This is a genomic window from Halosimplex amylolyticum (genome assembly GCF_051414035.1).
In the GTDB taxonomy this organism is placed as follows: domain Archaea; phylum Halobacteriota; class Halobacteria; order Halobacteriales; family Haloarculaceae; genus Halosimplex; species Halosimplex amylolyticum.
This window is the reverse complement of sequence record NZ_JBLKNW010000002.1, coordinates 616,581-674,251: the sequence shown is the minus strand read 5'-3', so window position 1 is coordinate 674,251 and position 57,671 is coordinate 616,581. Positions and strand designations below refer to the sequence as shown.

General features: G+C 67.0%; 47 protein-coding genes and 1 pseudogene (2 of these 48 cut by a window edge). 35 read left to right on the top strand and 13 right to left on the bottom strand.

The genetic code is table 11. The annotated features are described in order from the left end of the window. The 10 genes from ACMGFE_RS13715 to recJ form a co-directional block, all read left to right on the top strand. Positions 1-199: the final stretch of a hypothetical protein gene (locus ACMGFE_RS13715; RefSeq protein WP_436925776.1), read on the top strand. It extends 980 nt beyond the left edge of the window; only the last 199 of its 1,179 coding nucleotides appear in the window; its start codon lies beyond the left edge, outside the window; its stop codon occupies positions 197-199. A 128-nt stretch (positions 200-327) separates the two neighbouring features. Then, positions 328-1,254, top strand: coding sequence for a hypothetical protein (locus ACMGFE_RS13710; RefSeq protein WP_436925775.1), 927 nt, complete (start codon positions 328-330; stop codon positions 1,252-1,254). 2 nt (positions 1,255-1,256) lie between these two features. Then, positions 1,257-1,952, top strand: a complete 696-nt coding sequence (locus ACMGFE_RS13705) for a hypothetical protein (protein ID WP_436925774.1) — start codon at positions 1,257-1,259, stop codon at positions 1,950-1,952. Positions 1,953-2,050: 98 nt separating this feature from the next. After that, complete coding sequence (locus ACMGFE_RS13700) at positions 2,051-2,719, top strand: hypothetical protein (protein ID WP_436925773.1); 669 nt, start codon at positions 2,051-2,053, stop codon at positions 2,717-2,719. Between the two features lie 519 nt (positions 2,720-3,238). Then, positions 3,239-4,381 (top strand): extracellular solute-binding protein, encoded by a 1,143-nt coding sequence (locus ACMGFE_RS13695; RefSeq protein WP_436925772.1) that lies wholly within the window; start codon positions 3,239-3,241, stop codon positions 4,379-4,381. 4 nt (positions 4,382-4,385) lie between these two features. Further along, the gene (locus ACMGFE_RS13690) at positions 4,386-5,363 is read left to right on the top strand and encodes an ABC transporter permease (RefSeq protein WP_436925771.1); all 978 of its coding nucleotides are present in this window, start codon (positions 4,386-4,388) and stop codon (positions 5,361-5,363) included. A gap of 119 nt (positions 5,364-5,482) precedes the next feature. Next, positions 5,483-6,313, top strand: coding sequence for an ABC transporter permease (locus ACMGFE_RS13685; protein ID WP_436926096.1), 831 nt, complete (start codon positions 5,483-5,485; stop codon positions 6,311-6,313). A 4-nt stretch (positions 6,314-6,317) separates the two neighbouring features. After that, positions 6,318-7,337, top strand: a complete 1,020-nt coding sequence (locus tag ACMGFE_RS13680; RefSeq protein WP_436925770.1) for an ABC transporter ATP-binding protein — start codon at positions 6,318-6,320, stop codon at positions 7,335-7,337. After that, entirely contained in the window at positions 7,334-8,362 is a 1,029-nt protein-coding gene (locus ACMGFE_RS13675) for a metallophosphoesterase family protein (RefSeq protein ID WP_436925769.1), read from the top strand. The genes ACMGFE_RS13680 and ACMGFE_RS13675 overlap by 4 nt, the downstream gene beginning before the upstream one ends. 78 nt (positions 8,363-8,440) lie before the next feature. Further along, entirely contained in the window at positions 8,441-9,868 is a 1,428-nt protein-coding gene (gene recJ / locus ACMGFE_RS13670; protein ID WP_436925768.1) for a RecJ family nuclease, read from the top strand. Positions 9,869-10,763: 895 nt separating this feature from the next. Here recJ and ACMGFE_RS13665 read toward each other — a convergent pair. Both ACMGFE_RS13665 and ACMGFE_RS13660 read right to left on the bottom strand, forming a co-directional pair. Further along, complete coding sequence (locus ACMGFE_RS13665) at positions 10,764-13,304, bottom strand: beta-mannosidase (protein ID WP_436925767.1); 2,541 nt, start codon at positions 13,302-13,304, stop codon at positions 10,764-10,766. A gap of 1,179 nt (positions 13,305-14,483) precedes the next feature. Further along, positions 14,484-14,681 carry a ribbon-helix-helix protein gene (locus ACMGFE_RS13660; protein ID WP_436925766.1) on the bottom strand — a complete coding sequence of 66 codons (198 nt, stop codon included), beginning with the start codon at positions 14,679-14,681 and terminating at the stop codon, positions 14,484-14,486. A gap of 142 nt (positions 14,682-14,823) precedes the next feature. Between ACMGFE_RS13660 and ACMGFE_RS13655 the strand changes: the two genes are divergently transcribed. From ACMGFE_RS13655 to ACMGFE_RS13640, 4 genes are all read left to right on the top strand, one after another. Continuing rightward, positions 14,824-15,027, top strand: a complete 204-nt coding sequence (locus ACMGFE_RS13655) for a ribbon-helix-helix domain-containing protein (RefSeq protein ID WP_436925765.1) — start codon at positions 14,824-14,826, stop codon at positions 15,025-15,027. A 375-nt stretch (positions 15,028-15,402) separates the two neighbouring features. Next, on the top strand, positions 15,403-16,755 hold the full coding sequence (locus tag ACMGFE_RS13650; protein ID WP_436925764.1) for a hypothetical protein: 1,353 nt from the start codon (positions 15,403-15,405) through the stop codon (positions 16,753-16,755). Positions 16,756-17,305: 550 nt separating this feature from the next. Then, positions 17,306-18,295: a hypothetical protein gene (locus tag ACMGFE_RS13645; RefSeq protein WP_436925763.1), complete on the top strand. Its 990-nt coding sequence runs from the start codon at positions 17,306-17,308 to the stop codon at positions 18,293-18,295. 153 nt (positions 18,296-18,448) lie between these two features. Beyond that, positions 18,449-19,456: a DUF7972 family membrane protein gene (locus tag ACMGFE_RS13640; protein ID WP_436925762.1), complete on the top strand. Its 1,008-nt coding sequence runs from the start codon at positions 18,449-18,451 to the stop codon at positions 19,454-19,456. 203 nt (positions 19,457-19,659) lie between these two features. On the opposite strand, the gene ACMGFE_RS13635 is transcribed toward ACMGFE_RS13640, so the two are convergent. Beyond that, positions 19,660-20,400 carry an ATP-grasp domain-containing protein gene (locus ACMGFE_RS13635; RefSeq protein WP_436925761.1) on the bottom strand — a complete coding sequence of 247 codons (741 nt, stop codon included), beginning with the start codon at positions 20,398-20,400 and terminating at the stop codon, positions 19,660-19,662. 312 nt (positions 20,401-20,712) lie between these two features. Between ACMGFE_RS13635 and ACMGFE_RS13630 the strand changes: the two are divergent. Continuing rightward, a pseudogene (locus ACMGFE_RS13630) lies at positions 20,713-20,856 on the top strand (allantoinase); the annotation flags it as partial. 98 nt (positions 20,857-20,954) lie between these two features. Next, positions 20,955-21,353 (top strand): spore germination protein GerW family protein, encoded by a 399-nt coding sequence (locus ACMGFE_RS13625; protein WP_436925760.1) that lies wholly within the window; start codon positions 20,955-20,957, stop codon positions 21,351-21,353. 378 nt (positions 21,354-21,731) lie between these two features. Here ACMGFE_RS13625 and ACMGFE_RS13620 read toward each other — a convergent pair whose 3' ends face one another. The 5 genes from ACMGFE_RS13620 to ACMGFE_RS13600 form a co-directional block, all read right to left on the bottom strand. Continuing rightward, positions 21,732-22,796 (bottom strand): quinone-dependent dihydroorotate dehydrogenase, encoded by a 1,065-nt coding sequence (locus ACMGFE_RS13620; protein WP_436925759.1) that lies wholly within the window; start codon positions 22,794-22,796, stop codon positions 21,732-21,734. Positions 22,797-23,287: 491 nt separating this feature from the next. Next, positions 23,288-25,357, bottom strand: a complete 2,070-nt coding sequence (locus ACMGFE_RS13615) for a potassium channel family protein (protein ID WP_436925758.1) — start codon at positions 25,355-25,357, stop codon at positions 23,288-23,290. Between the two features lie 217 nt (positions 25,358-25,574). Then, positions 25,575-27,464 (bottom strand): Gfo/Idh/MocA family protein, encoded by a 1,890-nt coding sequence (locus tag ACMGFE_RS13610; protein ID WP_436925757.1) that lies wholly within the window; start codon positions 27,462-27,464, stop codon positions 25,575-25,577. Further along, complete coding sequence (locus tag ACMGFE_RS13605; RefSeq protein WP_436925756.1) at positions 27,457-29,169, bottom strand: hypothetical protein; 1,713 nt, start codon at positions 29,167-29,169, stop codon at positions 27,457-27,459. The genes ACMGFE_RS13610 and ACMGFE_RS13605 overlap by 8 nt, the downstream gene beginning before the upstream one ends. 155 nt (positions 29,170-29,324) lie before the next feature. Further along, entirely contained in the window at positions 29,325-29,996 is a 672-nt protein-coding gene (locus tag ACMGFE_RS13600; RefSeq protein ID WP_436925755.1) for a hypothetical protein, read from the bottom strand. Positions 29,997-30,216: 220 nt separating this feature from the next. Here ACMGFE_RS13600 and ACMGFE_RS13595 point away from each other — a divergent pair, with 220 nt between their 5' ends. The 8 genes from ACMGFE_RS13595 to ACMGFE_RS13560 all read left to right on the top strand — a co-directional run bounded on the left by ACMGFE_RS13595 (position 30,217) and on the right by ACMGFE_RS13560 (position 38,847). Beyond that, positions 30,217-30,630: a universal stress protein gene (locus ACMGFE_RS13595; protein WP_436925754.1), complete on the top strand. Its 414-nt coding sequence runs from the start codon at positions 30,217-30,219 to the stop codon at positions 30,628-30,630. A gap of 970 nt (positions 30,631-31,600) precedes the next feature. Beyond that, positions 31,601-31,828 carry a hypothetical protein gene (locus ACMGFE_RS13590; RefSeq protein WP_436925753.1) on the top strand — a complete coding sequence of 76 codons (228 nt, stop codon included), beginning with the start codon at positions 31,601-31,603 and terminating at the stop codon, positions 31,826-31,828. Positions 31,829-32,111: 283 nt separating this feature from the next. Next, positions 32,112-32,393 (top strand): hypothetical protein, encoded by a 282-nt coding sequence (locus tag ACMGFE_RS13585; RefSeq protein ID WP_436925752.1) that lies wholly within the window; start codon positions 32,112-32,114, stop codon positions 32,391-32,393. Positions 32,394-32,533: 140 nt separating this feature from the next. Next, positions 32,534-32,857: a DUF5783 family protein gene (locus ACMGFE_RS13580; protein WP_436925751.1), complete on the top strand. Its 324-nt coding sequence runs from the start codon at positions 32,534-32,536 to the stop codon at positions 32,855-32,857. 109 nt (positions 32,858-32,966) lie between these two features. Beyond that, on the top strand, positions 32,967-33,887 hold the full coding sequence (locus ACMGFE_RS13575) for a metal-dependent hydrolase (RefSeq protein WP_436925750.1): 921 nt from the start codon (positions 32,967-32,969) through the stop codon (positions 33,885-33,887). A 142-nt stretch (positions 33,888-34,029) separates the two neighbouring features. Next, positions 34,030-34,317, top strand: coding sequence for a translation initiation factor eIF-1A (gene eif1A / locus ACMGFE_RS13570; protein ID WP_274322323.1), 288 nt, complete (start codon positions 34,030-34,032; stop codon positions 34,315-34,317). A 63-nt stretch (positions 34,318-34,380) separates the two neighbouring features. Next, a complete protein-coding gene (rio1, locus tag ACMGFE_RS13565; protein WP_436926095.1) occupies positions 34,381-35,259 on the top strand; it encodes a serine/threonine-protein kinase Rio1 in 879 nt (292 codons plus the stop codon). A gap of 306 nt (positions 35,260-35,565) precedes the next feature. Continuing rightward, entirely contained in the window at positions 35,566-38,847 is a 3,282-nt protein-coding gene (locus tag ACMGFE_RS13560; RefSeq protein ID WP_436925749.1) for a PKD domain-containing protein, read from the top strand. A 42-nt stretch (positions 38,848-38,889) separates the two neighbouring features. Here ACMGFE_RS13560 and ACMGFE_RS13555 read toward each other — a convergent pair whose 3' ends face one another. From ACMGFE_RS13555 to ACMGFE_RS13540, 4 genes are all read right to left on the bottom strand, one after another. Then, positions 38,890-40,677 carry an outer membrane protein assembly factor BamB family protein gene (locus ACMGFE_RS13555; protein ID WP_436925748.1) on the bottom strand — a complete coding sequence of 596 codons (1,788 nt, stop codon included), beginning with the start codon at positions 40,675-40,677 and terminating at the stop codon, positions 38,890-38,892. Further along, the gene (locus ACMGFE_RS13550) at positions 40,674-41,939 is read right to left on the bottom strand and encodes an outer membrane protein assembly factor BamB family protein (protein WP_436925747.1); all 1,266 of its coding nucleotides are present in this window, start codon (positions 41,937-41,939) and stop codon (positions 40,674-40,676) included. The genes ACMGFE_RS13555 and ACMGFE_RS13550 overlap by 4 nt, the downstream gene beginning before the upstream one ends. An 87-nt stretch (positions 41,940-42,026) precedes the next feature. After that, positions 42,027-42,812, bottom strand: coding sequence for an RlmE family RNA methyltransferase (locus ACMGFE_RS13545; RefSeq protein WP_436925746.1), 786 nt, complete (start codon positions 42,810-42,812; stop codon positions 42,027-42,029). Positions 42,813-42,904: 92 nt separating this feature from the next. Beyond that, positions 42,905-43,537 (bottom strand): PGF-CTERM sorting domain-containing protein, encoded by a 633-nt coding sequence (locus tag ACMGFE_RS13540; protein WP_436925745.1) that lies wholly within the window; start codon positions 43,535-43,537, stop codon positions 42,905-42,907. A gap of 191 nt (positions 43,538-43,728) precedes the next feature. Between ACMGFE_RS13540 and ACMGFE_RS13535 the strand changes: the two genes are divergently transcribed. After that, positions 43,729-44,472 (top strand): DNA polymerase sliding clamp, encoded by a 744-nt coding sequence (locus tag ACMGFE_RS13535; protein ID WP_436925744.1) that lies wholly within the window; start codon positions 43,729-43,731, stop codon positions 44,470-44,472. A gap of 258 nt (positions 44,473-44,730) precedes the next feature. Next, complete coding sequence (locus tag ACMGFE_RS13530; RefSeq protein WP_436925743.1) at positions 44,731-45,753, top strand: AI-2E family transporter; 1,023 nt, start codon at positions 44,731-44,733, stop codon at positions 45,751-45,753. 36 nt (positions 45,754-45,789) lie between these two features. On the opposite strand, the gene ACMGFE_RS13525 is transcribed toward ACMGFE_RS13530, so the two are convergent. Further along, entirely contained in the window at positions 45,790-49,053 is a 3,264-nt protein-coding gene (locus tag ACMGFE_RS13525; protein WP_436925741.1) for a methyl-accepting chemotaxis protein, read from the bottom strand. Positions 49,054-49,266: 213 nt separating this feature from the next. Here ACMGFE_RS13525 and ACMGFE_RS13520 point away from each other — a divergent pair, with 213 nt between their 5' ends. From ACMGFE_RS13520 to purM, 9 genes are all read left to right on the top strand, one after another. Then, positions 49,267-51,069, top strand: a complete 1,803-nt coding sequence (locus ACMGFE_RS13520) for a TraB/GumN family protein (RefSeq protein ID WP_436925739.1) — start codon at positions 49,267-49,269, stop codon at positions 51,067-51,069. A gap of 80 nt (positions 51,070-51,149) precedes the next feature. Beyond that, positions 51,150-51,761, top strand: coding sequence for a zinc metalloprotease (locus ACMGFE_RS13515; RefSeq protein ID WP_436926094.1), 612 nt, complete (start codon positions 51,150-51,152; stop codon positions 51,759-51,761). Between the two features lie 512 nt (positions 51,762-52,273). Next, on the top strand, positions 52,274-52,681 hold the full coding sequence (locus ACMGFE_RS13510) for a pyridoxamine 5'-phosphate oxidase family protein (protein ID WP_436925737.1): 408 nt from the start codon (positions 52,274-52,276) through the stop codon (positions 52,679-52,681). A 94-nt stretch (positions 52,682-52,775) separates the two neighbouring features. Beyond that, positions 52,776-53,993 (top strand): GNAT family N-acetyltransferase, encoded by a 1,218-nt coding sequence (locus ACMGFE_RS13505; protein WP_436925735.1) that lies wholly within the window; start codon positions 52,776-52,778, stop codon positions 53,991-53,993. A gap of 123 nt (positions 53,994-54,116) precedes the next feature. Next, positions 54,117-55,334 carry a GNAT family N-acetyltransferase gene (locus tag ACMGFE_RS13500; RefSeq protein ID WP_436925733.1) on the top strand — a complete coding sequence of 406 codons (1,218 nt, stop codon included), beginning with the start codon at positions 54,117-54,119 and terminating at the stop codon, positions 55,332-55,334. A gap of 57 nt (positions 55,335-55,391) precedes the next feature. Continuing rightward, positions 55,392-56,084, top strand: coding sequence for a DUF502 domain-containing protein (locus ACMGFE_RS13495; protein ID WP_436925731.1), 693 nt, complete (start codon positions 55,392-55,394; stop codon positions 56,082-56,084). A gap of 96 nt (positions 56,085-56,180) precedes the next feature. Then, on the top strand, positions 56,181-56,663 hold the full coding sequence (locus ACMGFE_RS13490) for a peroxiredoxin family protein (RefSeq protein ID WP_436925729.1): 483 nt from the start codon (positions 56,181-56,183) through the stop codon (positions 56,661-56,663). Positions 56,664-56,732: 69 nt separating this feature from the next. After that, positions 56,733-57,509, top strand: a complete 777-nt coding sequence (locus tag ACMGFE_RS13485; protein ID WP_436925727.1) for an SDR family NAD(P)-dependent oxidoreductase — start codon at positions 56,733-56,735, stop codon at positions 57,507-57,509. Between the two features lie 60 nt (positions 57,510-57,569). Continuing rightward, positions 57,570-57,671, top strand: the beginning of a protein-coding gene (purM, locus tag ACMGFE_RS13480; RefSeq protein ID WP_436925725.1) for a phosphoribosylformylglycinamidine cyclo-ligase. It continues 915 nt past the right edge of the window; the window shows 102 of its 1,017 coding nt (coding positions 1-102); the start codon lies at positions 57,570-57,572; its stop codon lies beyond the right edge, outside the window.

Here is a 57,671-nt window from a genome sequence, read left to right as displayed (position 1 = left end):
CGACGAGAACGTCGTGACGAAAGTGATGGATCTGGAGACGGACGTGAACAAACAGAACCTGCTGGTCTCGTTAGGGGGTGTCGCCCAGCAGGACGACTTTACGAAAGAGGACCTTGCTTCGATCGAGAGCGCACTCGACACGCTGGCAGATCTCGAAGGCGAGAACGTCGACGCGTACATCCGGCAGAATCTACTCTGAGCGGGTCAGCCAGGATCCGGTTCCATTACTTTCGACCCGAGATGTCTCTTCTCGTGTAAGCATCACTGCGGACGTACTACCGGCGGATCCGCGGGAGCGGTGGCGGCGGTGACGACACCGGTCTAGAGGTGTTGACCGACGGCGGCCAGGAGCGATTCGTCGACACGCTCGAAGGCGTCGAAAAGGGTGGCCAGAGAGCCGCGAGGCTCCAGCGCAAACTCGACGACGAGGACTTCGGGGCGGTGTTCAACGCCGACCTGCCCGACGAGACGCGCGGGACGCTCCTCCGAGCGTACGACGACGGCGACCTGTCAGCTTCCGAGACGGCGACGGTCGCGCGGAAGCTGGACGAACCGGGCAACAGCGACGTGGTGTCGACGATCCGGACGCTCGACGAGACCGACCAGCGGCGTGCGTTCGAGTTGATCGGTGAGACCGGTGACAATGGCGTTACTCTGATTTCCTCTGTCGATACCCCGGCAACGCGTGACTTGCTCCGGATAGATACCGGTGAAATAGATGCGGTCCGAAACTCACTCGCTAGGAGCCTGTCATCCGGTTCGATAGATGCTGATACTGTCGAGCAGTTTGCCGAAGATGCTGCAGAACTTGAACGTAGAGGTGTTGACGGCCTTGCAGATGGACCGATCAAGGATATCGCCAGGACGGGCGATCCGAGTAACATCCCGGATGCCGCATTCGAGGCGCGCTCTGCCGTCAAACTACTTGAGGACGGGTCTGATATCGATGAAATCGGCAAGAAGGTGATTCTTTCCGACGACAGGAGGGTGGAGTTCGATATCGTTCAGTCCAACGGCGACCTGGCTGAGGTGAAGAATGGTGATTTCACTAGGGCTAGTGGCGGTGATGTCCGAAAACTCCGGAGCCAAATTGAGGATAATTATCTCCAATACCGGGATAGTTCGTCTGATACGATGACGGTCGTATTCAGCGACCCGATCGAAGAGATAGACGAAGACGTATTAGATATGCTCGATAATTTGGACGACAAATACGGGAATGTCGACTATCAATACGTTCCCAGGACAGAATAAGCATGCCGGATGAACCTGTTGAGACGCACCTCTTGGTCGAACGGTTCCCTGAAATTAGGGATACGCTTGAGGGATGTTTGTCTGCTGGATTCAGCAGCTCAACCGCGACCGGATCGACAGCGTGGTCTGTGGTGACAGATGGGGATACGTCGGACAATCTGTCTACAGAGGCAGCAATCTCTGCGCTCGAAAGCGCTGAATGGGGATGGATCGAGGGGTGGTTTGACGAGTTGCCCGTGCGGATCGGATTCTGTCTCGAACGACGGTTCGTGCCCGCTAATTCGAGAACTGTCAGTGTCGGTACGTCTGAATTGTATCTTCAGCCGGACGCACCGGACGCAGCGGAGAATCTTGCATCGTATCTCGAACTGGTCGGGTTGCTGTACAACTACACCGATACATGGTACGGCTTCGGTTCGTTCCTGTCCAGTGGTGTCGGTTCTGAGGCGCTTGAACCAGACATTGGTAGCCTTCGAGATGGTGTAGTGACTGAACTGTACTGGTTGAATATATATACTCCTGCATTCGTCGAATGGTTCGGGCGTTCGAATCTATCGTCTGCACCGGCAGCACGAACAGAACAGCTGTCCGATGGTGGGTTCTTGCTTCTGTCGACAATGTTCCCGTACGAATTCGGGACACTCAGTGACAGATCTACCGCGGTTGCTGACCATCTTGGGCTTGAAATTTCCAGCTAACCATTTAATTCACGCCCGGTGTTGTATCATAGGTAGTAACGTCCCGCGCCCTCAACTGTAGTTGGTCTCAGTCTCGCGCGCAAAGGATGATCGAACATGTGCAGATAGAGTTCGGATTCAAATCGCCGATCGGATCGAGCGAACTTCGCTCGATGCTCAGCGGGCTACAGCAACGAACAGATCACGCTGTAGACGGTGAACTCAATACCGTACTGTATATCGGCGCAGAATCGGACTATCTCCCGGAGCAAATTCCACCGTCTCGAGCCGTGGACTACGTCGTAGAACACAGTCAGGGCGCTATTCAGTTCCAGTACGATGGGTTTCATTACTTGTTACACATAAACCCCTCAGACGGTCCGGATACGGCTGATGAACGCAGTTCGACCGATACACTCGCCATCTCGGTCGACGGCGTCTATTTCAAGTCCGACGACGCCGTCAACGCTGCGGATATCGGTGATGTAGTGTGTCTGGCCGAAGCGCATACCGCCCCGGATATGATAGTCGGGTTCGGCGTCGATACTGGACAGGGCGACCCCACACCACCTATCAAGTGGTTCAAGAAAGACACCAACGAGCCCATCCCTATCCATTGGCTAACGTACGTTCCAACTGACGTCACAGGAGTCTCGGTGCCGAGCGAGCTCCCCGAACGGCGTGACCTTGAAAACGGGACACTGTATTTCCTTACCGACAATCCGACATCGTTCAAAGAGATCAAACGTCGCCAGCAGATTATGGCAGAGCCTTCTACAGAACGCTGAAGGCGTACGTACCGTCCATCGGCAGACTGGCGGAAATGTCTCCACAGCGGTAGTCCAGAATGATGGCGTAATAGAGGCTGATGTTACCGATCGTGGCCCCATTCTGTCGATGAAATTAACTTTATCCAGCTTTAAGTGATAACCGAAGACGGCGGCACGGCTTCGACAGGCCTGTCTGAAGACGAATGAACGAAATGCACCGAGATCTCGAATAAATCTCGGACGACGGCGGAACGGCCAACTGGACGTTCTACGTCGATTCAGAGGTCACCTCGCTGTCAAATTCACATGAACGTACGATCGACGTGTTAGACCGACAGGGGACCTGAACACTCGCCACGGACGGCGTCGATCGCGTTCGACCTGGTCGCGACAGAGCCGGCGGTTCGCCCCACGGATATATACCGTCAATAGCCCTCGGCAGCGACCCGTTCTCGGCCATACTGAACGTACCGCTCGATACTGCAACGAACCGAAAATATAAGCCATCTTAACCGTCGTCCGCGCCCGTTCTCCCGTATGAACACGTCACGACGGCGGTTTCTGACAGGAACGGGTACGGTAGTCGCGAGCGGTCTCGCGGGCTGTACCGGTGCGCTCGGCGGCGGGGACGGGGGAACCACCGACACCGACACGGCCGAGGAGTACGAGGTGGGTCACGGCGACTACCAGACCACCGTGAGCGCGTCGTCGTTCCCGGAGACGCTCTACGTCTACTGCGTCCAGTCGAACTGGTCGAACTGGCCGGCGCTGATGGAGGCCTTCGAGGAGCAGTACGGCGTCCCGCTCAACGACGACGACCGCTCGTCCGGCGAGGCGCTCAAGCACATGCGCTCGCACGCCCAGAACCCCGACCACTCGGCGTACAACGGCGGCTACACCTACGGCATCATCGCCAAGAACGAGGGCTTTCTCACCGGCTACAAGCCGAAGAACTGGGACACAGTGCCGGCGAAGCTCAAGACCGACGACGGCCAGATGACCGCCACCCGCCGGATGACGACGGCGGTCACCTACCGCGCGGACGTCTACGAGGAGCGGGGACTCGACGCCCCGGAGACCTGGGACGACCTGCTCCACCCCGACATCGCGAAAGACATTGCGCTCCAGACGCCGACGGCCGCCGTCGGGCTGGCTTGCGCGCTCTCCATCAACAACGCCCGCGGCGGGTCGCTCGACGACCTCCAGCCGGTGATCGACTACTACAAGCGGCTCAAGGAGAACGGCGCCGAGTTCACGGACAACTTCCAGGCGCAGTTCACCAAGGGCGAGTACGCCACGTTCGTCCGCTACGACTACTCCGGGCTGAACCTCAAGTACAACAACGAGGACATCGCCGAGGACAAGGTCGACGTCGCGCTCCTGAAGGGCAAGAACGGCAACAAGGGCGCGTTCAACCAGCCCTACGGCTTCGGGCTGATGGAGGGCGCCCCGAACCCCGAGGCGTGCAAGCTGTTCATGGACTACGTCCTCTCGAAGGAGGGCCAGCGCAAGTTCCTCGACGCGTACGTCCGCCCCATCCGCGCGCCGGAACTGGAGATGCCCGACGAGTTCCCCGACCAGTCGACCTACGACGAGACGGAGTTCCAGGTCGACTACGGGACCATGGTCGACAAGCAGGAGGGTATCATCGACGAGATCGAGCGCTCGGCGGGCCTGTAGGCAGATGGCCGCCGACGAAGCGACCGACGGGGTTCGCGGCCGGCTGCAGCCGGTCGCCGCCGCGGCGGGAACCGCCGTCCGCGGCGGCGTCGAGCGGCTTCCCGACCCCGCCGAGCGAGTGATCCTGCCGCGGACCGAGCACGACCGCGAGCGACGCCGCATCGCCGCGCTGTGTGCGCCTTTCCTCGTCCTCGCCACCGTCGCGGGGCTGTACCCGCTGAGCGAGATGCTCCGGATCAGCGTCTCAGAGGCCAAGTACGTCACCGAGGGGTTCTCGCTGTCGGCCTATCGCCGGCTCCTCACCGACCCGTACCTGCGGGCGTCGGCCGCTAACACGCTCTGGTTCTCGCTCGCGACGACCGTCGTCAGCCTGGGCGTCGCCACCGCGACCGCCCACGCCCTCGAGAAGTACGACCTGCCGTTCCGCGGCGCGCTGGTGACGCTCCTCTCGTTCCCGATCAGCCTCCCCGGCATCGTCGCGGCGTTCATGATCATCGTCCTCTTCGGCAACAGCGGCCTGGTGACGAACCTGGCCGCGTGGTTCACCGGCCGGAGCAACCTCGACCTGGCCATCGCGACCAGCGTCGGCGGCCTGTTCGTCGCGTACTGCTACTCGATGATCCCCCGGGCGCTGTTGCTCCTCCGCGGGAGCTACGCCGAGGTGAACGAGCGCACCGAGGAGGCCGCCCGCTCGCTGGGCGCCTCGCCCGCCCGTACCTTCTATCACGTCACGCTCCCGCAGATCAAGCCGGGACTCATCGGCGCGTTCATCCTCACCGTCCGGACGGCACTGGCCATCTTCGGCACCGTCCTGATCCTCCGTGCGCTTCGCGTCTGGACATACGAGATCGACTACGCCCTCTCGTCGGGAAGCGGGTTCGACATCCAGCTCGCGTCGGCGATGGCCGCCGTCTGGTTCGCGTTCGTGCTCGGGTTCACGGCGGTGGGCCTGCGCTACACCAGCGCGGAGGTGGGACTGTGAGCGACGCCGACGATGTCCGCCCGACGGAGAGCGCACGACCGGACGGGGGCGTCGCCGTCGAGCGCGTGGACGCCCGATCGTGGCGCCGTTCGCCGTCGGCCGTCCTCGGGCGTCCGCTCGTGACGGCCGTGTTCGCGCTGACGTTTACCTTCCTGGTCTTCCCCGTCGTCGCGACGGTCGTCGCGTCGTTCGCGCGCGAGTGGACCGGCGTCCTCCCCTCGGGGTTCGTGACGCTCGCCCACTGGCAGCAGGTGCTCGGTATCGGCGGCGACGACGCGCTCTACTCGCTGCAACTCGGCGCCGTCCTGCGCACGCTGCCCGAGAACCCGCTCGCCGCGCCGAGCCAGAGCCCGCTGTTCCGCAGCGTGTGGCTCGCACTCGGCGGCGTCCTCGTCAACCTCGTCGTCGGCGTACCCATCGCCTACGCCGTCGCGCGCTACGAGTTCCCCGGCCGGGACCTGCTCAACGCCTTCGCGGTCCTGCCGCTGGCGCCGGGGATCGTCCTCGGCGTCGCCTTCCTCCGGGCGTATCCGCAGCTCTCCGGGACGGACTTCGGGCTCATCGTCGGGTACTCGCTACTGAAAGCGCCGTTCATGGTGATGGCCGTCCAGTCGAGCTTCGAGTCGATGCCGCTGCGCCAGCTGGAGGAGAGCGCGCGGTCGCTCGGCGCCTCGTGGCCCCGGACCTTTCTCTCGGTCGTCGTCCCGAACGCCAAACGCGGCATCGTCTCGGGCGCGGTCATCTGCTGGGCGCTGGCCGCCGCGGAGTTCAACTTCTCCTACGTCGTCTTCTCTCGCGGGGCACGGCCGCTCGCCCTGTTCCTCAAGGCGAACATCTCGAACAGCTCTTTCCTGACGACCGCCGCCGCCGTCTCCGTGTTCTTCGTCCTCATCGCGGGGGTCACCGCGGCGCTCCAGCTGCTGGGCGACCGGGCGTTCACGACGAACTGAGACCATGGCAGAGATCACACTGGATAGCGTGACCAAGCGGTTCGGCGAATCGACCGCCGTCGACGACCTGTCGCTCACGGTCGGCGACGGCGAGATACTCGGGGTGGTCGGCCCCTCGGGTTGCGGCAAGACGACGACGCTGCGGACCATCGCCGGCTTCGAGACGCCTACCGAGGGGCGCGTGCTGTTCGACGACGAGGACGTGACCCGCGTGGCGCCGGAACGACGGAACGTCGGCCTCGTCTTCCAGTCGTACGCCCTCTTCGAGAACATGACCGTCCGGGAGAACGTGGAGTTCGGCCCGAAGATGCGCGGCGTTTCGACGGCCGAGCGCCGCGAGCGGGCCACCGAACTGCTCGAACTGCTCGACATCCCAGAACTGGCCGACCGCGACCCGACGACGCTCTCCGGCGGCCAGCAACAGCGAGTCGGTCTGGCCCGGGCGCTCGCCATCGAACCGACCATCCTCCTGCTCGACGAGCCGATGACGGGGCTCGACGCGCAGTTGAAGACCCGGCTCCAGCGCGAACTCGTCGAACTCCTCGACGACCTCGACGTGACGGCGCTGTACGTGACCCACGACCAGACCGAAGCGATGACGGTCTGCGACCGCATCGCCGTCATGAACGACGGCCGCGTCGAACAGGTCGGGACGCCGGCCGAGGTGTACGAGGCGCCGGCAAACGGCTTCGTCGCCGACTTCGTCGGCACGTCGAACCGCCTGCCCGCGACCGCCCGCGACGGTCGGCTGGACTTCGGGCACGCGACGACGCCCGCCCCGAACGGCGACGAGGGGGAGGTGACCGTCGTCGCTCGCCCGGAGGCCTTCGAACTCGGGAGCGGTCCGTTCGAGGCGACCGTCCGCGAGCGGTTTTACCTGGGGGAACACGTGCGCTGCGTCGCCGACTTCCCGAACGAGGAGTCGGTCACGCTCCGGGTCGACCCGGGCGAGGCGCCGGCGGTCGGCGACCGAGTGGCCCTCGACCTCGACACCGACCGCGTCCACGTCCTCTCCGATCCATGACGGGGAACACCGTCGCCCCGGGCCCTGTGTTCGCGCGACTCGACCGGCCGCGCAGCGACTCGCCGACGACGCTCGCCGTCGTCGCCGACCCGCACGTCGCGCTGACCGCGCGCGGCACCTGGAAAGTGTACCACCGGACGCTCGACCGCCTGCGGACGGCCGTCGCCGTCGCGAACGAGCACGCCGACGCCGCGCTCGTGGCCGGCGACCTGACCCGCGACGGCCACTCCGCCGAGTCCGACGCCGTCGACGACGCGCTCGGCGCGCTGGAGGTGCCCTGGTACGCCGTCCCCGGCAACCACGACGTGCCCAAGGCGTTCGACGACCACACGAGCCCGCCGGTCGAGCGCTTCGCCGAGCGGTACGACCCGCTCCCCTTCGCACGGGAAGTGGGCGAGTTGACCCTGCTCGGCGTCGACACGGCGACGAGCGGTGTCGCCGGCCTGGTCGACGATCCGACCGTCGACTGCGATTCGGAGGCGGCCGCCAGAGGGCCGGCGACGACAGACGGCGACCGGGAGTCAGCGGCTGACGACCGCAGCGACGACCTCGGCGACCTGCGCGACACCTGGGGCGGCCGCGTCGGCCCCGCCCAGCGGGCGTGGCTCGCCGAGCGACTGGCCGCGGCCGACCGGCCCGTGGTCGCGCTCCACCACCCCGCCGCCAGGCTCCCGGACTGTCCCGAGCGAGAGCGGTGGCGGAACTTCTCTCTGCAGGACGGCGACGCCGTCTCGGAGCTCTTCCGCGAGCACGACGTGCCGCTCGTGCTGTCGGGCCACCACCACGTCCCCGCGCTGTGTACCCACGGCGACACCGTCGAGATGCTCGCTCCGGCGACCTGTTCGTTCCCGCAGGCGTCGCTCCACGTCGAAGTCGGTCCGGACGGGACGACGCTCCGGCTGGTCCCGCTGGCCGACACCGCCGGCGTCGCCGAGGCCCACGGCCTGGCCAGGAACGGCTCGGCGTTCGGCCAGACGCTCGTCGAGCTGGTCGAACGGCGGCTCTCGGAGCGCCTCGACGGCTGAGGGGCGTCCCACCCCGGCCGTCGGCGGTCGCCGGGAACTCCTTAAGTTTAAACCAAGAGCCGCGATAAGAAACGCTCGATGAGTACGATCGGGCCGGTTCCCGACCTCGCCGGGCGCGCGGACGCCTGCGCCGACAGACTGCTGGATACCGACGAACTGCTGCTGGCCTCGCACATCGACGCGGACGGCCTGACGAGCGCGGCCGTGGCGTCGACGGCGCTGGAGCGGGCCGGTCTGGACTTCGAGACCGTCTTCAAGAAACAGCTCGACGAGACGGAGATCGCCTCCATCGCGGCCCGCGAGTACGACACCGTGCTGTTCACCGACTTCGGCAGCGGCCAGCTCGACGCCATCGCCGCACACGAACGGGCCGGCGACTTCCAACCGGTCATCGCCGACCACCACCAGCCCGCCGAGGCCGAGACGGAGTTCCACCTCAACCCGCTGCTGGAGGGGATCAACGGCGCCTCCGAACTCTCGGGCGCCGGCGCGGCGTACGTCCTCGCCCGCGCGCTGGCCGAGCGGAGCGGCCAGTCCGCCGACAACCGCGACCTGGCCGGGCTGGCCGTCGTCGGCGCCGTCGGCGACATGCAGGCCGTCGGCGGCGAACTCGTCGGCGCCAACCGCGGCATCGTCGAGGAGGGCGTCGAGGCGGGCGTTCTCGCCGAGGGGACCGACCTCACGCTGTACGGCAAGCAGACCCGCCCGCTGCCGAAGCTCTTCGAGTACGCGACGGACGTTCAGATCCCCGGCGTCTCCGGCGACGAGGCGGGGTCGATCCGCTTTCTCGAAGGGCTGGACGTCGACCTGAAAGAGGCCGGGGAGTGGCGCACGTGGGTCGACCTGACCGACGACGAACGCCAGACGGTGGCGAGCGCGCTGGTGAAACACGCCGTCCAGCGGGGCGTCCCGGCGTCGAAGATCAACACGCTCGTCGGGACGACCTACGAACTCGTCGACGAACCCCGCGGTACCGAACTGCGCGACGCCAGCGAGTTCTCGACGCTGCTGAACGCGACGGCGCGATACGAACGAGCGGACGTCGGCCTCGGCGTGTGCCTCGGGAATCGCGACGGCGCGCTCGACCAGGCCCAGACCCTGCTCTCGAACCACCGTCGCAACCTCTCGGAGGGCCTGGAGTACGTCCGCCAGCAGGGCGTCACGCACGAGGACTCCCTCCAGTGGTTCGACGCGGGCGAGGCCATCCGCGAGACCATCGTCGGCATCGTCGCGGGGATGGCCCTGGGCACCGAGGGCGTCTCGGCGGACAAGCCGATCGTCGCGTTCGCCCGGAAGAACGAGGAGGAGACGAAGGTCTCGTCCCGCGGGACCGGCGTGCTCGTCCGCGAGGGACTGGACCTGTCGGTGGTGATGGGCGAGGCCTCCCGGTCGGTCGGCGGCGACGGCGGCGGGCACGACATCGCCGCCGGCGCGACGGTGCCCGCGGGCGACGAACAGGCCTTCGTCGACGCCGCAGACGACATCGTCGCCGACCAGATCGGATAGTTTTCGACGACCGTGGCGACCGTGGGCGGACCCGGATCTCGAATCCGAGACCATATTTACCAATATTCAGAGAAGAATAGACAACTGCAAGATTTGCAGTAGGCAATTCGAACGCGGGAACCGACCTCAGTTCAGCCCGACAGCGGCTCGGTCGAGCGGTCGCCGCCGGCCGACGGGCAACGACAGCCGTAGGACCACGGGCGCGGCAGTTACAGTGCTTCTCGGCCGATATCGTGGGATATCTGACGGCTCGACAGGACCACCGACCGACGCCCACGGCGTGCGACGGGGCTGTGTCGGTTCGGGACCCAGATTCTGCGAATATCCGGCTTCTGACGGCAGAATCGGCCCAGTTCAGACAGCAGAAACGGGTGACGACTAGCGATCACGCCTCACCCGTTATTGGGCGCGTTCGGTGAGGACACGTACTGAATCCTCTCCCGGTTTCCGAGGAGAATGATAAAATGTATTTGATACATAGGAATATTATATTTGAGCGATCACCCACTCCAGTCGACGACGACCCTGGATCCTCACCTCGCCGGTGAGTGTTGCCGAGAAAGGAGTAATTCGGGCGGGAACACAGCCCCAAGGAACGATGGACGACTCGGTGAGGATAGGGGATCGTCGGGCTGGAGACCCACGGTTCCAACCAGCCCCGATTGCTGGCGGGGGATGGGCCACGAGGTGTTCGAGGTCGACGCGGACCCGAGACCGCGCGCGAGCGGTTCGCACAGACGTTCGACCGGCCTGCCCATGAGAGCGCGACCGAACTGTTCGATCGCGAGGTCGACGCGGCCGGAAACTCGACGCCGAACAGGTACCACGAACCGTCTGCCGTCTGCGTGTTCGGAGCGGACCGTCAGTATCCGTATCTCCACGAGCGTGGGGCCCGTCAGTACGTCTCGCGCAGGTGCCGGATCGACAGTTGGTCCACGAGGTGCGATTCGACGAGTGCGTCGCGGGAGTCGTCGTACGCGTCGAACGTGAACGTCCGCTCTTCGCCGGGCGCGAGGTGGACGTAGTCGTCCGAGAACGCGCCGGGGATCGTTCCGGGGTCGAGTTCGACGAAGAGCGCGGCTTCGTCGGCCGCGACGGTCACGTCCGTGCCGTCGATCTCGACGGCGAGGTCCGTCTCGGGGAGGGCGAGGCGCTTGTAGTCCGCGAAGAAGGCCGTCGCGGGGTACGACTCCGCCGGACCGTCGAACCGGGCGCGTACCATGACGTCGGTCGGATCGACGCCGTCGGGCAGGTCGTCGCGCGCGAGGGTCGTCAGGGCGGTGCTCTCGTGGGCGTCGAGGGCCACGTCGAGAGCGTCCTCTCGAACAGTGGTCCCGTCGAACGTGACGACTTCGAGCGAGACAGTGCCCGAGACGGGTGTGGTCTCGTCGCTGGTAATCCAGAGGGTCTGGGCCGTCACGTCCCCCCAGTCGGCGCCGTCGGGGTCCTCGGCCTGTTCGTTGTCGACGCCGTCGCGGTCCGCGAACTCGGGGTGGAAGGAGACGAGGACCGGTGCGAACTGCCTGCGTGCGGCGTACTGCTGGGCCTTCCACTTGCCGTCGTACTCGATCGACGACCAGGAGGCGACCGGCCAGAGGTCGTTGAGCTGCCAGTAGAGCGCACCCATCGTCGTGGGCTTGCGCCGCCGCCAGTACTCGATCGCCGTCGACATCGCCTCGGCCTGGAGGAGCTGGGAGAGGTAGACGAAGTCGGCGAAGTCGAAGGGGATGCGGAAGTAGTCGGCCATCCGGCGGAGGATGGTCGCGTTCCCTCCGGGGTTGCGCTGGTGGTGCTCCATCATCGGCGAGGTGGGGTTGAAGTCGGCCTCGTCGAGCACCGTCCGCAGCGAGTCGATCGAGGGGAACGACTGGTAGCCGAACTCGGAGACGAACCGCGGCTCGGTCGTGTAGTAGTCCTCGAAGGGCTGGCCCTGGTGCCACACGTCCCAGTAGTGGATATCGCCCTTCTCGAAGACGTACGGCTCGAGTTCGTCCGGACCGCTTGAGGGGGAACCGGGCCAGTACGTGCGCGACGGGTCCTCCTCGCGACAGGCGGGGCCGACGGTCTCCTCGTAGAGCGTCCGGTAGTCGTCGAGGTGGGCCTCGTGGTGGTCGTGGTCGACGAACCAGTTCTGCGCGGCCTCCTCGTTCTCGTTGTTGGCACACCAAAGCGCGATGGAGGGGTGGTTCGCCAGCCGACGGACCTGATAGCGCACCTCTTCCTCGACGGTGTCGAGGAACTCCTCGTTCGCGGGGTGGAGCGAGCAGGAGAACATGAAGTCCTGCCAGACGAGCAGCCCGTACTCGTCACAGAGGTCGTAGAAGGTGTCCTCCTCGTAGTAGCCGCCGCCCCAGACGCGGAGCATGTTCATGTTCGCGTCGGCGGCGCTGCGGACCAGGTGTTCGTAACGCTCCTCGGTCACGTCGCCGTACAGCGGCGCCGTCGGGATGGTGTTCGCCCCCTTGGCGTAGACGGGTTCGCCGTTGACCTCGAAGTGGAAGGAGGTGCCCGCGTCGTCGGGTTCGACGACGAGGTCCACGTCGCGAAAGCCGATCCGGTCGGAGTGCGTGTGGCCGGCAGCAGGACGCTCGTCGGTCGGCGACACGCTCACGTCGAGACCGTAGAGGGGCTGGTCGCCGTAACCGTTCGGCCACCACAGGTCGACGCTGCCCGCCTCGACCGGGACGGTGAGTTCGACCTCCTGGTCGCCCGCCGCGAGCGAGACCGACTCGGTGGCGCTCCGGTCGGCCACGTCGACGGTCAGGTCGTACGTCCCGGCGGTGGGGGCGTCGACGCCGACGCGGACGGTGAGGTCGATCCCCTCGCCCGAGTGGTCCTGTTCGGTCTTCGTGTAGCGGATCCGCGGTTCGGAGTACCCGACGAGGGCGACGTCGCGATAGATTCCCATCGTCGGGAGGCACGGACCCCAGTCCCAGCCGTAGTGACACTGGGCCTTGCGGACGAAGGGGCGACCGGGCTGGTCGACGGGGTAGCGGATGCAGGGCACCTCGTAGGGGTACTCGGCGGCCCGCTCCTGGCCGTAGTCGACCGGGGAGTGAAACTCGACCGTGACCTCGTTCTCCCCGGGTTCGAGCGCGTCCGCGGCGTCGAACTCGTTGCCGACGTGCATGTTCACCGACTCGCCCACGACCTGTCCGTTGATCCGGACGGTGGCGACGGTGTCGAGGCCGTCGCACTGGAGGACGACGCGGTCGTGGTCGAGGAGCCGGCGGTCCACGTCGACGGTCCGCTGGTAGGTCCAGTCGCTCTCGCCGACCCACTGCACGTCGAGTTCGTTGTCTTCGACGAGCGGGTCCGGGATCTCCCCCGCGTCCAACATATCCGTGTAGACCCCGCCCGGCACCGCGCCCTCACGCCACGTCTCGTCGCCGTGCCGGCGAAACCGCCAGCTCCCGTTCAGCAACTGTTTTCGCATGCTGTCAAGAGGCCGACTCTCGGTCTTAACAGTATCGCCATCGGAGCCCCGATCGAACCGTTCGGGGCCCTCGCACACGCCCGACCGCGCCGGGCCCCGACGTCGGAGCGTTCGACGTGCGTGGACGTACTGGGGGCTTTCGCACGTCGTCTGCGGACGGCAAACGACAGGTCGGTCCCGATCGATGCCGGAGTGCGGGACCGCGGGCCAACAGCAACGCCGGGCCGAAGCCACAGTGACCATGCCGGAGACGTTACGAGAGCAGCGCCTGAGCCACGTCCGTTCGAACTAGCAGGTCTCGGCACTCCTGCTCGCAGCGAACGTCCTGGCACTGGTCGTCGGCCTGTTCGTGCTCGCGTTCGTCGACGAATCCGGGACTTCGGGCGAACTGTCCGCTGACGAGCGACCGCTTCTCCCTCAGCGCCCCCAGTCGACGGTGACGACGAACCGGTTTCCGTCGTCAAACCGCCGATTACAGCCATACGCCCGTAATCTATATGAGATGGATCCCGCCGGGGAATATGGCCCGGCTACAGCCTAACTCTTATATAATGATTTCCGTATGGTTCGTACGATGTGTAATATTTCGTAGTGTATCGGGCGACATCAGGATCCCGCCACGAATCCCCTCGCTCCGGCGTGGTTCCCCGATTCGGGCGTTTCCCGATTCGAAGCGGAGAAACGACAGTTGCGCGCCGGTCGGGGTAGAACCGCCCCATCAGCCGTCCCGAACGGATATTTTAGCGCTCACTGCTCCGGGACCGATCTCCAGTCACTCCAGTATGGAATAATACAGCGGATATATGTATCGCTGACTCGACGGGAAGATCATCGCTTCGTCGCTGGCCGATCGCGCGCCGCGCGTAGAGTCAGGTAGTCTGTCGTCCGGGACAGGGGGACGTCGAGTGGATGAGCGGGCCCTGATGCGCGCTTTCGGCGAATCGATGAGTCGAGCCGCGAAACAACGCACGGGGCCAGCCTGCACTCGTTCTCCCAAACGTCTTGATTCTCCAGGTCGAACGGTTCTGCGAAGTAGGTCTCGAATTCAGCGAGCGATTCTCGCCGCGACGACCTCGCTTCCCAAACTCGCGCAACGAAACAGTGACCCAGCAATCGAGTACCCGGGAACTTCAAGACCCCCTCCCAGTGGCGTGTGACCACCCAGCGAATAGCGCCGTCTCAGTCAGTCGTTGTCGCCCCCGGGCTCGGGTTTCCCTCCGTCCTCACCGCCTTCTGATGCTCCTCCTCCTGGAGCTCCTCGTATACGAGTTCTCGGAGCAACTCTGCCATCGTCATGTCTCGCTCTGCCGCGAGGACGCGAAAACGGCTCTTTTCGTCTTCAGTGACGCTTGTGCTGAGTTTCTCAGTTCTCTCCATACCTGACCTGATGGCGTTGTTGCACTAAAAAACTGGGTCATCGGAGCGTCGTAACCATGTTGAAGAGATGCATCTACCTACTGCATCAGTGATGCAGTGGAACACCTTTATCATGCATCAAGATTCTACGTATTGATGTTGCATGAATATGACTGACAAAATCACGTTTCGTTGCCAGGATTCGCTGGCCGCGGACGTCGACGAGATCGCCAGGAGAACCGGGCTACCAGAGAGCGAAGTAATCCACCGCCTGATCAGGCTCGGGCTACAGGACGTCGAAGAGATCGACGACGAGGTGCTCTTCGGGTCGGTGTCCGGCCCGAAGGGAGGAGATGCGACTGATTGACCCCCTCTGTCAGGCCGAGCGCGTCGTCCCACCGGGGGCGTCGCACTCGATTGGACAGCGGACCCGGCACGAGGTACTCGAGATGCAACAGACGAAAGCCGATTCGACGAACTGTCCGACGAACAGGTATCGGCCCCGGCCTTGCAACGGCGACACTCCCACACTCCGGTCGACGCGTGAACGCGGAACGGCCCCTACGTCCCGACGCGCGACCGCGTGGTGGGACCGACGAGCACTTGGCCGTCACGCGGCGGGAACAGTCGGCGTGAGCGACCCGACAGACGTGGCCGACGAGCTCGGGTGTTCGCACGCGACCAGCGCGCCGAACGGCCTGGCACCGCTGTGGACGAGCGCGGGACTGCTCGGAGGGTGTTCGTGAGCGACCTCGCCGAGCACCACCGGCGGATCGCGGAGATCCTCGAGCCGCTCGAACAGATGGGCCTCGACGCCACGGTGGACGAACTGGCCACAGACGATGGTGGCCTGTGCCTCACCCTGAACCTCGGACTTTCACCGGCTCTCGATTCGATCGACGGCGAAGCCGGGGAACGGACCGAGGTCCTGGAAACGCAGTACGAGAAGCTCCGAGAGGAGTACGACGGACTCCAGGAGGAGGCCGCCGAGCTGGAGGCGCTCGAAGAACGCATCGCGGAACTGGAGGACCGCGACGAGGTCGGTGAGTCGGATCGCGAGAAGCGCTCCGACACTGCGGGTGGGAAATATCCCAGCGTACCCCGGGAAGATCTCACCGACGGCGAGCGTGAGACCTTGCGCGCACTGCGGGAGCTGGGTGGATTCACGGCGTCGGGAGACATCGCGGACGAGGTCGACGCCACGCTTCAGAGCGTTCGGTCGTGGCTGCCGAAGCTCGTGCAAGCAGATCTCGTTCAGACTGCGCCCGACCCCACTGACGGCCGGCGGAAGCTTTACTCACCGGTAGAGTGCGACGATCATACCGACGAGCCGCCCGGGAGTCCGGGCGACACGGTAGCGGAAGCCGGGGACCCAGACGAGACTGTCGAACAAACCGAGGACTCGGAAGACACGGTCGAAGAACCCGAGGACCCAGACGAGACTGTCGAACAAGCCGAGGACGTGCACGGCACTGTGTACATCGCGTCCAGCGGTGGAAGTCCGTCGCAGGTGTTCCACGTCCGAGGGGACTGCCCGCAGTTGCAGCGGGCGACCGACTTCGTCGAGAAGGACCGTTCCGTCGTGCCGCATCATCGCCCGTGTGGCACTTGCGTCTCCGACGACCTCGAGCGGGGGCGCGTCGCGGTCGCGACGAACTCACAGACCGAGACCTACCACAAGCGGGAGGACTGCCCCAAACTCGAACCGGCGATCGACGTCGCAGTCCAGGACGGCGCGACGGTCCCGGACTACGTCCCCTGTACCGAATGCGTTCACCTCGACGAGGAAGCACGTGCCGACGAGGAAGCACGTGCCGGCGAGGAAGCACGTGCCGGCGAGGAGGTGGCGGGAGGCGACGGCTCCGAGGCCGAGCAGATCTGCGCCCGGAACGACCTCGGTCGCGAGGCGATCGTCGAGGCGCTGGACGCGGCGACCGCGATCTACCACGTCCAGCGCGACCTCTCACTCTCTCGCGACGAGACCGAGGTCCTGCTCCAGAGCCTGGGCGTGTTCGAGGCCCTCGACGGCGGCGGGCACGTGCCGTCCGACCGCGCGAAGTCGGTGGTCGGGAAACACGTCCCATCGACGTCGTAGCGCGAGCGCGATGAGGACGAGAACGGGGGTCGAACCCCTCCCGTTCGGGAAATCCACGGGCGCAGTCAGTAGCCGCAGGGACCGGGTCCAGTGCAGGACGGGCGTTGCGGACCACGCGTTTCGGCAGGCAGCGCAGGCCGGGTAACGCGGAGTCCGTCGGAATTCGAAGGCGTTCCCGGTCTCGAACGGTGTCGCCGACTTCCCCCCACGATCCACCACGCAGGGCGTTCCAGGACGGGGAGGCCGGAGGCCGCGATGCCGCCGCTGTGCGCTCGACGATGCGGGAATCGGGACGATTCGCGTATTCGAGTATTCGCGCGTTCACGTATTCGCGTGTTCGGTCGCGATGGTCGTTTATCGGAGTGAACGTTCTCGGGAGCACATGGCAATCGAGCCTTCAGTAAGCGATACGAACAGTAGCGAAGAGTACGAGGTTGTCCGTGCCCGGGGGCAACAGATCCACGTCGGTCGTGGGGACGTATTCGAAAACAAACTGATCGACGTTTCGACGCGTCACAGCATTCGTCTACGCGTCACGGGCGCGGACTCGGTGGTCCGAAATATCGGTTTCCACGGACTCTACCGGGGCGATCAGTTCGCGATCTCGGTCGAAGCTGGCCAGGGTGACGTTCGCTTCGAAAACGTCTACATGGGCGACGGCGCGACCGGGGACGGCGCGAGTAGCGTTCACGGACCCGGCGCGGTCGTTCTGCACCACGACAACGAGGCGGACGTGACGTTCCGCCACTGCAACGTCCAGGGGTTCCCGAACAACGGGTTTCACTGTTCGAATACGGCCAGCGGTTCGGGCAGCGTTCACTTCGAGAGCTGTTTCGGGAAGAACAACGGCGTCGCGACGTTTCGCTGTGCGGGCGGCGACGACCTGATCGAAAACTGCGTCGCCTACACCGACACGACCGACTACGGTCACGACGACGATGACTACGTCGAAACCAACGGCCGCCCGGTCTGGGTCTGGAACGGCGGCCCCGTGACGATCAGGAACTCGCACTTCGGCGACGGCCCCTATCCCAACGCGATAGTCGCCGGTGCCAACGACGCACCGGGCCGGATCAATTTCGAGAGCGGTGGTTACCGCGGTCACATCCAGCGCGCGACCGGGTCGACCGTCGACGTCGGCCCCGACGTGTCGACCGAACCCGACCTCTCGATACCCGACGGCGTCCCGACCACGGCAGAGGCCGCCGCGTCGAGAGCCCCGAACCGGACCTCGATCTGCACGGACGGCGACGCCGACGACCGGTTCCCCCACGCAATCGTGTTCGACGGCAGCGGGGCGGACGAACCGAGTTCGTACGCCTTCGAGGCGACGGCAGCGGTCTCGGCGACCCGTCACGACGCACCGGTCAGCGGAGGTGACGTCGTCCGCAGGCAGCCCGTCCGTGGGACTGTGAGCGACGGGATCGACGCGTACTGGTTCGAGGGCGACATCGAGGCGCTCTCACTTCGAGGCGACGCGACCGTCGAGGTCCGGTACGACGGTCGCGAGGCGACGGGAGACGGTGGTTCGATTCAGTGATGAGAGGTTCCAGAACTGCAGTGGGCCGCCGTTCCCATCCGGGGCAATCCCCGAACGACAGCGACGACTCGGTACCGACGTGGCACACACCCACGGTCGAGCCGGAGCGTGGCGTCCAGCTTCCGGGCGATCCAGACAGATCCGTGATTTAGCATGTGTCCGGAGACGCAAGTCAATACGCACGACACGGTTCGCGAACGAGCGGACACACATCGGCTCGTTTCGTGGCTGCTGCTGTCCGGAAATCGGCTCGTCATCGCCGGGCTCATGGCAATCGCCTTCTTCCTCGTGTTCACGACCGGGGTCTTCATCATCCGTCCGTCGCTGTACCAGGTGGACGCGGAAGGAGACCTGGCCGAGCGGCTGTTCTCGACGATGATCATCGTCATCGTGACCGGGACGACCCTCGTCGTCACCTTCGGACAGCTCATCCTCACACAGGAGCACGGTCCGCTCGGCGACCAGTTCGAACGGCTGGACGGCGCGATGGCGTTTCGGGAACGGGCGTCGAAGCTGATCGACGGACCCTGTTCCACGAAACCGTCCATCTTTCTCACCGACATCCTCGAAGCCACGTCGGCCCGGGCCGAGGCGCTTCAGGAGTTCGACGACACTGGCAACGAGCAGCTGAACACGGATCTCCAGGACCTGTCCGATGGGACCGTTAAGAACGCGGGAGACGTGGTAACGCAGCTCGAAGACGCCGAATTCGGTACCTTCAGGGTCGTGTTCGCCGCCCTGAACTTCGATTACAGCTGGAAGATGTTCCAGGTCGAGCGCATCATCGACGAGTACGAAGACGACCTCACGACCGAGCACGTCGAAGGTCTCGAAGAACTGAAGGAGGCACTGATGCTGTACGGACCGGCGCGGGAGTACATCAAGACGGTGTACTTCCAGTGGTCGGTGATCGGCCTCTCCCAGGTGGTTCTCACGATGGCCGTGCCGGCGTTGATCCTCGCGGGGACGATGCTCGTCTCCCTGGACGGGAAGACCTTCCCGAACGAGACGATGGGCGTCGAGAACGTCATCCCCGTGACCGGGGCCTCGTTCGCGCTCTCGCTCCTCCCCTTCATGACCCTCATCTCGTACATCTTCCGCATCTTCACTGTCGCGAAACGAACGCTGGCGATCGACCCGCTCATCCCCCGCCAGTCGTAATTTCCCTCGCGTCGTAGCGCGAGGGATCCCCCGATGCTGATACGGCTGTCGCGAACGCATCGTGGAGCGGCACGTGCAACGAGTATCAGAACGAGGTGGACGAGCGCCCGGAGACGAACCGACCCAGCGGCACTCGACATGCTCTGCCTGGAGAAACCGTCAGGACGCTCGCTTCGAGATTTCAGCGGAAAGCAGGCGCCGGTTCACTCGTCTGGGAGGCGCGAAACGATCGACGCGGTGAGGGCCGATTCGAGTGCGGTATCCCGATATCCCGCCGCGAGGTTGACGTCGACGGCCCAAAACTGACCGTCGTCGTCTTCGACGAGATCGACGCCGACACCCCGGAGGTCGAACCGTTCGACGAGTTGCCGTAACGAGGAAGCGAGCGCTGGTCTGGTCTGTATCCCGCCGAGGAGTCGTTTCTGCCCGTACAACTTCGAGGTGACGCGCTTGCCCGCGACGCGCGTCTGTTCGCCGTCGTTGACGGCGTAGTACTTGAAATCCACCGGCTCCGTCGGGATCAGTTCTTGATAGAAATCCCCCTCACCGTTTAGTTCGGGGTCGTCGTCCCAGACGTTGAACCCTTTCGCGACGTACTCGCCGGGGGGTTTCTCGAAGGTGACGTCAGGGGTGAGAATCCCCGCCTCCGAGACTGCTCGAAGCCCGAGCAGCCGTGAACTGAGCGCGATCGTCGCCTGGAGGTTGTTCCAGAGCGGCGTTCCGACCTGTCGAGCGTGCCACAGCGACGGGAGCGCGACCGGGAGCGTCTTCTTGTTCACGATCAGTGATAGATCGGCCGCCTGGCGCGGTGAGAGTCCCGATCGGGGGTGGAAGTACCGAACCCGATACCCGGCGTCCCGGAGGCGCTCGGCGACCTCCGTGAACACCGGCTTGTTCGTTTTACACAGGAGACCGATCGTGTGGCTCTGTTCAGTGGTCGACATGTACGTTGTCCATCAGACGCCGATCCTCATAGACCACCCTCTGCACGAACGGAGCTACTCATATCACCTTCTCGATGAGCGAATTGCGTCGCGGAGAGTGAGGGTCATTCGAACGGTGTCGCACACCACAACGCCGCGTTGCTGCCGATACGAACCGGTGACCGTCGCCAGTTGGTGCCGGTCCGGGACTCGGTCTGCCGGTGTGTCCAGACGAACCTGAAGTTCCCGAACGGTGGAAATTCCGGGGAGATCGGTGTGCACGGGTTCGACGGCCACCCGGTGCTATACGTCCGCTCGTCCACGTTCACGTCGATGACATCCGATCTCGCCGTTCGAAACTGGACGGCCGTGACTCCCGTCGGTCGGACGCCGGACGCAGGTGTCGCCGTCGAGGACAGAACTATCGCGGCTATCGGAGGAACCGATCGGACGGATCGACCGAACGAGTCCGTCGACATCGTCGACCGTGACGTGGATTCGACCCGGGACGTGTCACACCACGGAGTCCGCCCGGAGTTGTCGACACGTGTGACGGACACCTCCCGGGGGCCGCTATGAATATCGCGGACGAATTCCAGTCGCTGAGCGAAGCGATCGAATCGGGAACGAACTCCGACCTGGTCTACAGTACGCCCATCGAGCACCACGACCGAACGGTCGTTCCGGTCGCACAGGTCGAGTATGGACTCGGCGGGGGCGGCGGGGGCGGCGGGGGCGGCGCGGATGGCGTCGGCGGCGGGGGCGGTACGAGCGGCGACGACGACGACACGGAAGGTGGTGGACTCGGTGGTGGGCTCTCGGCACGACCAGCGGGGGCCCTCGTCGTGTCCGACACGGGGACGAGATTCGTCCGGCCGATCGACCAGCGGCTATCGAGCGCGCTCGTGATCGCGGGACTCGTCTGTGGACTCGTCTTCAGTCGTCTCCTCAGAGAACTCGGAATCGGCCGGTGACGGGAACGTGAAACCCCGCGGGACAGCGTCTTCCGATACCGGCGACGTCGCGAGCACAGTCGCTGGCGGGTCCGGCCGGAAGCAGCCACGCGAGTAGCCGCTGGCTCGAGGACAGATGCGGGTCGTCCGAGAACGGTGTCTCCAACGCCGACCGGGGCGAACCGGGCCCCGGACTCGACTGATGGAGCGGACCGCCTGAACCACTGGTTCGCCCCGATCGGACTGCTCGATGCCGACTGTCTCGATGTCGACTGCCTCGATCACCTGCACAGTGCCGAGTAGTCCGGGACGGTCCGCGACGAATTGAAGACCGCGACGATACTCATCGGAACGGACTCGCGTCGAGTGACACACCGCTGGGATTCGCTGGTCAGCCGGTCACTCGAGGTCCGCGCCGATCGCGTCCTCGACCGTCTCGAAGCCGTCGCGTTCGAGCAACGTGACCAGTCCCCTGTTGATCTGGCGGGAGATAACGGGGCCTTCGTAGAGAAACCCGGTGTAGAGCTGGACGAGCGACGCGCCCGCCCTGATCTTCGCGTACGCACTGATCGCCGAGTCGACGCCGCCGACACCGATTATCGGCAGGTCGGTGTACTCGGCGAGCGTCCGGACGACGTCCGTCGACCGGTCCTCGATCGGTTTCCCGCTCAGTCCGCCCCACTCGTACCGCCGCGGTGACGCGAGATCAGGCCGCTCGCTGGCCGTGTTCGTCGCGATGATGCCGTCCAGTCCACACTCCTCGCCGACGTCGACGACCTCGCGGAGCGCATCTTCGGTCGTGTCCGGGTCGACCTTCACGAGGACCGGCGTCGTCTCGTCGTCCTCGGCTTCGAGCGTCTCGAAGATCCCCCGCAGGTGCTCCGGAGATTGCTGGTCGAACTCCTCGGCCGTGTTCGGACAGGAGACGTTGACCACGACGTAGTCGGCGTACGGGGAGAGGCGGTCGACCACGCGACGGTAGTCCACGAGCGCCTCGGCTTCGCCTGACGGGTTCATCTTCCCGACGTTGAGACCGATCGGAACGTCGGGCGTACCGTGCGCGTCGAGGCGTTCCCGCACGCGGTCTGCGCCCTGACTGCTGATCCCAACGCGGTTGATCACCCCCCTGTCCGCCGGGAGCCGGTAGAATCGCGGCCGCGGGTTGCCGTTCTGGGGGTCCGGTGTAACGGTCCCGATCTCGACCGACCCGAACCCCAGGGCAGCGAGCCCGTGGATCGCCACCGCGTTCTTGTCGAAGCCCGCCGCGATGCCCACTGGGCTCGGGAACGTCGCGTCGAACCGATCGACCGCGAGCGCGGGGTCGCGATGCTGGTAGCGGTACCGAAGCGCCGCTCGCGTCGGCCGCGTCGATCCCAGTGCCTGTAGTCCCCGTCTGCGGATCGAGTGCACTGTCTCGCCGGGGAGAGCGGACGAAAGCGGATTTCCATCGAGTTCTCGTAACACACCAGATCTGCGTTCTCCAGAGAACCTGAAGTACCCAGGCAGGCCGTCAGATAGGGGTTTCTCCGGACGGTTCGTGCAGCGGGATTCTCTCGCCGAATCGAGGTAGCACGTGGTTTATGATAGAGCGGCCACGATTACAAGATGGCGGCAACCTGAGAAGCCGAACCAGGGCGGCCAGAATACAGTTCCGCCGCGAGCCGGCGTGTCTAGTAAGGTGAAGGCGCACAACAAAAGAAAAGTGCTCCCTGGACGGATACCCGGGTTCGAATCCCGGCGTCGGCTCTTCTCCCCGGAATCGAGAATCACTCGCCGAACAGTTTAGCTTCGCAGCGAATCGTATTTTCGTCGTCGTGACAGTACCGTACGCGGAGTATTGTCGATCTGCCCGTGTAGACGCTCGCCGTTGCCGTCGGCATCGAACGCTGTCTCTGACCGAACACGTCCTGCGAGTGAAAAAGTACGGGACACCGACACAGGCCTGCAAGCTGTGTCTAGAGTTCGCTTCGCTTGACGAGGACGTAGATGAACAGCCCGCCCAGGACCACGCTGGCGTACGCCTCGACGCTGACCAGCACGAGTCCCAGTCGCCCCTGGGCGACGATGTCGCCGTACCCGATCGTGAGGAAGGTGATGTAGCTGAAATAGACGATAGACAGGAACGTCTCGATCCCGCCCACCGTCACCAGCTCGGCGACGGAGTGGATCTGACCCGCCTCGGTCCGGAAGGCTGGCCCGCCGAACGTGTACAGGAGCGCCGGGGCGATCGGGAAGAACGCGAACATCGCGGCGATCCTGTACAGCCGCATCCCGTGGCCGCAGGTGAGCCCGAGAAAGAGGTTCTCGCCGACACGCTGGCCGTTTCGAATCCGCGTCGACACGGACTCTTCGGGGTCGGACGCGATGTCCTGGTAGCTCTTGCGGGCGTACTGCTGGCGCTTGAACCGGAACTTCCCCGAGGCTTCGACGTTCCCCATCTCAGAGGCGCTGATCTTGGCCCGCTGGTAGGTCTTCTCGATCGCCTGGGGCGTCGTCTCGACGGCGTACTCGTGGTCGAGCCCGTCGTCGTCGAAGTCGTGGAGCCGCCAGTCCGACCGGGTGAGATAGTGGGCGTGTGCCATGAAGTCGAAGCCCTCGAACTTGGTCTCGCAAAAGCGGAGGTACCTGAACAGGTCTCGGTCCTCGGTGCCCTCGACCCGGAAGACGATATCGCCGATCGTCGCTTTCGTCAGGTCGTACCTGACCCAGCTGTGTTCTGGCTGGACGACCGCTCCGGCCGCGAGGTGGGCCTCGGTGAAGTCCACGACGGTATCGACCCCGATCCGACCGACCTTCATCTCGATGTGTTTCAGGAACTCGCTTTCGATGAAGCACGCGTCTCCCTCGAACCGGACGTCACAGAAGCTCGCAGCGGTACACGAGACGTGGTGGAAGTTCGCGTCACCGCCGAAGACCACCTCGTCGAATGTCACGCTGGCGCTGTCGTGATCGGTGGACCCGCCGAACTCGACACCGGGGTAGCTCGCCACCGCCGCGAAGGTCACGCCCTCGAAGGCCGCCCGGGCGTCGAACGTGGCCTCGTCGAAGCGGGCCTCACCGGCGAACTCCGCGGCGTCGAACCGCACGTTCTCCCGAAACGTGACGTCACGGAAGCACGCATCGGCGTCGAACGTAACTTCCTCGAAGGTCGCGACGCCGACCTGCCCCGACTCGAAACTGACCGGTCGCCCGAAGTGAACCCCGGAGAAGTCGGCGTCCTCGTGCAGCATCGTCCCGCCTCCGTCGAACGTGACGCCGCGGAACAGCGTCTCGCCGTCGAACGTGGCCTCCGAGAAGGAGACGTCGTCCTCGAACGTCGACCCGTCGAAGTCGGCCGCCGATTCGAAGGTCGCCCGGTCGAACCTGACCGGCGCGGTCGTCGTCGCTTCCTCGAAGTGAGCGCCATCGGTAAACAGCGTCTCCTCGAAGCTGGTGGCCTCGAACTGCGTGTAGTCGAACCGGGCGAGGTCCTCGAACGTGGCCCCCTCGAAGGTGGTGTAGTCGTCGATGTCGATCGACCGACCGTGGAACTCCGTCCCGAGGAAGGTCGCCTCGTCGGCGAACGTCACGTCGTCGAAGGCGGCTGCGTCGGCGAAGGTTGCCTGGTCGAACCTGACGGCGGCTTCGAACGTCGCGCCGGTGAACACCACGTCGTCGCCGGTGAACGTCCCGCCGTAACAGTCGACCTCCCCTTCGAACGTCGCTCGTCGACAGAGCAGGCCGTCGCTGAAACTCCCGGCGTCGGCTCGAAACGCACCGAGTCTCGCGTCTCGCAGGTCGACGGCCTCCTCGAACCTGGCGTAACTCGCCACGAAGTCGCCGCGGATGCGCGTGTGGCGCAGATCGAGCAGGTGCTGGTCGTCGTGGTCGAAGTCGATGTGGTCGAAGTCGAGGCCCGGGAGCGTCGCACCGACGAACGCCCGTCGGTCGGGGTCGCCGCTGTCGAGCGCCGCCGTGAACCGCCGCTCTACGTCACGCTCCGAGAGCCCGACCTCCTCCCGCTCGGCGGCCGAGTGGTGAAACACACACTCCTCTCGCCCCTCCACGGCGTCGTGCGGACAGTGCCAGGGCTCTTCCAGCGAGGACGTCGAAATATCCGTGTGGACGTATGCGCACGAACCGTCCGTGACCGCGTCGGTCACTCGGTCACCGTCCGTCGCAGGCCGCCAGTACTGGCTGTGCGTGACGTCGATGCGACCCGGAAGGGGAAGGGGGTGCGAGCAGTCAGTGGGACGCGTCGGTTCATGGCGTCCCCCGTTCGACCAGTTCCGCGATCAGCGCCACGTCCTTCGCCGCGTCGACGAAGGGGGTCTGGGTCGGTTTCCCGGTCCGGATCGCTTCGAGGAACGACCCGAGCGCCCGTTCGACCGGTCGTTCACTCGCTGGAACGTGCCTGCGCGTCACGACCTCGTCCGTCCCCGCTTTGATCGTCACCGTGGACGGCGAGTGGTTCCGGTACGGATCCGAGCAATCGAGGCGAACGACGCTGTCGGCCGTGTCCACGCGGACGTACTCCTCGGACCACTCCCCGTCTCTCCGACCCGACGTGAGGTGACACTCGGTGCCTCCCTCGTAGCCGAGGTCCGCCGTCAAGAACTCCCCGGGACCGTCGAGGGAGACGTACGGGATCTCGGTCACGTCGCCATAGAGACCTCTGAGCACGTTCACGTCGTGGCAGAGCCGTTCCAGGTGGGACAGGTACTCGTCCGCGATCCAGTCCGTGTCGGTCTCGAGCGCCTCTTTCGCCTGCCTGGTCCGGATCTGGTCGGCATCGGCAGCGACCGCCTCCGGAACGGTCCCTGAAGCTGGGTCGGAAACGGATCGTGCGGTTCGTGGATCGACGGGAGTCACGTCGTACGCATCGACGTAGCGGACAGGTGCCCTCCGTTCGAGCGCCGACTCGAACTGCCGGTACGCTGGGCCGTACCGTCTCGGATATCCGACCATCGCCGGGACCGTGGATTGGTCCACCAGCGTGAGGAGGTTCGACGCGTCGTCGGGTCTGAGAGCCAGCGGCGCCTCCACGAACGTCGCCAGTCCAGCGTCCAGCGCCTGGGTCGCCAGATCCGCGTGCGTGTGCGGTGGGGTACAGATCACGACGCCGTCGAGGTCGGCCCGGTGTTCCGCGATCAGCGTCGCACCCCGTCGATACCGGTGAGCGATCCCGTACCGATCGCCGATGTGGTCGACACGTTCGCGTGAGAGGGCGGTGACCGCCGTGATAGTCGTGTCCGGGAGCGACGAGAGATGGGGGAGGTGCGACGTCTCTGCGGTCTCACCACACCCGATCACGCCCAGCGTGACATCGGGCGTCCCGAACTGGCCGGTGCGTCCCGGCCGGTCGGACGGGGCCCCGAACCGGGCGGCGTCCAGTCCCCCGCCAGCGTACTCGTAGACGCCGTCGTCACCGTCGCTGTCGTCAGCGGCGTCGCCGCTCTCGCTTTCGTCGTCGCTCTCGCTTTCGTCGTCGCTCTCGCTACCGTCACCGCCGCCGTCCGTGCCGCCCTCGTCGTCGCTGTCGTCGTCATCGTCGCTGTCGTCGTCATCGTCGCTGTCGTCGCCTTCACCGCTGTCCGAGTGGACGTCGTCGTCGTCCTCGCTGCCTTCGTCACTGCCTTCGTTGCTGTCGTCATCGTCGCTATCGTCGTCATCGTCGCTGTCACCGTCCTCGTCGTCGTCCTGGATGTCGTGAACGTCGTGAACGTCGTGGACGTCGTGACCGTCGTCGGATTCCTCACTGTCCTCCTGCATGTCGTGGACGTCGTGGACGTCGTGGTCGTTGTCGCCGACGGCGTCGAGTTCCGACACGTCGCGGTCTGGGTCGCTCGTCGAGGACGACCTGTCGCCCGTCGCTGGCGTGACTGCGTTCCATGCGGTCGGCAGCGTCTCCCGTCTCGACCGGTTGTGCACTCGTCCCGGCGTGAGGGTGTCGGCCACGGAGTGGCGCTGCGTTCCCATCCACGACGGGCGGCCCACAGCGCCAGAGAAGGACGGAGCGGGGACGTTCGAGAGACGCGTCCCCGATACCGGTTGGTTCCACGGTGCCGCGTGGGAGCCACGCCGGGTCCGCGGGCCGTCGTCGTGACGCACCCCCTCGACGGCGACGGACCGGAGCGCGTACGGGTCACTCATCCGTGAGGACCTCGATCTCCCCATCGAGCGAGGCGCGTTCCAGTTCCATCTCCTCGTACTCTTCCTGTAGATCAGAGAGTTCGTCGACCTGTTCGTCGACTCGCGCTCGAAGGCCGTCGACGAGGTCGAACGCTTCCAGACAGGCGTTCCCTTCGTCGAGTTTCTCCCGTAATCTGTCGATGTTGGCTTCGTGGCTACCGATTTCGATCTCCAGCGTCGACATCGCAGCGTCCGCCTCGTCGCGCTCCGCTTTCGCCTCGGCCAGTTCCGCACGTTCCTCCGCGAGGTCTGCCTGGAGGTCCTCGACGGTCTCCTGGCGGTCCTCGAGACGGCCCGTCGCCTCCGCAATGGTTTCAGACCGGAACGAGCGGAGGCGGACCGCCTCGTCCCGAAGGTCGTCCAGTTCCTCGATACCAGCGATCACCTCGTCGCGTTCCTGCTCCGCCGCACCGAGTCGCCGTTCGGTCTGGTGAAGTTCGCTCTCGATCGCTTCCACTTCGTTCTCGTTGCGGTCCGAACCGACGTTCCGGTTGCACGTCGGGCAGGTTCCCCCACCGACGATCGAGTTGAGCCTGTCGCGCTCCTCCGCCAGTTTGGATTTGCGCGCCGAGAGACTCGCGACGCGTTCTCTGATACGCTCGACCGACGCCTGCAGCTCGCTCTTGCGCTCCGGGATCCGTTCGTCGACAACTGCTCCGAGCGTCTCCCGAGAGAGTTCGACGTCGAACGGCTCGAATCGCGTCGCGAGGGCCGCCAGGTCGTCCGCGAACGAGGACCGGGCGGCGTCCAGTTCCTCGCGAGCGTCGGCGGCCTTCGATTCGGCCTCGTCGATCCGGTCGCCGAGCCGGTCGATCACCGCCTGGATCTCGTCGATATCGTCACGAGCGTCCGCAGCCCTCTTGTTCTCGGCTTTCAGCCGGTCGGTCTTCGTCTCCACCTTCTCCGCTCGCACGTCTCGTTGCTCCGCGAGCGCATCGAGGTGGGACGCGACGGCACCACGAGTCTCGGTGTCTACCGACTCCGGGACCTGGTCGTCGGGCAGGAACGCTTCCACTGCCGCGTCCCGCTCCGTGACCGCCGCCGCGACGTCTTCGTCCATCGCGTCGATCCTGGCCAGCATGTCGCAAATTTCGGCGCCGAGTTCCGACAGCTCGGCATCGATCCTGTCGCGCGCGTCGGCCAATTCTGTACGTTCGTCCGTCATACGCTGTCTGTGTTCTTCATCTTGTTCGGGGTCGTCTCTCGGTTCGTCGACCGGCGCCTGCTCGGTCGCGGTCTGTGCAGTCTGCTCCGTCTTCTGTCCCGAGCGCTGTCGAAAACTCCGCAGTGCGGCAGTCTCGACCGCGTTCTGTGCAGTCGGGAGTGACCGTCCGGCCTGCTCGTCCACGGAGCGGTCGACGTGGTCAAGATCGGTCTCGACGACGGCTACATCTGCATCGTTCGCCAGCTGCGTCGCCTGCTCCGCCGTGATGGCGCCGTCTTCGACGACGACTTCGATCCACGCGACTGCCTCCGCGAGGTCGTACTCGTCGAGAACGTCGCGGACGCGTGCGATGCCGTCGCCACGACCGAACGTGACGTTCGACGCTCCGAATGGTCGTCTCTCGGGTTCGGCTGCCGTCCCGTGCGCCTGCTCGAAGTCGTCACACCGGACCGCGGACTCGCACTGACGCCTCCCGAGATGAACGATTCTGGTTTTGACCACGGTAAGGATCGAAGTCCACACTCTCATGAAGGACAGTTTAGCCGAATAGATGGAGTCCCGCGATTCGACGGTTCGAGTATCTCGGGCTGGCGAACCGCTTCCAGTGCTTCCGACCACCGCGAGCACCACCTCCACGACGACCGACGCCAGAATCGTCAGCTATCGTCCAGTCGGCCACCGTCCAGGTCGACCCCCAGAAGCGCTCTGAAGTGAGTCTCCAGTTCGCTCTTGAGTTCGGGGACCTCGTCCCCGGTCACGTCTCGCCAGTCCGCCAGGCAGCTCTCGACGTCTGTTCGCTGTTCGGGGCGGTCACCGTGAGAGGTGCCCACACGGAATCCGTCGAAGACGCCGTTCATCGCGTCCTGGACACTCTCTACGGCCTCGCACGTCTCGGGTGGGAAGTAGATCTTGTTCTCCACGTAGTACGTCGCGAAGTCGTCGCCGGACTCCGTCGCCGCCTCGAGCAGTTGGTCGGTCGAGGGGTCACTCGACGTTCCCGTCTTCAGCGCCCGCATGTCTCGTTCGAACTGGACGAATCGCTGGTACAGCTCGATAATTATACTCGCTCGTTCCTCGTGGAGTCGCGAAGACACGACGCCGTGGGCTTGCACTTCGGCCTCGTGCCGGGCGACCTCCTTGTCGAAGAACTGCTCGATTCCCCGTTCGACGGCCGCTGAGGACCGTTCGATCCCGTGCTCGACGACCTCGGAGGACCGTTCGATTCCCTGTTCGGCGAGTCGGGAAAACCGCTGAATACCGTACCGCACGAGCAATCCAGCAGCGGCGGTACCGGTCGCGAAGATGCCAACGTCTTGCAGTGCTTCCATTACCATCGGTTGAGGGTGCAACGCTACTCACACGGAAATATCACCGCGGCGTTCGAATCGGCAGCGTCCGCATTCGAAGGTCGGCTTCTCCGCTCGTACAGCTGAGACTCAGACGCGATCGACACGCCAGAACGGTCGAACGGATCCGACGGAGTGCATATACTAGATCCCCATTTAACTACCAGATTCCTTCATGTGCGAACAGTTGCAACCGCTTCGCATGGAGATTCTGGTCCCCATCAACAGTCAAGAATCGGCTCGCGAGACGGTCAAACACGCGGTTCGCGAGTTCCCAGGTGCGTCGATCACGGCGTTGCACGTGTTACAACTGAACGGCACGTACGGAATCGGCAGAATGTACGTCCACGAACCGGTGATGGTAACCGAACAGAAGCACGTCGAGGAATTGTTCGAGACGGCGACCGAAACCGCGGACGCCCACGGCGGTTCGATCACCACGATGACCGCGATCGGTTGCCCGGTTCGGGAGATCGTCGCGCACATCGAGTCGTCTGACACCGATCACGTCGTCATCGGTCGCTGTGGCCGGTCCGGCTTGCTTCGGCTCCTCTACCAGAACGTGACACACGGCGTCGTCTATCGGTCTCCTGTGCCGGTCACTGTCGTCAAGTGATCCCTCGCGTGAGCACCAGGAAGTTCTCGACGGCGCAACGGCGTGCCGTCGGCGCAGCCGCGTGTCGACGGCGCAGCGGGGTACGCAGTCGAGCGCACGTCGAGAACGGTGGTGGCAACCCAGCGTATCGGTATTCGTATCGCGACATGTGGTGTATGTCCTCTGGGAGATGGTCGGCAGGTAGACCGTAGATCGGTCGTCAGAGCGCCATACGTTCGACTCAGCAGGCAATCCCGACGGCCGTACTCCCGGACGCAATGGCACGTTCGGCCGGAAAGCGGGACACACGCCAGCCGTCTCGCTACGGATCGAGTCGGAGACGACGGGTAGCCGGGAACGCGTCGGGCCGGCTGGGCCGAGAGCGGGAGCGTCGGCAGGCGGACTTCGCCAGCCTGGATGGAGTTCGTGACCGCGGATCCGGACCGTGCGCGGCCGATTTCGACGCCCCTCCGCGAGGTCGCAGTCGGCGAGGAAGCCGTCGTGCGGAGGTGATCGAGCGCGTCGCGCACCGGGGTCGAACTGCCCGGAACCACAGGGAGATGGACAGTCACCGATATTCACCCGATATCGAGTCCACCCGCGGGCGGCCGCGCGCGAGCGGACCTCGAAGTTCGGTCGCCATCGTGGTACGGAACCGGAGACGGAGTCGGTCACGGTCGGCGGTCCGCTCCGCGGCGTCGGGTTAGGCGCCCGTCACCGCCTACTCGACAGTGACGTAGTCGCTGGCCGAGAGCACCCCGACACCGCGCCAGGTCGTGGTCACACGTGACGGGCGCCGACTGAAGTCATCGCGCCTCCGGTGAAAACGCGCAGATCGAACTCTCGCGTGACCGACCCCCGCTCACCCCCGACGTGGCCGGTGTCGGTCCGTGCTATCGGACGTGGGGGCGCCGACCCACAGAACGGAACCGGCGTTCGCCCGGTGAGCAGGCCGTGGCAACTATGGGGGTCGGCCGCGAGTGATCCGACGATGGCAATCGAGGAACGGGAAGCCTTCGACCTGGCGCTGGTCGCGACAGCGCTAGTGCTCGTCGTCGGCTCCTCGATCGACGCGTCGAACCCCGTCTCGGTGGTCGGTTCGGTCGTCGGCGCCGTCACGTCCGTCGATCCGATCGCCTACCTCGTCGTCGTCGGCGTCGGCGGCGTGTTGTTCACGGCCTACGCGATGCTGTACCTCCCGGCCCAGACCCGTCACTGACTGGCCGATCCGCACGACGTCGTACTGTTCTGACGCGACGAGACAGCTGACCAGCGCCGGTTGTCGAGCGCGAACCGGCGGATATCGAACGCTCGGCGATTCTACGCCGCCGCTGTCGACGTTCCGGCGGACCCCCGTTCCCGCTCCGTAAACCGCATTTGGATATACGAAATCGGACCCGAGGAGCGAATCGCGGGCCTCGCCGTCGGGATCGGTGGGCCGGATCGTCGGGCGCGCGGCGGGTGGCAAATATTTAAGCGAGAGGAGCCAACGGGAGAGAACGATGCACACCGGAGCGACGGACGCACTGACCGACGACGGGAAGCTACTGTTCGGGGCGGGGTTCGTCTTCGGGGTGATGGCGTCGCTGGTGCTGCTGGGCGTCGTGATCGCGGTCGTCGCGTCGAACGGGCAGTCGATCCCGGTGACGGTCGCGGCGACGGTCGCCGCGGGCGTCGTCTTCGCGGGAATCGTCGGCGGCGCGCTCTATCTGCTCGCCTTCCCGGAGAATCGGATGCGGATCCCGGTCGACGCGTCCGACTTCGGGCTCGACGACGAGGACTGAACCGCACCTGAGAGCCACCTGCCGGTGGACGCGCTCGACGGAAAGACGCGCAGATCGACCGACTGGCGCGCTCGGCGGGAGCGGGCCGCGCCGGCCCGAGACGGACGACTTTTTGTCCGTGGTCGTCGTCGGTTCGGACAATGGCCGAATTCGATCCGGAGCAGTTCGAGGACAAGTACGCGAACTACTTCACGGAACTCCAGCGCGCCTACAAGCAGGCCTTCGAGACGATGAACGACCGCTACGACTCGGAGCTGATCCACGCCATCGATCAGCAGATCCTCGCCGAGAGCGAGCCCTTCTACGAGGGCGACGGCGAGTTTCGGATCGAGCTACCCGACGATCCCACCGACCGCCTCTCGGGCGTGCTCGCCGCCGACGACGAGAAGGTCGAGACCATCCTCGACCGCTACGTCGAGGAGATCGAGGCGGAGATTCGCTCGGTGTTCGGGCTGACCGACTGAGCGCTGCCGTTCGTCCGCGAGGGCTGGGCCGTCCACCGCCCCCGCCCGAGAAGAGTGTGCGAGAGTTTGGCGCGAGACACTTATCATCGCGCGCGGCGAAACGCGAGTGATGTTCGTCGGCCACGCCTGCCTCGCCTTCGCGGTCGCCGCCCTCGGTGCTCACCGGCTCGGGTGGTCGCGAGCGACTGCGCTCCGCGTCGCGGTGCTGGCCGGTCTCTTCGCCACGCTCCCGGACGTCGACGTCATCTACGGCCTCGCCGGACTCCTCGCGCCGTCGGCCGGCGCCGGTCCCATCCCCGTCGAATCCTTCTGGGACGCCGGCAACCGGGTCCACCGCGGCGTCACCCACGCGCTCCCCGTCGCGGCGGTGACCACCCTCGCCGTCTCCCTCGCCGCCCGCTCGGGGATTCGCTCCCGAGCCGCTGGCGGGGGATTGCTCCTCGCGCTGATCCCCGCCGTGACCGTGCTGAGCGGACTCCTGGCCGGCGCAGTTACCGCGCTGTTCGTCCTCGGCGCCGCCGCGCTGGTCGTCGCCGCGGGTCGTCGCGGCGTGTCCCCCCGGTCCGTCGGCGTCGCCGCGCTCGTCGGCCTGGTCACCCACCCTTTCGGCGACCTGCTCACCGGCGAACCGCCGGCGCTCCTGTACCCCTTCGACCTGACGGTTATCGCCGAGCGCGTCGTCCTCTCTGCTGACCCGACGCTCCACCTGCTGGGCGCCTTCGGGGTCGAACTCGCGACCGTCTGGCTGGCGCTGGCCGCCTACTTCCGCATCTCCGGCGAGCGCCCGCACGCCCACGTCGACCGCCGCGCGGTGCTCGGCGTGGCCTACGCCGGCGCCGCCCTGGCGCTCCCCGCGCCGACGCTCGACGTCTCGTATCACTTCGTCTTCAGCGTCCTCGCGGTCGGCGTCGTCGGCGTCTCACCGCCTTCCCTGGAGCGGTTCCGGTCGTGGCGGGCCGTGGTGACCGCGCTTTCGGCCATCAGCCTCGCTACCGTCGCCTACGCGATGGTCTACCTCTTCGTCGGATGAGGCGGCTCTCGCAAGTGAGTCGTCGGGACCGTCACTGACAGCGCGCGCGGCGGTGGATCTGTCGGGTCTGGCTCCGATCCACCCCGGGACTGGTTTCACTATTCTGCAAAACTTAAAACGTCTCCCGAGACAACGAACGAGTATGAGCGACAACGAGGGACGGACGGACCTGCGGATGCCCGACGACGACGAGGTGTTCGCCGTCGTCACGGAGATGCTCGGAGCGAATCGGGTCGAAGTACGCTGCATGGACGGGACGACGCGGACGGCTCGCATCCCGGGCAAGATGCAGAAACGCATCTGGATCCGCGAGGACGACGTCGTCCTCGTCGAGCCGTGGGACTGGCAGGACGAGAAGGGCGACATCACGTGGCGCTACGAGAAACAGGAGGCCGACCAGCTGCGCGAGGAGGGACACATCCAGGAGTAGCATGGAGGACCGTATCACCGCCGAGTGCGCACGCTATTTCTCCTCGCGCGCTCGGTGGAGTCGCTGACGATGGCGGAGTACCGGCTGCTCGACACTGACGAGGCCGACGCGCCCGGCGACGAGTGGGAAGAGGTCGACGTCTACGACACCGAGGCGGACAAGATCGCCCGCCAGCGAGACCGGGATTTCAACCAGTTCCGCGAACGGATCAAGAACACCGAGCAGTTCAAAGTCGAAGCGTCTGTCTTCGACGACGCCACATTCGGCGCCCTCTACAAACTCGTTCAGGACGACCACATCGTCGCCTTCGGCGGCCCCATCTCCACCGGGAAAGAAGCCAACGTCTACACCGCGCTGGGCGACGACGACACCGAAGTCGCGGTCAAGGTCTACCGGATCAACGCTTCGGACTTCACCGACATGCGCGGGTATCTCGACGGCGACCCGCGCTTCCAGGGCATCGGCAGCGACAAGAAGAAGGTCGTCCTCGCGTGGGTCCGCAAGGAGTTCGCCAACCTCAACCGCGCCCGGAAAGCGGGCGTGCTCGTCCCCGAACCCATCGCCGTCGAGCGCAACGTCCTCGTCATGGAGTACCTGGGCACCGAGGAAGGCCGCGGCAAGCGCCTCTCCGAAGTGAACCTGGAGAACCCCGAGACCGCCTACGAGGTCGTCCGGGAGTACATGCGACGCCTCCACAGCGCCGGCCTCGTCCACGGCGACCTCTCGGAGTACAACCTGATCGTCCACGGCGACGAGATATACGTCATCGACCTCGGCCAGGCCGTGACGGTCCACCACCCCAACGCCGAGGAGTTCTTAGACCGCGACTGCGAGAACGTCGCCGCCTTCTTCGGCCGACAGGGCCACGACGTGACCGCCGACGACCTGAAGCGGTATATCCTCGACCGGGACGAAGACGAGGACACGGCGACCGAGTTCTGAGCCGCGAGACAGCCAGGTAGCGTGGGGCCGGGCTCCGTCTCGTCCGGCGAAAGTATTCGGTAATCGAAGAAGTCACGGTGTGGGTCCGTTGCCAACCGAGAATTTTCGCCGGCGTAGTGCAGTGAGCCCCGGAATTTTTGTAGAGGTACACTGTATCAGCGGACGACAATGGTGTGGGTTGGAGGACACGAGAGCGGGGCGAGTCGAGGCGGACGCCGGACCGGCGTCGGGGTAGTTTCGCGAGGTGTCGGTCCGCGAGTCGACCGGAGCGGATGGCAGAACCGACCGCGACGGGAGCGCCGGTAAATGCGGCGTGCCGTCGCGGCGGTCGCCGCCGCCCTCGTCGTGTCGCTGACCGTCGGCGCCGTCGTCGTCTCGGGAACGACGACAGCGGCCGCTCCGGAAACGGTCGACAGTGCCGACGGCGCGCGGTCGACCCTCCTCGGTTCGGCCGATGCGAGCGCGGCCTCGGATCGCGGGAACGGGTCGGCGAACGCGGCCGGCAGGGCGGGTGCCGTCCGGACCCTCGACGCGGACAAGCGGCCGGCGCCGCTGGTCGAGCAGTGGAGCGAGACGGTCGACAGCGAGCGCGGCGACGTGATCGCGGACGTCGAGGGGACCGACGGCGGGGTCGTGTTCGCGGGGCAGACCCGCCTGGCCTGGGACGACTCGCCGACGACGCAGGCGTGGGTCGGGCGGGTCGACTCGCTCACCGGCGACCTCGACTGGCAGACGGCGTGGGGCGACGGGGAGACGACGGTCTGTCCGGACGGAGGGAGCTGTTCCACGTCCTACCCGGACGACTCGGCGGTCGACATCGCGCCCGACGGCGCGGGCGGCTTTCTCGTCACTGGCTACACGGAGACGCTCACGACGCGTTACGCCGAGCGCACCGGGAAGCGCGAGTGTCGCTACTCGATCATGCTCATGCGCGTGAGCGCCAGTGGGGGTCCGAACGTCGACGGCGCGGGCGACTGCACGAGCTGGATCGGCGGCGCGAGCGCCGGCGCGCCGGGAGCCGTGGGGACGGTCGTCGCCGGCCAGCACCTGGCCGAGTACCGCGCGGGCGACACGCAACCCCAGTGGACCGCCTTTCAGGGGTCCGGAGTCGGCTTCACCGACGTGATCGCCGTCTCGGACGGCTACGTCGCGGTCGGACACGAGCCGAACGGCCTCGGAACGATCGCGAAAGTCGGGCCGAGCGGTTCAGTCGAGTGGTCCCGCACTATCGGACCGGGTTCGGTCGTTCTCCAGAGCGTCGTCGCGACCGATGACGGCGACTACGCGTTCGCGGGGTGGACCGAGCGCGGCGGCGACCTCGACGCGCTCGTCGGGGAGGCAACCACCGACGGCGCGATCAACTGGACGACCACCTACGGCGGCGAGGGCTACCAGTCAGGCCACGACCTCGTAGCGGTCTCCGGCGGCTACGTCGTCGCGGGCACCAACGCCGAGACGCGACCGGCGGGCACGATCGCCCCGCCGTACGGCGACGGCTGGCTGTTCAAAGTGAACGCGAGCGGGCAGGCCCGCTGGGAACGCAACTTCACGCGGGAGGATCAGGTCGGCGGGTTCGGCGCCATCGCGAAGACCGACAACGGCTTCGTGATGGCCGGCGGCGTGAAGGACTCGCAGGGCATCGACGAGTCGACGCTCGAATCCCGCGACGGCTGGGTCGTGCGAGCGCTGCGCTGCGTCGACACTGACGGCGACGGCACCACCGACGACGACGGCGACGGGCTCTGTGACAACTGGGAGGACGAGGGGATCGACGTGGACGGCGACGGCCACGTCGACCTAAACCTGGCCGGGATGGGTGCAGACCGGGAGCGCAAGGACGTGTTCGTCGAGGTCGACTACATGGACTGCGGCGCCGAAGGGAGCGAGTCCTGTCTGACACCTCACGACCACGAGCCGACGGCCGAGTCGCTCGACCGCATCGAAACGGCGTTCGCCGACGCGCCGGTCGAAAACCCCGGCGGCGGACAGGGGATCGACGTGCATTTCCAGGTCGACGACGCCGTGCCCGAGGACCAGATGATCGACTTCGGCGGTTCGTACGACATGGACGAGTTCTTCGCGATCAAGTACGGCGACGACCGCTGTGGAACCGGAACGAACGGCGGTCACTTCGGTACGACCGAGGACCGCGAGTCCGAGAACTGCGAGAAGCGCCTCGAAGCGCGACTGCTCGCCTATCACTATCTGCTGGCCGCGCACAACAACTCCGTGGGTGCGCTCGGACTCGCGCCGACCCCCGGAAACGACATCATGTCGTTCGCGAGCGGGCCGAAGGCCGACGACGCGGTGCGAGAGCGGGCGCGCTACACCCACCTGCGAGACGACCTCGAAGACACGACCGTCCACGAGGAGCGCGTCTGGCTCGAATCGGTGACGACGATGCACGAACTCGGCCACAACCTCGGCCTGCGACACGGGGGCGACGAGAACAGGAACAACAAACCGAACTACCTGAGTCTGATGAACTACCAGTACGCCCACAACTACGTGGGCCGGGCCACCTCGCTGCCCGGAATCGACGACGGCACGTGGGCGCGTCCGGAGTCCGACCTCGACTTCTCGCGCGAGCGACTGCCGGCGCTCGACGAGGAGTCTCTCGCCGAGAACGCGGGTCTCGGGGGACCGAGCGACGAACGATCGATCTTCGTTCGCAACGGGAGCTCCGAGGAGGTGCCGCAACGATTCGTGATTCCGGGGGCGGGCGGGATCGACTGGAACCGAAACGACCGGGTCGCGGGGTCGGTCGCGCTCGACGTGAACGACGACGGCGAGACCACCGAACTCACCGGTCACGAGGACTGGTCGAACCTCCGGTACAACTTCCGCGAGACGGAGTGGTTCAGACAGCAGTACGAGAAGCTCTCGGACTTCGCCGTCGGGTGGACGCTCCGCGCCCACCTGAACGCCGGGCTCGGGTCGGCCGACGTCGACGGCGACGGCGTCGTCAACGTCGCGGACAACTGCCCGCTGGCGGCCAACGCCGACCAGGCCGACGGAAACGGCGATGGAACGGGCGACGCCTGCACGCGCGACACCGAGGCGCCGGTCCCGCAGTTCACCGCCGAGCAGGTGACGGTCGACGGCGAGCCGGCCGTCCGATTCGATGGGTCGAACTCGACGGACCCCGAGGGCCGCGGCGTGATCGCCTACGTCTGGGACTTCGGCGGCGAGACGGACGGGTACGGGGAGGCGCCGACACACGTCTTCTCCGAGGCCGGCGAGTACACCGTTGCGCTCACCGTCGAGGACTTCGACGGCGACACCGCGACCGTCGAACGGTCGGTGTCCGTCGAGGCGAGCGCCGACAGCGAGGCCGACGCGGACGACGGCGACGGTGATTCGGCGAGCGGTGGCCCGTCGAGCGGCGACGGAGACGCGAAGTCGGCGGGCGACCCGTCGTCGAACATCGACTCGCCGGCCGGCGGACCGGCCGCTGTCGGCCCGCTCTCGGCGCTTCCGGGCGGTTTCCCCGGACTCGCGCTCGGATTCGGCGGGGGTGTCGCCGGCGTCGTCGTCCTGGTCGCTGCGCTCGCGAGTCTCGGCGTCCTGCGCAGGAAGGAGTCCTGAGCGGAGCCACCCACCGGGGTCGCAGTGCGGTCGGTACCGTCGTCAGAACCGGTAGCGCCGCCCGACCAGCAGACCGCTCGTGGCCAGCCCGAGCGCCAGCCCTGCCAGGACCGCGAGCGGCGCACCGAGCGGGCCGCGTCCCCCGAGCGCTGTGGGCAGCGCGGGGGCGGTCGACGAATCGCCGCCGGTGTCGGTTCCGGCGTCGACGCGCTCGCGCGAGTCCGTGGCGCCGGACGGGTCGGCGTCGCCGGCGGACTGCGAGGCGTCGGTCGGCACCGTCCCGGGGGCGACCGCCTCGTAGGCGCGTATCGCGCCGGCGGTTTCGAGGTAGACGGTGCCGTCGGCGACGGTCATGTACGGTCTGACCCCTTCGACTTCGAACTCGTAGCGGCGGTCGCCTTCGCTCGCGTCGAACGCCGACACCGCGACGCGCGTCGTGGTCGTGCGGAGTTCGTATAGCGTCCCGTCGACCTCGGAGATCTCTCGCACGTCCTCGAAATCGCCGTAGGCCCGGCTCCAGGCGGGCTGCGGGAAGAATCCGTCCGTGTCCGGGCCGTGGAGGGTGTCGCCGGCGTACGCGGAGAAGCCGCCCGCCGAGTAGACGTAGAGGTTGCGCTCGCCCGTGTGGACCGTCCACGTCGGGCCGAGTCGGTTCGAGGAGACCGCCCAGCGGGTGTCGCCGGTCGCGTCGTCGATCCCCTGGATCTTCGGCGCGTCCGACTCGTCGACGGGCGACCAGGTCTGTGCGACGACGGTCTCCGACGCGGAGTAGACCGCGACCGGGTCGATCCGCGAGTTGCCAGAGGCGAGTTCCGTCCAGATCTCCTCACCGGTGGCGGCGTCGAGCGCGTGCAGGTTCCCAACCGCGTCGTTCCCCAGCGGTCCGCTTCGAGCGGCGTACACGCGGCCGTTCGCGACGAGCGACACGCGCTGTTGGCCGTAGAGGTCGCCGTTCGGTCGGGTCCAGACCGTCTCGCCCGTCGCCGGGTCGAGCGCGATGACGGCGCCGGCGTCGTACTCGTTCTGGCCCTCCCGATAGCCTGCGTAGATCCGCTCGCCGTCGGTCCCGACGCCCGCGGCGATCCCCTCCTGGCGCCAGGCGACGTCACCGGTCGACGGGTCGAGCGCGACGAGCGTCTGGAGCCCGGTATCGACGGTCAGCGTGTGGACGCGGCCGTCGACGACGTAGATCGGGTGATAGCGGTCGTGGGTGCCCCACGCCTCCCCTCGGCGGTCGTACAGGACCGACCCGAGTTCGTGTTTCCAGAGGCGGTCGCCGCTCTCGGCGTCGAACGCGTGGAGGAAGTAGGTGTCCGGCCGGGTTCTGTTCCCCTGCTCGTACATGACGACGTACGCGGTCCCGTCGGCGACGACCGGGCGACCGTGGAGTCCGGCGGTCTCGAACTCGACGCGCCACTCGACGTCGAGCGTCTCTCCGTCGAGCGCGTACAGCGCCGAGAAGAAGCGCTGTTCGCCCTCGTCGCCGGCCAGCTTGTTGCCGGTGAACACGCCGTACACCTGCCCGTTCGCGACGACCGGCTCGTCTTCCATCGACGAGTAGGCTCGGTTCGTCTCGTCCGCGATACTGAACGCGCCTCGACGGACGATCGTCGCGTTCTCACCGCGGTGGACGACCGTCTCGTTGCCCGACTGGAGCGACGCCGCGGCCGCGACCTCGCCCCGCGGAGCGTCGGCGCTGGCAGGCGGGGCGGCGACACCGCCCCCACCGGCCAGCGCGGCGGCCGCGGCGCCAGAGAAGGGGGCCACGACGAGCAGCCCCGCGACTGCGACGAGGACGAGCGCGCCGGCGCTCGGCGTGTCGCCGGTCATCGCGCCCCCAGCGCGTACAGCGTTCCCTCGGTGTTCCCGAGTTCGAGGCCGGCGACGTAGATCCGGTCGTCGGTGACGACCGGCTGGACGTTGAGATTCCCCTCGAAGGAGACCCGCCAGCGGTCGCTCCCGTCGCTCGCGCCGAGCGCGCGCAGTTCCGCGTACTCCTCGTCCACGCAGTAGACCGTGTCGCCGGCGACGACCGGGCTGCCGGCGACGGTGACCGACCGCTGCCAGGTCCGGTCGCCGGTCTCCGCGTCGAACGCGTGGAGCGCGTCGACGAGGTTGACGCCCGTGTAGACGGTACCGTGCGCGACCGCGGGCGACTCGTATACGACCTGGTTCAGCGTTTCGGTCGACCACAGGTGCTCGCCCTCCGCCGCGGGGTCGTAGGCGTAGACGTGCGACGGGCCGCCGACGTAGAGCCTGCCGGCCCGGTACACTGGAGCGGTCACCGGCGGCGTCGCGCCCCCGGGTTTCAGCGACCACAGCTCCTCGCCGCTCGCGGCGTCGACCGCGATCAGCCACGCCTGGGCGGTCAGGTAGAGGGTGTCGTCGACCACCGCCGGCGGGTTTCGGATCCGAACCCCGGTCCGGAGCGCCCACTGGCGCGACCCGTCGGGGTCGATGGCGAACAGGAGTTCACCAGCGCCGACGTATATCCTCCCGTCGGCGACGACCGGCGCGCTCGCGGGCGTCGAGACGTCGAACGTCCACCGCTGTTGCCCGCTCTCCCTGTCGATCGCGTGGACCGCCGTCGTCCCGCCGACGTACGCCGCCTCGTCGTCGAGCGCCACCGTCCGGACGCCGAGTTCGAGTCTCTCGACCGCGTCGTACACCCACCGTTCCTCGCCGGTTTCGGCGTCGACCGCACGGACGGCGCCGTTCTCGCCCTCCGCGAGATAGAGCGTCCCGTCGTCGGAGACGATCGTGCTCACGCCGCCGACGGAGGCCTCCCACTCGACCGCCGGCGCGCCGTCGAATCCGAGCGGCGCCGTCCGGTGGCCCGTGTTCCACCTGTCGTAGTGATAGCGGGGCCAGCCGCCGTGTTCCTCCTTCGGCCCGTCCATCCCGTCGGCCGTCGGCGTCGACCCGCCGGTCGCGCCGGTATCGCTCCCGGCCGCGTCCGTTCCGGTCACGCCGTCGAGGATGTCGGCGCTACAGCCCGACAGCCCCGAGATCGCGGTCACGCCGACCGCCGACAGAAACCGACGCCGGCCCGCCCGCGACCGCCCCGAACCACCCCGTTCCTGACCCGTCATGTCAGCACTGTTGCTACCGCGTGATATCAATCCCCAGGCTAGAACGCGGTTCGTTCCCCGCTCACACCGGAGAAATTCGTCGGCCGGTCACTCGACGGGCTGGGCGAACCCGAAGTTGGGTTTCACGTCGTCGACGCGGACCTCCAGCGTCTCTCCTTCATCGACGCCGGAGACGAACAGCGTGTAGCCCTCGACCTTCGCGACGCCGTCGCCGTCGCTCCCGATGTCGACGATCTCGACTTCGAGGGTGTCGCCCTCGCGGACGGGCGCGGTGAGATACCCCTTGGCGACGAGGTAGAGTTCCGACGAGGAGTCCCGCGAGGCGTCGGGGCGGACCTGCCGGACGTACTCGAACTGCGCCTCCATGTCTTCCTGCAGCGGTTCCACGTCCTGGCCGTCGAACACCTTCACGGCGAGGTCGCCGCCCGACGCGAGCACCTGGTCTGCGACCTCGAAGGCCTGCCGCGCGAGGTGGACCGAGCGGGCGTGGTCGAGGTCGTAGTCGCCGGTCATGTTCGGCGCCATGTCCGAGATGACCACGTCGACTGGGCGCTCGTCGCCCGCGGCGCCGACGCGCTCGACGATCTCCTCGATAGTCGACTCCTCGGTGATGTCGCCGCGGACGTACTCGACGTTGTCGTGGTCCTCCAGCGGGTCGATGCGCTGGCGGTCGACGCCGACGACGGTGCCGTGTTCGTCGACCTCCTCGGCGGCGACCTGGAGCCACCCGCCGGGGGCCGCGCCGAGGTCGACGACCGTGTTGCCCGGTCCGAACAGCCCCGCCGTCCGGTCCAGTTGCTGGAGCTTGTACGCCGACCGGGCGCGGTAGCCCTCCTGTTTGGCCCTGTTGTAGTACTCGTCCTTGCCGCTCATTGACGCCGGATAGCCCACCGACGCGGTTAGGGGTGTCGTTCCGGCGACGACGCGGGACGGAGCGGCCCGATGGGGCGAATGCCGACCGAGCGTCACTCCTCGGCGTCGCGCCATCGCAAGAGCGCACCGCCGCCGAGGAGCGCGGCGATCGCGGCCGGCAAGCCGAACCCGGGGCCGAAGGCGCCCGACCCGCCGTCGTCGGCCGCGGTCGTGGCGGCGTTCGCCGAGTCGTCGACGGTCACGTCCACGTCCGAGCGGCCGATCTGTTCGAGACTTATGCCGACGAACCCGTTGTCGCAGCGGTTGAAGCGATTGATGATGTAGAGCTTCCCCGGAGCCACGTCGGCGCGGCCGCCGATGTACATCGTCGTTTCCTCCTCGCTGGCGGCGTCGTCCTTGCGGTTGATGAGCTGGACTTCGTATGCCAGTAACTCGTCGGGCGGCCACGTGTCGCTGCCGACCACCTCGCACTGTCGAGCGGTGTCCGCCCGCTCGATGGACGCCGTGCTACCGACGTGGATCATGAACCCGGCGAGGTTGGCGTCGTCCCAGCGCTCCGGCTGGGGGATGGCGGCGGCCTCGGTGATCTGACCCGCGGCGACGCCGCTGGCGCCCGCCAGCGCCCCGACCCCGACGGTCAGCGTCGCGGCGCTCCCGGCCAGCACAGACCGCCGCGTCAGCCCCTGCTCTCCGACACCGTCCGCGCGGCCTGATGGACGCGACATACGCGTGATTTGGCTGTGAGTCGCCTAACCGCCGTGCGCGCACTTGCAGGCTCTCGGCGTCGCGGCGGTGTCCGCGCTCCGACCGGATCCGATCCGTTGCGGGCATCGACCGCACCGGGGTTCGCGACCGCGCGTGCACTCGCGGGCAATGAAGGGACTTTTTAACGGATGGGGGCATAGCTCCGGCCAACATGTTCAACGCTATCGTGAGCGCGGACACGCTCCGGACGACGCTGGACTCCGTGAGCGTGCTGGTGGACGAGTGCAAGATCCACCTCGAGGAGGACGGGCTGGAGATCCGGGCGGTCGACCCGGCCAACGTCGGCATGGTCGACCTCGCGTTGTCGGCCTCGGCCTTCGAGTCCTACGAGACCGACGGGGGCGTCATCGGCGTCAACCTCTCGCGGCTGGAGGACATCGCCGGCATGGCCGACGCCGACCAGCTCGTCCACCTCGAACTCGACGAGGAGACCCGCAAACTCCACATCGCCATCGACGGCCTGGAGTACACCCTGGCGCTCATCGACCCCGACTCGATCCGCCAGGAGCCGGACCTGCCCGACCTCGACCTGGCCGCCGAGATCGTCATCGAGGGCCGGGACATCGACCGCGCCGTCACCGCCGCGGACATGGTCAGCGACCACATCGCGCTCGGCGTGAACGAAGCGGACGAGTACTTCTACGTCGACGCGGAGGGCGACACCGACGACGTCCACCTCGAACTCACCCGCGAGGACCTCATCGACCTGACGGCCGGCACCGCTCACTCGCTGTTCTCGCTCGACTACCTGAAGGACATGAACAAGGCCATCCCGAAAGACGCCGAGGTGCGCATGGAACTCGGCGAGGAGTTCCCCGTCAAGATGCACTTCGACATCGCCGAGGGCGAGGGCCAGGTCACGTTCATGCTCGCGCCGCGCATCCAGAGCGAATAACCCGCGTCCGCGCTCGCCGCGTTTCCTCTCGTCTCCCACCGGCCAGCGCCGCAGCCGCTCCCGCTCGCGCCCGCCGGATACCCACCCGGAACACGCCGCGTCAAGGTCTTTCCGACCGGGCGCCCACAGTTGTCGTGTGCCTGTACGCAGCGGCTCGACCGCGACGCGAGCGCTTGTACGCAGTCGCTCGACCGCGACGCGAGCGCTCGTCCTCGCCCCAGTGAGTGCCGGACGACCGGGCGCCAGCCGGTGGTCGTGATGGTGCGCTCCGAGACCCTCCGGGTCGGCTTCTTCGTCGCGCTCCTGGCCGTGTTCACGTACCTGCTGGTGTTGATCGTCCGGCCGTTCCTGACGGCGCTTTTGACCGCGCTCTTGCTGGCCGTGCTGCTCGCCCCGGCCCAGCGGCGACTCGCACCGCGGGTCGGCGAGAAGGTCGCCGCCATCGCGCTGGTCGCGATCTCTCTCGCCGCGGTCGCCGCCGCAGGCGCAATACTGGTCGTCGCGGCGCCGAGCGGCCTGACTGACCTGTCGACGGTGCTGGAACGGTTTCCGGCTGGAAACGAGGCCGAGCGTCGGATCGAGAACCTGTTCGGGATCGAGGTGCCGCTGGATTCCATCGTCGAGTCGGTCCCCCAGCGGGTGGCCGAACTGCTGTTCGGCGACGTGTCGATGCTCGTCAACGCGACGACCGACCTCTTCCTGGGCGCCGTGCTCTTCCTGTTCGTCCTCTACTACCTCCTCGTCGACGGCGAACACCTGATCGAGTGGATCGAGTCGCGGCTCCCGCTGGACGACCAGACGACCGACGAACTCCACGAGGAGGCCTACCAGACGACCTGGGCCGTCCTGAAGGGACACGTCTTCGTCGCGGTCGTCCAGGGGGCCGTCGCGGCCGTCGGCCTCTTCGTCGTCGGCATCCCCGACGTGCTGTTCTGGGCCTTCGTGATGATGGTCTTCGAGCTGTTCCCGGTGATCGGCGTCGCCGGCGTCCTCGGGCCGGCGGCCGTCTACCTCGGCCTGCAGAACAGGCTGCTGGCCGCCGCGTTCCTCGTCGTCTACGGGCTGACGGCCGTGGCCGTCGTCGACGACTACCTGCGGGCGCGCGTCGTCGATCGGGGGTCCTCGCTGCACTCGGGGACGATCCTGGTCGGCGTCTTCGGCGGCGTCTACGCCTTCGGCGTCATGGGCCTGTTCTACGGTCCCATCGTCGTCGGCCTGTTCAAGACGCTCGCGCGGATCTTCGACGAGCAGTACGTGCACGGATCGGCGAGCGAGACGTGAGCGAACGCCGAGCGGCGCGGTCCGCCGGGCCTCGCGTCAGTCGTCGCCGCCGGCGTCTCGACCGCCGTCGGTGCTGGCGGGCAAGTCGCCCGTCCCGTCGGCGTCGAGGCCCGTCTCGTCGCCGAGGGCGTCGAGCGCGTCCGGTCCCGCGTCGGTGTCGTCGTCGGCGTCGACGCCGGCGACGTCGGTCACCTCGAACTCGTCGACCAGTTCTTCCAGGTCGACGGCGAGGTCGGCCATCTCCTGGACGTTCTGGGAGACGCTGTTGATCGAGGCGGCCTGCTCCTCCGAGGCGGAAGAGACGTTCGTCGCCTCGGCGGCGGTCTCCTCGCTGACGGTGCTCACCTCGTCGACCATCGCGACGACCTCCTCGGTCGAGGCGGCCTGGTCGTCGGTCGCGTCGCTGATCTCCCGGACGCCGCTCTCGGCGGCCTCGACGGCCTCGGCGATGTCGCCGAACATCTCGATGGCCTCCTCGATGGTGGTGACCCCGGACTCGACGCGGTCGCGCATCCTGTCGATGTCGTCGACCGTCTCGCCGGTCGTCGACTGGATGTCCGTGATACGGTTCTCGACCTCCTCGGTCGCGCTGGTGGCCTCGGCGGCGAGGCCCTTGATCTCGTCGGCGACGACGGCGAAGCCCTCGCCGGCCTCGCCGGCGTTGGCCGCCTCGATCGAGGCGTTGAGCGCCAGCATGTTGGTCTGCTCGGCGACGTCGTTGATCATGCCGACGATCTCGCTGATCTCGTCCATCTCGGCCTGTAGCGCCTCGACCTGCGCGGCGGCCTGCTCGGTCTCGTCTTCGATCTCGCGGATCTCCGTCGAGGCCTCGGCCGCCTGTTCGCGACCCGCGTCGGCCTGCTCGGCCGCCGCACGGGCGGTCTCGGCGACGTCCGCCGAGGAAGAGGCGATCTCCTCGACGGTGGCGGACATCTCGTTCATCTCGTCGGCGGCCTCCTCCAGGTTCTCCGCCTGGCGGTCGGCGCCGTGGGAGATCTCCTGGACGGAGTCCGCGACGCCCTCGCTCGCGCTCTCGATCTCCTCGGTGCTGGCTGCCACGTCGCCGCTGGCCGTCCTTACTTCCTCGGCGATGGTCTGGACGCGGGCGACGCTCTCGTCGACCGAGTCGAGTCCCTCGTCGATGTTGTCGAGCACGTCGCCGTAGTCGCCGGGCAGGTCCGTCTCCAGGTCCTGGGCCAGGCGCCCGTCGCGGAGGTCCGCGCTGACGGTCTCGAGCTGGTCGAAGCTCTCGGAGAGCTGTTCGAGGCCCTCCTCGAGTTCGGTCATCACGTCGCCGTACTCGCCGGGGAGGTCGGTCTCGAGGTCCTGGTCGAGCTGGCCGGCGCTGACGTTCGCGCTCGCGCGGCTGATCTCGGCGAAACTCGTCTCGAGCGCGCCCATCCCCGCTTCGAGCGAGGTCATGATGTCCCCGAACTTCCCGGGCAGGTCCGTCTCCAGGTCGTCGTCGAGGTCACCGGTCTGCAGGGCCTCGCCGACGGTCTCGATCTGGTCGACCTGGCGGTTCAAGTTCGTCTGCATCTCGTCGAACGCGTCGACCATCTCGCCGATCTCGTCGTCCCCGGCCGAGATGTCCGTGTCGTCGTCGAAGCGGCCCTGCGACATCGCGGCCGCCCGGGCTTTGATCTGGACGATCGGGCGGGAGATGTACTGCGCCGCGCCGTAGCCGGCGCCGGCGACGACGACGGCGGCGACGGCGATCAGGCCGATCATGAGGTTGCGCGCGCCGTCGGCCTTGTTCTGGAGCGACGTGCCGAGCGCGGCGATCGGCTCGTTCACGTCGGACTCGGGCACCGTCGCGACGAGGGTGAACTGCTTGTCCCCGAAGTAGATCGGCGCGAAGTCGACGTACCGGGTCACGTTCTCGCCCTCGACGGTCTTCGTGTGCGTCGTCATCCCCGACTCGCCGGCGAGCATCCGTTCGGTGACGACCTCGCCGAGTTCGGCGCCGTACTCGCCGGCGGCCGCGTCGGTCCCGGACGCGACGACGGAGCGGTCCGGGTGGCTCACGATCTGGCCATCTTCGTTGAGGACGTAGAGGTAGCCGCTGTCACCGACCGACACCGAGCTGGTGGTCGCGGTGACGAGCGAGTAGTTGAACTGCGCCATGACGACGCCCTTGAAGCTGCCGTTGAAGTAGACGGGCGTCGAGATCGCCATCCGCTCGGAACCGTCCACTGTCAGGACGTCACCGAAGTACGTCTCCCCGTCCGACAGGGAGTTCGCCCCCTGGAACCACGCCGCGTCCGAGTGAGAGGCCAGCCCCCGCGTGTCGGTGGCGGTCTGCCCGTCCGAGCGGTAGGTCCGGACGACTTCCTGCCCCTCCGCGTCGGCGAACGTGATCTCCTCGAAGACGGGCGACTCGGTGTCGCCGACGGTCATCGTCTGTGACTCGAGGGTCCGCTCGAACGACGACGCCGTCCGTCGCTTCGCGTCCTCCATCGCCGTCTGCTGGAGTTCGTAGTAGTAGACGCTCGGCGCGAGGATCCAGTCGAACGGTTCGTAGTAGGTGTAAGAGATGAACTTCGTCTCGACCGGGTTGCCCTCCTGGGTAGTGTCCTCCCAGTCGTACTCGGCGACGCCCCAGCGCTCGCCCCGTTTGATCCCCGGGTCGCTCTGGATCCGCTTTTTGATGTCCTCGAACACCGTGAGCGTCCCCCCCGCGTCCTCCTTGAGGTTGAAGCCTTCTTCGAGGCTGTGGTGGACGACGACGTTCGAGTCCAGGTCGGTGACGTACGCGTACCCCGTGTCACCGATGTACCCCGGCTGGAACGTCTCGTACATCGTCCCCTTCTCGGAGGTGCCCGCGCCCGCAGTGCCGGCGATCTGTGCCTCGACGCGGCGCTCGACCTCCGCCTGTTCGGCCTCCGAGAGGTCCTCCCACGCGCGCCCGTCGTACTCGGACTCGAGGATCGTCCGGCGCGCGTTCTCGACCGAGGTGCGCATCTGCAAGGCCACGTACCCGACCTGGTCCTCGCTCAGTTGCTTGACCAGGTCCATCTCCCCCTCGCTCGCGGCGAGGTAGTTCTCCATCGTCGCCGAGGAGGCCATCGACTTGACGCCGATCGCCCGTTCGTCGACCTGGTTCTGGATGCCGTCCTGTCTCGCCTCGACCGTCGTGTCCAGTTGCCGCGTGATCTCCGTGCGCAGGTACTCCGAACTCTGATCCTGGGCGTGCTGGTTCATATCCCCCATGTTCGTCGTCGCGAGCGCCCCTACTGCAGACAGCGGTATCAGCGAGATCGCGAGAAAGAGCGCCACGAGCTTGATTTTCAGGTCCATATCAGGTGTCGATAATTACCCCAGTTAAAGCTTCGTGGCAAATTACGGCACTTGATAGCTGCACTGCCGGGAAGACGAACAGTTTCGGCTACCTATATTTACAATTGATAATAGGCCCGGAGTATCACCTCGACGGGGGAGCGAGCGACGGCGGGAGTGGGACGCGTCGGCGTCCCGACAACGGTAAACCCGACGCCCGTGTAGCGGGGGTGAATGACCGAGCGCGCCGGTGACGACCTCGGAGCAGTCGACGGAGAGATGACGCTCCCGCCCTCCCGCGAGGCAGGGGAGGGCGAAGTCCACGTTCTCGGCACGGCCCACGTCTCCCAGCAGAGCGTCGAGCGAGTCGAGGAGACCATCGCCGAACGCCGACCCGACGTGGTCGCCGTGGAACTCGACGAGGGCCGCTATCGCCAGCTCAAAGGCGAAACGCCCGACGACATCGACCCCGGCGACATGCTCCGGGGCAACACCGTCTTCCAGTTCCTGGCCTACTGGATGCTCTCGTACGTCCAGACCCGGCTCGGGAAGAAACTCGGCGTCGACCCCGGCGCCGATATGATGGCTGCGATCGATTCCGCCGAGGATCACGGCCTGGGCGTCGCCCTCGTCGACCGCGACATCCAGATGACCGTCCAGCGCTTCTGGGCCCGCCTGAGCCCGTTCCGGAAGCTCACGATGCTGGGCAACCTCACGCTGGCCGTGGGCTCGCCCGTCGCCGTCGGCACCGGTCTCGGCATCGCGATGGGCGCCTTCGCGGGCTTCGCCGTCGCGATGGTCGCCGCGGGCGCGCTCGGGTTCGCCAGCGCGGACATCGTGGCGACCCTCGGCGCCGACGTCGTCGCGCTCGCCGGCGGGCTCGTCGCCGGCGCCCTCGGCGGTGCGGTCCTGTGGTCCCTGTTCGATTCGGCGTTCGCGCGCCTGCTCGACGCGCTCGCGCTCCCCAACACGACCTACACGCGGATCGTCGCGGGCGTCGGCGTCGGGTCCGTCGTCGGCGTCGCCGTCGCCGCGAGCGGCGGCCTGGCCGTCGGCCCGCTCTCGCTGACGGCCGAACGGCTCACCTCCCTCGGCGGGTTCGTCCTCCAGGCGGGGACGGGCCTCGTCGCCGGCGCGCTCCTCGGCGGCGGCCTGGGCGTCCTCGGCGGGGCGATTCTCGCGACGGTCGTCCCAGAGGAAGAGGACCTCGACGAGATCGACATCGAGGAACTGACCGACGCCGACGTGGTGACGGCGATGATGGAGGAGTTCAGGCGGTTCGCGCCCGGGGCCGCCGAGGCGCTCATCGACGAGCGCGACGCCTTCATCGCCCACCGCCTCGTGGCGCTCCGCGAGGCCGGCTACAGCGTCGTCGCCGTCGTCGGCGCCGGCCACCGCGAGGGGATCCAGCGCTACCTCGACGACCCCGAGAGCCTCCCGCCGATGGAGTCGCTCGTCGGCGAGGCGTCGGGGTCGGGCCTCACCGCGTACCTCTACAAGGCGGTCGGCTACGCGCTGACGGTCGGCTTCCTCGTCTTCTTCGTCCTGCTGGCGCTGGGCGGCGCGAGCAACGCCTGGCTGGTCGAACTGTTCGTCGCGTGGTTCATCGTCAACGGTGTCCTCGCCGGCGGACTGGCGAAAGTGGCCGGCGCCCACTGGCCGAGCGCGCTCGCGGGCGGCGGCGTCGCCTGGCTGACCAGCGTCAACCCGCTGTTGGCCCCCGGCTGGTTCGCCGGCTACGTCGAGTTACGCTACGTCGACGTGAACGTCAGCGACATCGGCCGCCTCAACGAGATCCTCGACGACGACGAGGCGCCCATCGCCGACATCTTCGCCCGGATGCGCGATGTCCCCCTCTTCCGGCTGATCCTCATCGCCGGCCTGACCAACGTCGGGAGCATGGTCGCGAGTCTGGTCGTCTTCCCGCTCATCCTGCCGATGCTCTCGGCGCCCATCGGCGGCGTCGAGGCAATTCCCGGCCTGCTCCTCGACGGCGCGCGCAACGGCTGGGACATCGTCTGGGGTGCCCTCCCGTGAGTCGGTCGCCCGCCGGCGGTCGATCCGGCCGGAGCGGCGGTGGTCCCGGCGGCGGCCCCGGACCCGGCGGTCGCGGCGGCATCTCGTTCAGCACGCGCGAACTCCGCGACCTCGCGGTCGCCTGGCTCGCGCTCGGCGTCGCGTTCACCATCTTCATCGACCGTTCGATCGCCGACGCGGCCCTGCGCGGGGCGATCATGCCGTCGACGCTCGCCCTCGCGCTGGGCGTCTCGCTCGCCACCGTCGGCGTCGCCTTCCTCCTGCACGAACTCGCCCACAAGGTCGTCGCCGTCCGGTTCGGACAGGTCGCCGCCTTCCAGGCCGACTACGGGATGCTGTTCCTCGCGGTGATGTCCGCGCTCGCGGGCTTCCTGTTCGCCGCGCCCGGTGCGGTCGTCCACCGCGGCCGCATCACCGCGCGGGAGAACGGCCTCATCGCGCTCGCGGGACCGGTGACGAACATCGGCCTCGCCGCCGTCTTCCTGCCGGTCATGCTGTTCGGCCCCGGCCTGCTCGGGCTCGTGGGCTCCCGCGGCGTCAGCATCAACCTCCTGCTCGCGGGGTTCAACATGATCCCCTACGGCCCGCTCGACGGCCGGAAGGTGTTCCGCTGGAGCAAGCCCGTCTACGTCGCCGTCGCCGTCCCGAGCGTCCTGCTCGCCGTCTTCGCGCTGTTCGGCCTCGGGCTCTGACGGAGTCGTGTTGGTTTTCGGGATTACGTCTGCTGTGTCTGACAGTCACCGACGAAAGCCTCGGCCCGCTAGCAGATAGATCGACCGCAGACGACAGCAGGCGTTGAAAGCCCTCGGCCCGCTCGCTAGCGGTCAGTCTCGATACAGAAGACAGCAGGCGTTGAAAGCCCTCGGCCCGCTCGCGGTCGCTGAGTGGGATATCCTCACTCGCTTCGCTCGTTCGGATAGTGCCCACTCAGACGACTCCCCGCTGGCGCGACCGGGCCTCGCCCTTTCAGTCCACCAGGAACCGCACCGCGCCTCCCACCTCCCCAACCGATTGCGGTGCTCACTCCGTTGCGCTCTCTGCTCACGGCGCCTTCGGCGCCGTTCGCATGGTCTGAGGGACCTTCGGTCCCTCACTACTCATCCCTCGCACGGCTCCGTCGCGCGCATGAAAGCGCGCGACAGCGCGCGCCACCGCTCCCGAGAAAGAGGAGAGATAACTTCCGCGTCCCGGCCCATCGTTCGATATGAGCCAGACAGTCCCCGACAAGGTCGAAGAACTCCTGACCGGCGATCCAGTGGCGGCGCATCTGGCGACCTGTGCGGACGGGCGCCCCCACGCCGCGCCGGTCTGGTTTCGCTACGAACCGGCCGAGGGCGACGAGCGGCCCGTGATCGAGGTGATGACTACCGGGAAGAAACTCGCGAATATCCGCGACAACCCCCGCGTCGCGCTCTCGATACAGAAGAGCGAGGCGGGCCATCCCGAGTGGACTGTCACCGTGCGCGGGACGGCGACTGTCGTCGAGGACGAGGCCGAGAACGAGCAGGCGAACCGACGGATAAACCGTCGCTACGGTGCGGACCCGGACGACTGGTCCGAGAACACGCTCGTCCGGATCGCCGTCGGGTCCGCCTCCTCCCAGACCTATTGAGTGGCGGGGCCCCGTCCGCGGGTCGTGCTTGTCGAGTGGTATCACCTCTCGCAGCCACCCAACGCATATCGGCCAGCCCATCCCGGGAGGAGACATGCCGAACACAGCCGACGGGGTCACCGTCCGTCCGCTCGACCCGCAGGACGCCGCCGAGTTCCGCGCCATCGTCGACCACTCGTTCCACGCCGGGCGCGGTCCCCGGGATGAGGACGGGACGGCCGAGTTCGACGAGATATCGGCCCCCTACGGTGCCTTCGACGGTGAGGAACTCGTCAGCGTCTGTACGCACTACGGTCTCACCGCGAGCCTGCGCGGTGAGTGGACGCCACTGGCCGGGCTGGCCTCCGTGGCGACGCCGCCCGAACGCCGGCGGCGGGGCTACGCCGAGGCGCTCGTCGACGACGCGCTGGAACGGTGGCGCGGCGACTTCCCGCTGGCCGCGCTGTGGCCGTTCTCGCCGCCCTACTATCGACAGTACGGCTGGGCGACTGCGAACCGATACGTGAAGTACACCTGTCCGATCGACCAGCTCTCGTTCGCTCGCGGGTCCGTCGAGGGCCGTGCGCGACCGGCGACGGTCGAGGAGTGGGCCGATCTGAGAGCCGTCAACGATGCGTTCGCCGCCGAGCGCTCGCTGGTGCTCCGGCGCGAGGACGAGCAGTGGTGGCGCGACCGCCTGCTCTCGGCCGACGAGAACGACCGGCCGTGGGCCTACGTCTGGGAGCGCGACGGCGAGGTGGTCGGGTACGTCGTCTACGAGTTCGGGGATGGGTCGAAGTTCGCCGACGGCCGGGTGAGCGTCGAGGACGTCGCGTACGCCGACCACGAGGCGCTCCGGGGACTGCTGGGGTTCCTCGCCGAGTACGACTCCCAGGCCGACGAAGTCGTGCTCTCCGGCGATTCGAGCGGCGACCTGCTCGACCTCGTCCCCGATCCGACGACGGTCGACTCCAGGGTCATGGCCGGGCCGATGGTCCGAGTCGTCGACGTGGTCGACGCGCTCGAAGCCTGTCCGTATACCGCCGACGCAACCGCCGACCTGACTATCGGCGTGACCGACGGGACAGCCGACTGGAACGACGGTCGGTTCCGTCTCGAAGTGGCCGACGGAGAAGCGACGTGTTCGCCCGTCGCAGACGTCGAACCGGACGCGACCGTCGACGTCGGGACGCTCTCCCAACTCGTCGTCGGCTATCACGACGTGACGGCAGCGCGTCGACTGGGCGGTCTCTCGGTCGCCGACGACGCGACGGCGGACACACTCACGGCGCTGGTCCCGACGGAACGGGTCTACCTGCGGACGTTCTTCTGACGGCGCTCCCGGCCCGCTCCGTGGCCGTCGCGGAACCGCGGTCGCGGTCGAATCGGCAACGCCCGACACCGCCCGGCAACCGATTGCCGAAGCTATAACGACCCGTCGGCCCCCAGATCGGGTATGACAGACGACGTAGCCGACGTCGACGTGCGGCCGCTGACGGCCGACCGGTTCGACGAGTTCCGGGCCATCGTGGACTACGCGTTCCACCCAGAAGCGGGCCCCCAGGAGTACGACGAGGAGCCCGAACGCATCGCCGACCGCTACGGCGCGTTCGCGGGCGAGGACCTCGTGAGCGTCTGCGGCCACTACGACTTCCGGGCGAACCTCCGCGGCGAGTGGGTGCCGCTGGCGGGCCTGGCCGCCGTCGCGACCCCGCCGGAACACCGCCGGGAGGGGCACGTCGCCGCCCTGATCGACGACGCCCTGGACCGCTGGCGGGGGGAGTCCCCCCTCGCGGCGCTCTGGCCGTTCTCGCGGTCGTACTACGCGCAGTTCGGCTGGGCGACCGCCGGCACGTACGCGAAAGTCACCTGTCCGCCGGACCAGCTGGCGTTCGCTCGCGGGACCGCCGAGGGCCGGGCGCGGCCCGCCGACGCCGACGACTGGCGGGAGTTCCGCGACGTGCACGAGGCCGCGGCCGAAGCAACCACGCTCGCGCTGCGCCGGCGTGCCGAGCCGTGGTGGCGCGAGCGCGTCTTCCGCGAGGACGCCGACGAGCGGCCGTGGGCGTCCGTCTGGGAGCGCGACGGCGAGGCCGCGGGGTTCGTCATCTACTCCTTCGAGGACGCCGGGCCGGGGTTCGGCGACCGACGGCTGTCCGTCGACGACGTGGCCGCCGTCGACAACGAGGCCTACCGAGGCCTCCTGGGCTTCCTCGCCGACCACGACTCCCAGGCCAGCGAGGTGGCGCTGCAGTCGGACCGGACCGACCTGCTCGACCTCGTGCCCGATCCCGACGCCGTCGAGTGCGAGACGAAGACCGGGCCCATGGTCCGGATCGTCGACGTGCCCGCGGCGCTGGAGGCCTGCCCGTACCCCGACGGCGTCACCGCCGCGGTCGTCCTCGACGTCACCGACGGGACGGCCGAGTGGAACGACGGTCGGTTCCGGCTCACCGTCGAGGACGGCTGCGCCGAGTGCGCGGCCGTCGACGAGTCGGAGGGCGAACCGGACGCCACGGTCGACGTCGGGACGCTCTCGCAGCTCGTCGTCGGCTACCACGACCTCCCGGCGGCCCGTCGGGTCGGCGACCTCGCGGTCGCGGACGAGTCGACGGCGGACGCGCTCGCGGCGCTGTTCCCGCCGGAGCGGACGTACCTGCGGACGTTCTTCTGAGCGTGTAGGGAGCGCCTACCCGGCAAGGCACTTCCACGTTCGACCCCAACTACCGACATGTCCAGACCGGACGTCGACGAGATCGCGCACGTCGCGGCAGAAGAGAGCCAGGCAGTCAGGCGCGACTTCCGCCAGACCATGCTCTCGGGGCTGGCGCTCACCGTCCCCTTCTTCATCACGGTGCTCGTGTTGCTGTGGGTCTTCGGGACGGTGTCGAGTGCGCTGACTCCGCTCGCGAACGCTATCGTCGCGCTCGGTCCCGGCCAGGAGATGAGCACGTGGCTCGTGGAGTTGCTGGCCGCGTCGATCGTGTTCGGGGTCATTTTCCTCGTCGGGTTCGCCGCCCAGCACGGACCGGAGACGGAGGTCGCCGACCGCTTCGACGTCCTCATGGAGGACCTGCCCGGCGTCGGCTCGATCTACACCAGCGTCGAGCGGATGAGCGACGTCATGGTCGACGGCGACACCGAGAGCTTCCAGGAGGTGAAGATCGTCGAGTTCCCCCGCGAGGACTCCTTCGCACTCGCCTTCCTCACCGCGGACACGCCCCACCAGATCGAACGCGTCGCCGACGGGACGGACATGCAGACGGTCTTCGTCCCGATGGCACCGAACCCCGTGATGGGCGGTCACCTGCTCAACCTGCCCGAAGAGCGCGTCTTCGACGTCGACCTCACGGTCGAAGAGGGGATGCAGGCCATCATGACCACCGGGATGGCCATCGACGAGAACGTCGAAGACCGCGAGTGACCGGCAGACCCGGCGCCGCGCCGACGCGGTCCGTTCGAGCGCGACCCGCACACTGCCGGCCGGCGATTTACCACGCTCGCGCCCCTCCCCGGAGGCATGAGTCTCGAAGGCGACTCCGCTCCAGCGTTCGAACTCCCGAGCACGGCCGGCGACACCGTCTCGCTCACCGACGAACTGGAAGAGGGGCCCGCAGTGGTCCTGATCAACCGCGGCGTCTGGTGTTCCTTTTGCGCCGAACAGCTCCAGACGTTCAGCGAGGTGTCCTACGACATGTGGTTCCACGACGACGTGAGCGTCGTCCCGGTCGTCCCCGATCCCCTGCCGGAGGTGACCGAGATGCGCGACCGCTACGACCTCTCGATCCAGTTGCTCGCCGACCCGGACGGGGAGGTCGCCGACCGCTACAGCGGCACAGAGGAGACCGACCACGGTCTGACCGGCGTCGCCGGCACCTACGTGGTCGACGAGGACGGGATCGTCCGGTACGAACAGGTGTCCGACACGCCCGCCGACCGCACGTACGGCAACTGGGTGCGCTACTACATTCGCAGCGACTACGAACCCCCGTTCGAGGGGTAGCGCCGCGGCGACGGCGAATCGAACCCCTGCACGCGCCGCTTAAGCGCCGCTGGCCCGTACGAGCGCAGTATGACCGAAGCCGACGGCGGAAGCGTCGTGGTCGTCACCGGCGCCAACGAGGGGATCGGCTATCACCTGTTGCGGACGCTGCTCGAAGACGGGTATCGGGTCGCGGGCCTCGACGTCGCGCTCGACGGTCTCGACCCGCTCGCGGAGGCCGCACCAGAACGCGTCCACGTCGCCGAGTGCGACGTGACCGAGGACGCGGACGTCGACACGGCGGTGGACGCCGTCCTCGGCCGGTGGGGACGAATCGACGTCCTCGTGAACAACGCCGCCGTCTTCGATTTCGGCCTGTTCGACGAGCGGACGCTCGCGGACACGCGGCGCGAGTTCGAGGTGAACTTCTTCGGGTACCTCCGGACGATCCACGCCGTCCTGCCGCACATGCGCACCCGCGGATCGGGGATCGTCCACAACGTGAGTTCGGGCGTCGCAAGCGTCGGCCACCCCGGACTCTCCGGGTACACCGCCAGCAAGGGCGCCGTCGAGGGGCTCACCCGTACGCTCCGGGAAGAACTCCGGCACGAGGACGTCTGGTGTACGCTGATGTACCCGCCGGCGACGCGAACCCGCTCGGCGGCCGAACTGGAGTACCCCGACGCCGCGACCCAGGAGCCTGCCGCGGTGGGCCGGAAACTCGCCCGGAAGATCGACTCCACGGGACCCGTGATATACGCCGACTGGCAGACCCGGTTCGGGATGGCGCTCGTCGAGCGCGTCCCGTGGCTCGCCCGGAAGGGGACCGAGCGGTTCCTCGACCCGGACCGGGATAGCGCCGAGTGAGCGGTCGAGCGCTCCACCCGAAACGGTGGCCTTTTGCTCGCGCTCCGCGGGGGATTCAACATGACCGACGGGGACGCGACCGACGGATCGGACGACGCGGCCGAGGACGAAGCGGAGGGACTGACCTACGCCGACGCGGGCGTCGACATCGCCGGCCAGGAG

Bases quoted from the DNA above. Each gene is read 5' to 3' on its own strand.
- ACMGFE_RS13585 (WP_436925752.1), top strand. From the start codon at position 32,112: ATGCACACCGGAGCGACGGACGCACTGACCGACGACGGGAAGCTACTG.
- ACMGFE_RS13675 (WP_436925769.1), top strand. From the start codon at position 7,334: ATGACGGGGAACACCGTCGCCCCGGGCCCTGTGTTCGCGCGACTCGAC.
- ACMGFE_RS13550 (WP_436925747.1), bottom strand. From the start codon at position 41,939: ATGACGGGTCAGGAACGGGGTGGTTCGGGGCGGTCGCGGGCGGGCCGG.
- ACMGFE_RS13660 (WP_436925766.1), bottom strand. From the start codon at position 14,681: ATGGAGAGAACTGAGAAACTCAGCACAAGCGTCACTGAAGACGAAAAG.
- ACMGFE_RS13575 (WP_436925750.1), top strand. From the start codon at position 32,967: ATGTTCGTCGGCCACGCCTGCCTCGCCTTCGCGGTCGCCGCCCTCGGT.
- ACMGFE_RS13580 (WP_436925751.1), top strand. From the start codon at position 32,534: ATGGCCGAATTCGATCCGGAGCAGTTCGAGGACAAGTACGCGAACTAC.
- ACMGFE_RS13525 (WP_436925741.1), bottom strand. From the start codon at position 49,053: ATGGACCTGAAAATCAAGCTCGTGGCGCTCTTTCTCGCGATCTCGCTG.
- ACMGFE_RS13540 (WP_436925745.1), bottom strand. From the start codon at position 43,537: ATGTCGCGTCCATCAGGCCGCGCGGACGGTGTCGGAGAGCAGGGGCTG.
- ACMGFE_RS13635 (WP_436925761.1), bottom strand. From the start codon at position 20,400: ATGTCGACCACTGAACAGAGCCACACGATCGGTCTCCTGTGTAAAACG.
- ACMGFE_RS13690 (WP_436925771.1), top strand. From the start codon at position 4,386: ATGGCCGCCGACGAAGCGACCGACGGGGTTCGCGGCCGGCTGCAGCCG.
- ACMGFE_RS13510 (WP_436925737.1), top strand. From the start codon at position 52,274: ATGAGCCAGACAGTCCCCGACAAGGTCGAAGAACTCCTGACCGGCGAT.
- ACMGFE_RS13680 (WP_436925770.1), top strand. From the start codon at position 6,318: ATGGCAGAGATCACACTGGATAGCGTGACCAAGCGGTTCGGCGAATCG.
- ACMGFE_RS13485 (WP_436925727.1), top strand. From the start codon at position 56,733: ATGACCGAAGCCGACGGCGGAAGCGTCGTGGTCGTCACCGGCGCCAAC.
- ACMGFE_RS13600 (WP_436925755.1), bottom strand. From the start codon at position 29,996: ATGGAAGCACTGCAAGACGTTGGCATCTTCGCGACCGGTACCGCCGCT.
- ACMGFE_RS13545 (WP_436925746.1), bottom strand. From the start codon at position 42,812: ATGAGCGGCAAGGACGAGTACTACAACAGGGCCAAACAGGAGGGCTAC.
- eif1A (WP_274322323.1), top strand. From the start codon at position 34,030: ATGAGCGACAACGAGGGACGGACGGACCTGCGGATGCCCGACGACGAC.
- ACMGFE_RS13530 (WP_436925743.1), top strand. From the start codon at position 44,731: ATGGTGCGCTCCGAGACCCTCCGGGTCGGCTTCTTCGTCGCGCTCCTG.
- ACMGFE_RS13555 (WP_436925748.1), bottom strand. From the start codon at position 40,677: ATGACCGGCGACACGCCGAGCGCCGGCGCGCTCGTCCTCGTCGCAGTC.
- ACMGFE_RS13705 (WP_436925774.1), top strand. From the start codon at position 1,257: ATGCCGGATGAACCTGTTGAGACGCACCTCTTGGTCGAACGGTTCCCT.
- ACMGFE_RS13520 (WP_436925739.1), top strand. From the start codon at position 49,267: ATGACCGAGCGCGCCGGTGACGACCTCGGAGCAGTCGACGGAGAGATG.
- ACMGFE_RS13500 (WP_436925733.1), top strand. From the start codon at position 54,117: ATGACAGACGACGTAGCCGACGTCGACGTGCGGCCGCTGACGGCCGAC.
- ACMGFE_RS13535 (WP_436925744.1), top strand. From the start codon at position 43,729: ATGTTCAACGCTATCGTGAGCGCGGACACGCTCCGGACGACGCTGGAC.
- ACMGFE_RS13665 (WP_436925767.1), bottom strand. From the start codon at position 13,304: ATGCGAAAACAGTTGCTGAACGGGAGCTGGCGGTTTCGCCGGCACGGC.
- ACMGFE_RS13495 (WP_436925731.1), top strand. From the start codon at position 55,392: ATGTCCAGACCGGACGTCGACGAGATCGCGCACGTCGCGGCAGAAGAG.
- ACMGFE_RS13595 (WP_436925754.1), top strand. From the start codon at position 30,217: ATGGAGATTCTGGTCCCCATCAACAGTCAAGAATCGGCTCGCGAGACG.
- ACMGFE_RS13560 (WP_436925749.1), top strand. From the start codon at position 35,566: ATGCGGCGTGCCGTCGCGGCGGTCGCCGCCGCCCTCGTCGTGTCGCTG.
- ACMGFE_RS13505 (WP_436925735.1), top strand. From the start codon at position 52,776: ATGCCGAACACAGCCGACGGGGTCACCGTCCGTCCGCTCGACCCGCAG.
- ACMGFE_RS13640 (WP_436925762.1), top strand. From the start codon at position 18,449: ATGTGTCCGGAGACGCAAGTCAATACGCACGACACGGTTCGCGAACGA.
- ACMGFE_RS13655 (WP_436925765.1), top strand. From the start codon at position 14,824: ATGAATATGACTGACAAAATCACGTTTCGTTGCCAGGATTCGCTGGCC.
- ACMGFE_RS13490 (WP_436925729.1), top strand. From the start codon at position 56,181: ATGAGTCTCGAAGGCGACTCCGCTCCAGCGTTCGAACTCCCGAGCACG.
- ACMGFE_RS13695 (WP_436925772.1), top strand. From the start codon at position 3,239: ATGAACACGTCACGACGGCGGTTTCTGACAGGAACGGGTACGGTAGTC.
- recJ (WP_436925768.1), top strand. From the start codon at position 8,441: ATGAGTACGATCGGGCCGGTTCCCGACCTCGCCGGGCGCGCGGACGCC.
- ACMGFE_RS13625 (WP_436925760.1), top strand. From the start codon at position 20,955: ATGAATATCGCGGACGAATTCCAGTCGCTGAGCGAAGCGATCGAATCG.
- ACMGFE_RS13590 (WP_436925753.1), top strand. From the start codon at position 31,601: ATGGCAATCGAGGAACGGGAAGCCTTCGACCTGGCGCTGGTCGCGACA.
- ACMGFE_RS13610 (WP_436925757.1), bottom strand. From the start codon at position 27,464: ATGAGTGACCCGTACGCGCTCCGGTCCGTCGCCGTCGAGGGGGTGCGT.